Below are 57,322 nucleotides of genomic sequence, written 5' to 3' on the forward strand. Positions count from 1 at the left end.
CGACCTCCTTGACGTCCAAGGAGGTCGCGCAGCGTTCCAGGTCAGCCTCGCGCGTCGCAGGCCTGCGCGGCGATCGCCCGGGCGACATCGGCACGGCCCTCGCGGACGTAGCGGATCGCACCGGGGTTGACCGCCTCGGCGTTCGCGGCCAGCCAGGCGTCGACCGCGTCGAGCGTGGCCTGCGTGGCGACCAGGCGCGGGAAGATGTGCTCCAGCGCGACCGACGCCTTGTGGCTGCCGAGACGGTCCCAGGCACCGGCGACCTCGGCGAGGTAGCGCTCGACGTACGGCGCCAGCACGGCCTCCTGGCCGGCCTGCCAGAAGGCGAGGACCACGCTGCGCTGGGTCTCGTTGGGGACCGACGGGTCGAGCAGGGCCTGGGTCCACGCCCGCTCCTTGGCCTCGGCGGTGCCCTGGGCGGCGCGGGCGGCGGCGGACTTCTCCTGGCCGGAGATGGTGTTGTCCTGCGCCAGCTCGGCGTCGATGCGGGCGTCGTCGGCTCGGCCGACGCGGGCCAGCGCGGTGAGCAGCGCCCAGCGCAGGTCCTGGTCGACGGCGAGACCGTCGAAGGTGAGCGAGCCGTCGAGGATGGCCTCGACCTCGGCGATCGCGCCCTCGCTGCTGGCCGCCGCGGCGTAGCCGCGCGCGAAGGTCAGCTGGTGGTCCGTGCCGGGCTCGGCCGCGGCGAGCAGGCCGCGCAGGCCCTGCTCCCAGCGCGCCGCGAGCTCGGCACGCCGGGCCGGGTCGCTGTAGAGCGAGACCGCCTGGGCGGCGTACACGGGGATCCGGCTGACGCCCCAGGCGTCGGTCTCCTGGCCGATGTTCCCGAGGACGAGCTCGACGAAGTCGGTCGCCGACAGCTCGGCGTCGCGGGTCATGTCCCAGGCGGCGCTCCAGATCAGCGCACGGGCCAGTGAGTCGTCGAGGTCGGACAGACGGGCGATGGCGGTGGCCTGCGAGCGCTCGTCGAGGCGGATCTTGGCGAACGCCAGGTCCTGGTCGTTGAGCAGCAGCAGCTCGGGCTGCGCCTTGCCGACCAGCTCGGCGAGCTCGGTGCGCGCGCCGTCGACGTCGACCTCGACGTAGTCGGTGCGGACCAGCCTGCCGCTCTCCGCGGTGTTGTAGAAGCCGATGCCGACCCGGTGGCGGCGCAGCGTCGGGTGGTCGGCCGGCGCGCTCTGCAGGACGGCGAAGGACGCGAAGGTGCCGTCGGCGGCCAGCTCGAAGGCGGGGGAGAGGGTGTTGGTGCCGGCGGTCTGCAGCCACTCCTGCGCCCAGCCGGTCAGCTCGCGACCCGAGGCCTTCTCGAGGGCGGTCAGCAGGTCGGAGAACTCCGTGTTGCCGAACGCGTGGTCGTGGAAGTACTGCTTGAGCCCGGCCAGGAACGGGTCGAGACCCACCCAGGCGACGAGCTGCTTGAGCACCGCCGCGCCCTTGGCATAGGTGATCATGTCGAAGTTGACCTCGACCGCGTGCAGGTCGACGTTGTCGGCCGCGATCGGGTGCGTCGAGGGCAGCGAGTCGGCGCGGTAGCCGGTCTGCTTGCGGGCGTTGGTGAAGCCGGTCCACGCGTCGTCGTACGACGTGGCGAGGGCCTCGGCGTGGTAGCACGCCCACTCGGCGAACGACTCGTTGAGCCACAGGTCGTCCCACCACTTCATGGTCACGAGGTCGCCGAACCACATGTGAGCCATCTCGTGCAGGATCACCGAGGCGCGGAACTCGTAGAAGGAGCGCGGCTGGCGCGAGCGCGGGAGGTACTCGTCGCGCAGCGTCACGCAGCCGGCGTTCTCCATCGCGCCCATGTTGTACTCCGGCACGTAGAGCTGGTCGTACTTGCCGAACGGGTACGGGTAGCCGAAGGCCTCCTCGAAGAACGCGAAGCCCTGCTGGGTGAGGGTGACGATCTCCTCGCGGTCGCGCTCGAGGTACTCCTTGAGCGACTGGCGGCAGTAGTGGCCGAGCGGGATGGTGCCGTGGGCCCCCTCGTAGACGTCCTGCACCTCGTAGTAGTCACCCGCGACGATCGCGGTGATGTAGGTCGACATCGGCTTGGTCGCCGGGAAGTTCCAGATCGCGACCCCGTCGGAGACCGGCGTGGGCTCGGGCGTCGCGGCGTTCGAGACGACCTTCCAGTGCGCCGGAGCGGTCACGTTGAAGGTGAACGGCGCCTTGAGGTCGGGCTGCTCGAAGGTCGTGTAGACGCGGCGGGCGTCGGGGACCTCGAACTGCGAGTAGAGGTAGACCTTGCCGTCGGCCGGGTCCACGAAGTGGTGGAGGCCCTCGCCGGTGTGGGAGTAGGCGCAGTCGGCCTTGACGACGAGCACGTTCTCGGCCTGCAGGTCGGGCAGCGAGATCCGGCTGTCGACGTACGCCGTGGCGGGGTCGAGCGGAACGCCGTTGAGGGTGATCTCGTGGATGGTCGCGTCGACCAGGTCGGCGAAGGTGGCCGAGCCGGGCTGGCGACAGGAGAAGGTCAGGGTGGTGGTGGACCCGAAGGTCTCCACGCCCTCCTCCGTCGCGCCGGAGAGGTCGAGGTCGATCACGTAGGACGTCACGTCGACGAGGGCGGCGCGGGTAGCCGCCTCGTCGCGGGTGAGGTTGGTGCCGGGCATGGCAGCCATCCTTGCATCCGCTCGAAGTTGTCGGACAATCGGAGCGCGGGGCGCGAACTACAACGCTGCAATTCCCTCATGTCAACGCGACACGCCAGTGAAGGGAGGGATTTTCGGGGTTTTTGTTGCGTTCTGGGGCCGTTGTGCCCGATGGTGTTCGGCATGCGCACACCAGGCCGGGCCGCGCGCTGGGGGTCCACCACTGCCGCCAGTGCGATGCTGGCGTCCTACCTCGTCCTCGCCGGGCCCGCGTCCGCCCCGATGCTGGAGCCCTTCTTGCCATCGGCAGGGACCACGTATCTCTGCAGCGGTTATGCCGCCTGTGTCGCGGCCGGCTACTCCGACGCGGGGTACGGCGCCGCGAACGGCGCCATGTACTGGCGGATGTACTCCGGCCACAACTGCACCAACTACGCGGCGTACCGGATGATCCGCGCCGGGATGCCCAACGTGCGGCCGTGGACCGGCGACGGCAACGCCAGCGAGTGGGGCAAGTTCATGGCCTCCATCACCGACCAGACGCCGAACGCCGGCGCCATCGCCTGGTGGGGCAAGTACTCCAACGGCGCCGGGTCCGCGGGCCATGTCGCCTACGTCGAGCGCGTGGTGTCCGCCGACGAGATCGTCGTGTCCGAGGACTCGTGGGGCGGAACCTTCCACTGGCGCTCGATCACCCGGGCCAGCGGGCGCTGGCCCACCGGGTTCATCCACTTCGTCGACCGGCCCGCACCGACCCCGACGCCGACACCGACGCCGACCCCGACCGAGAAGGTCTTCGCCCAGACCGCGAACCCGGTCGTCGCCGCGCCGCTGGTCGTGAACACCACGGTCACCGCCACCGCGGGTGGCTGGTCGCCGACGCCGGCCGAGAACCGGTGGCGTTGGTTCGCCGACGGGGTGCGGATCGGGGACATCGTCACCCCCGACCTCGCGCTGACCCCCGACCTGGTCGGCAAGACGCTCAGCATGCGCGTGGTTGCGAAGTCGGACGGCTACACCACCTACGTCTCACCGTTCTACGAGCTCGGTCCGGTCCTCGCCGGGATGGTCCACGCGACGGCACCGGCCACGCTGAGCGGTACGCCGGCCCTCGGCCAGGTGCTGACCGCGACGCTGGGGACCTACGACCAGCCCGACGCGGTGCCGGCGTACCAGTGGCTGCGCGACGGCGTCGCGATCCCCGGGGCCACGGCGGCGACCTACCAGCTCGCGGCGGACGACGTCGGCACGAGCGTCAGCGTGCAGGTGAGCGGCACCAAGGCGCAGTTCGCGCCGGCCGTCGAGACGCTCACCGCGCAGGCCGCGGTGACCAGCCCGGCCCTCGTCACCCTGAAGACGAGATCGGCACCCGGCCGCGCGATCGTGCGCGTGCGCGTGACCGCAGTGGGGAAGCTGCCGGTCACGGGCAAGGTGCTGGTGCGGATCGGGAGCTGGCAGCGCGAGGTGAGGCTGAGCGACGGCATCGCGAAGGTCACGGTGCCGATGGCCCGCGGGACGAGGAAGGTGCGGGTCCGCTATCTGGGCTCGGCCGTCGTACCGGCGGCGCCGAAGGTGGTCGGCCGCGTGGACGTGCGCTGATCGGCACGCCGATCGGGAATGCCGGCGACGCCGGGGTGGTTTGGCGAAGCATGGCCGGAAAATCCACCCCCCACGTCGCCGACTTCTGGTTCGACCCGCTGTGCCCGTTCGCCTGGATCTCCTCGCGATGGCTCCTGGAGGCGAGCCTGGTGCGGGACTTCGAGATCCGCTGGCACGTCATGAGCCTCGCCTACCTCAACAAGGACAGGGACATCCCCGACGCCTACCGGGAGATGCTCGCCCCGGCATGGGGACCGGTGCGGGTGCTCGTCGCCGCTCAGGAGCAGTACGGCGACAAGGTGCTCCGCCCCCTCTATGACGCCTTCGGGCAGCGGATCCACCTCGACGGCCGCAAGCTGCACGAGCAGCCCGACGGTGGCCTCGCGCTCATCGCCGAGGTGCTGGAGGAGGTCGGCCTCGACTCCGCCCTCCTCGACGCGGCCACCGACGCGTCGTACGACGACCGGGTGGCGGCGTCCCACCACGAGGGCATGGACGCGGTGGGCGACGACGTCGGCACCCCCACCATCCACATCGACGGCGCCGCCTTCTTCGGCCCGGTGCTCTCGAAGATCCCGCGCGGCGAGGACGCCGGGAAGCTGTGGGACGGCTGCGTGGCCGTCGCGTCCTTCCCGTACTTCTACGAGCTCAAGCGGACCCGCACGGGGGAGCTCGACTTCTCCTGAGGGCGGCTGCATGGATCCCCGGATGTCCGGGGATCCATGCGCTGGTCAGGGGTTGCAACCCCTGACCAGCGTATGAACTGCCTCGCCGGTGGTGCTCGTGGGGCAGGAGGTACGACGGGCCGCGGATGTGCGACACGCCCGTCGGCCGCCTTCCGGCGCCTGGGTCGATGGCGCATGCTCGGGAGGCATGAGCCTCTCGGACCCGTACCTGCGCCGCCGCGACCTCGCCTCGCTCGGAGCCGCGGTGGCGGTGCTGCCGCTGGTCGCGATCACCTCGGGCCCGGCCGCGGCGGTCCCGGCGGGGGCGGACGGCCGCCTGCGGCTGCGACCTGACGAGGGCGGACCGGGGCGGGCGCTCGACGTCGCCCTGACTCCGGACCCGCAGGTCGCGGCCCGGGGCGCGACGCTGCGCACCGCCGAGCAGCGCACCGACCGGTTCGCGCTGCTTGGCGTGACCTGGGCCGCCGGCGCCGGCCAGGTCCGGGTCCGGGTCCGCGGCGTCCGTGGCACCTGGGGCCCGTGGCGAGACGTCCCGCCACTGCGTGACCTGCCGGACCGCGGCACTGGTGAGGCCCGGCGTACCCGTGGGGGCACCGAACCCCTCTGGGTGGGCGACAGCGACGGCGTCCAGGTCGAGGTGACCGGAGTCGTCGAGCGTCCGGTGCTGACCCTGGTCGACCCCGGCGACCACCCGGGCGACGCCGCCGCGGACCGTTCCGCGGACGACCTCGCGGAGCGGCCGGGGCACCGCTCGCTGCGCCCGAGGATCCGCAGCCGCCGCGCCTGGCACGCCAACCCGCGCCTGGCCACCGGTAGGCCGAAGCGGGTCAAGAGTGTCGAGCAGGTCCACGTGCACCACACGGCGACCGGCAACGACTACCGCAGGCGCGAGGTCCCGAGGATCCTGCGGGCGATCTACCGCTACCACACCAAGACGCTGGGTTGGTCCGACGTCGGCTACAACTTCTTCGTCGACCGGTTCGGCCGGATCTGGGCCGGCCGACGCGGCGCCGACAGCGGCCGCGACACCCGCGGGGCCCACACCCTCGGGTTCAACCACACGTCGGTCGGGATCGCCGTGCTCGGCAGCTACCAGGAGGTCGCGCCCGCGCCGGAGGTGCTCTCCGCCGTCGCGAAGATCGCCGCCTGGAAGCTGAAGAGCTACCACCGCGACCCGCTGGCGACCACGCTCGTGCTCTCGCACGGCAGCGACCTCTACCCGAAGGGCACCTGGGTCACGCTGCCGGTCATCGACGGCCACCGTGACACCAACGACACCGAGTGCCCCGGCCAGCTCCTGTACGACGCGCTCCCCGGCATCCGGCTGCGGACCGCCCGCAGGATCGAGAAGTCCCGCCGCTGACGACCGGGGGAGGCCGCGACCCTAGGATTCGGTCCATGACGCACGTCCTCTCCGCTGTCGCCTGGCCCTACGCGAACGGCCCCCGCCACATCGGCCACGTGGCCGGCTTCGGTGTGCCCTCCGACGTCTTCAGCCGGTACCAGCGGATGGCGGGCAGCGACGTCCTCATGGTCTCCGGCTCCGACGAGCACGGCACCCCGATCCTCATCGCCGCCGACGAGGCCGGGCTGACCCCGCAGGAGCTGGCCGACAAGAACCACCGGCTCATCGTCGAGGACCTGGTCGGGCTCGGCATCAGCTACGACCTCTACACGCGCACGACCACGCGCAACCACCACGCCGTGGTCCAGGAGATGTTCCTGGGCGTCTACGAGAACGGCTACTTCGTCGAGCAGACGACGTACGGCGCCATCTCGCCCTCGACCGGCCGCACCCTGCCCGACCGCTACATCGAGGGCACCTGCCCGATCTGCGGGTACGACGGCGCGCGGGGAGACCAGTGCGACAACTGCGGCAACCAGCTCGACCCGCACGACCTGGTCAACCCGCGCTCGAAGATCAACGGCGAGACGCCGGAGTTCATCGAGACCCAGCACTTCTTCCTCGACCTGCCCGCGCTGGCCGACGCGCTGCAGGCGTGGCTCGACGAGCGCGAGGCGACCGGCCTGTGGCGGCCCAACGTCATCCGGTTCTCCAAGAACATCCTCAAGGAGATCCGCCCACGGGCGATGACGCGCGACATCGACTGGGGCATCGCGATCCCGCTCGAGGGCTGGCAGGACAACCCGACCAAGAAGCTCTACGTCTGGTTCGACGCCGTCATCGGCTACCTCTCCGCCTCGATCGAGTGGGCCCGCCGCAGCGGCGACCCCGACGCGTGGCGCGCCTGGTGGAACGACCCGGAGGCGCTGTCCTACTACTTCATGGGCAAGGACAACATCACCTTCCACTCCCAGATCTGGCCCGCCGAGCTGCTCGCGTACGCCGGCAAGGGCGCCCAGGGCGGTCAGCCGCGGACGTACGGCGAGCTCAACCTGCCGACCGAGGTGGTCTCCAGCGAGTTCCTCACGATGGAGGGCAAGAAGTTCTCCTCGTCGAAGAAGGTCGTCATCTACGTCCGCGACCTGCTGGCGCGCTACCAGCCCGACGCGTTCCGCTACTTCGTCGCCGCTGCCGGCCCGGAGAGCCAGGACTCGGACTTCACCTGGGCCGAGTTCGTGCGCCGTACCAACGACGAGCTCGTCGCCGGCTGGGGCAACCTGGTCAACCGCACGGCCAACCTGATCGCGAAGAACTTCGGCGAGATCCCGGCTGCCGGTCCGCTGGCCGCCGAGGACGAGGCGGTGCTCGCCACGGTCGCGGAGGCCTTCGGCACCGTCGGCGACCTGATCGGCCGGCACCGGCAGAAGCAGGCGATCGGCGAGGCGATGCGTGCGGTGGCCGACGTCAACAAGTACGTCTCCGACTCCGAGCCGTGGAAGATCAAGGACGACCCGGAGCGGCTCGCGACGATCCTGCACGTGATGGCGCAGTGCGTCGCCGACCTCAACCTGGTGCTCAGCCCGTTCCTGCCGTTCTCGGCCAACGAGGTCGACAAGGCGCTGGGCGGCACCGGCGCGGTCGCCCCGATGCCGGTCATCGAGGACGTCACCGACCTCGACGACGCCGAGCGCAGCTACCCGATCATCACCGGCGACTACACCGGCTTCCCGTCCTGGGGCCGGCAGCCGATCGAGGTCGGCCGCGCGGTCGCCAAGCCGACCCCGGTCTTCGTCAAGCTCGACCCGACGGTGATCGAGGAGGAGCTGGCCCGGCTCGACGGCTGATCCCGAAATCCGGTTGAGACGCCGGCCCCGGCCGACCACGATCCCTCCATGGGCGAGCACGGGTACGACGTCTGGTTCACCGAGGACGCGGGGGAGTTCCTCGCCCGGGTGGGTGCGCACCTCGAGCGGGACCCGGTGACCGGCACGGTCGTCACCACCATCGCCCAGCGGATCCGAGACTTCGGCCGTGGCGCCCTGCCGCACTGTTGGTTCGCGGTGGTCGCCGGGCCCGACGGCGCGATCGTGGGGCTCGCGATGCGGACCGCGCCGTTCCCGCCGTACCCGGTCTACCTGCTCGCGATGCCCGACGACGCGGCGAGCGCGCTGGCCGCAGCCGTGCTCGAGCGCGGGGAGGACGTCGGCGGCGCCACCGGACTGCGGCCGGCCGCCGACGTGTTCGCGGCCACGATCGCGGCGGCGACCGGGCGCCGCGTCACGAACGGGCTGCACCACCGGCTGTTCGAGCTCGGCACCCTCGTCGAGCCGCCTGCGCGGCCCGGCCGGCTGCGCCCGGTCCGCGCGGACGAGGCCGAGCAGGCCTTGGCGTGGGTCCAGCAGTTCTTCGTCGACGCTGACGAGCAGGCCGGTCGCCCGGCCGGGCACGACGGCGAGGCCGCGGCGTTCGGGATCGAGGACGTGCGCCGCAAGCTGGTCGAGGAGGTCCTCTGGTTCTGGGAGGACGGCGAGGGTCGGGTGGTCCACCTGATCGGCGCCAACCCGCCGGCGTACGGCGTCAGCCGGATCGGCCCGGTCTACACGCCGAAGGCGGAGCGCGGCCGCGGTTGGGCGGGCGCGGCGGTGGCCGAGGTGTCGCGCCTGCTCCGCGGGCGCGGGGACCGGGTCACCCTGTTCACCGACCAGGCCAACCCGACGTCGAACGCGCTCTACCAGGCGCTCGGCTACGAGGCGGTGGCCGACACCGTGCGGATCGACATCGGCTGAGGACCCTAGGGTGCGGGCATGGCCCTTCACCCCCAGGCCCGCGCGGCCGTCGCGAACGCCGCCGGCGACCTCCCCGTCACCGACCCCGCCTTCGACATCGTCGCGGAGCGGGAGCGGGCCCGGACGGCGGCGGCCGCGCAGCCGCGCCCGGAGGTGGCCGAGGTGCGCGACGTCGACGCGGGCGGCGTCCCGGCCCGGCTCTATCTCCCCGCCGGCTACGACGCGGTGGTGGTGCACGCCCACGGCGGCGGCTTCGTGCTCAACGACATCGAGGTCCACGACGCGGCGGTGCGACGCTTCGCGAACCTCAGCGGCATGGCGGTGCTCAGCGTCGACTACCGCCGCCCACCCGAGCACCCGTTCCCGGCCGCGCCCGACGACCTGGCCGCCGCGGTGCGCTGGCTCGACGACCAGCCGGACCTGGCCGGGCTGCCGAGGTTCGTCCACGGCGACAGCGCCGGCGGCAACCTGGCCCTGGTCACCGCGCTGCGGCACCCGGGCCGCTTCGCCGGAGTCGCGCTGGTCTACCCGTTCCTCGACCCGACCGCCTCCTTCGACTCCTACCTGACCGCGGCCGACGGCTTCGCCCCGGAGGAGGCTGCCTGGTACTGGCAGCAGTACGCCGCCACGCCCGCCGACCTGCGCGACCCCGACCTGGCCCCGCTGCTCTCCGACGCGCTCGCCGGTCTGCCCCCGACCCTGGTCACCACCGCCGAGCACGACCCGCTGCGCGACGAGGGCGAGCACCTCGTGCTGCTGCTCGCCGAGGCCGGCGTCGAGGTGGTCGGCACCCGCTACCTCGGCCAGGTGCACGGCTACTGGCGACACACCGACGTCTTCGACGCGGCGGAGCCGACGATGTGGCAGGTCGCCGGCTGGATGCGGATGCACATCAACCGGGCGCGCTGACTCCTGTCATCGACCTGCCCCACCCCCTGCGTTGACCTTCCCCGAACTCACCGTTGAGTTGCCGGAAAGTCACCGTTGAGTTGCTGGACGCCGCGGGCAAGCGGCAACTCGACGGCGAGGATGCGGCAACTCGACGGCGAGGATGCGGCAACTCAACGAGAGGGTCAGCCGGGGTCGATGACCTCGAGGGTGCCGTCGTCGCGCTGCCACAGGCCGGCCACGTGCAGCTGGCGGGTGCGGCCGACCTGGTCCCAGGCGTGGTAGACGAGCCGCAGGGACGAGCGGTCGACGAAGGCCGACGCGCCGCCGGGACCGAGGCGCCCGGTCGACGCGGTCGAGAGCAGCGGCTCGCCCCGGTTCTGCCGCACGCACGGGCCCTCCGGCCCGGCGCAGATCGCGTAGCCCGTCGCGTAGTCGGCCCGCTCCCAGGAGTTGCCGGAGTAGAAGAGATAGGTCACGCCGCGGAACTGGACCATGCTCGGGTTCTCGATCGTGTCGCCCTCCCACGGCCGGTCGAGGGTGAGCAGCTCGCGGGTCTGTGAGCCCGCGGCGAAGCCGGTGCCGTCGGCGTTGAGCTGGCGGATGAACAGCCCCGCCGGGCGCCGGTGGACGACGCCGGAGAACTTCCACAGCAGCCACGGCACGCCGCGCTCGTCGACGAACACGTCCGGGTCGATGACGCCGAGCTGGGCCTCGCCGTAGCAGATCGGCTCGCCGACCGGCCGGAACGGACCGGCCGGGGAGGGGCCGCGGGTCAGCCCGATGCAGTTGTGCCGTTGCCCGCCCTGGGTGCCGGCCGGAGCGGCGTACGCCGCGGTCCAGCCGTCGCCGACCTTGCCGACCCCCGGCGCCCACAGGTCGCGCCCGCCGTCGCTGCTGCGCACCCAGCCCGCGACCTCGATCGGGTCGACGCGGCCGCCGCCGCTCGTCGCCAGCGGCGTCCACGTCGACAGGTCACGGGAGGTGAGGACCGGCAGCCGCAGGTGCGAGGTGTTGGTCGCGTAGGCGTACCAGCGGCCGTCGTACCGGACGATGTCCGGGTCCGCGAAGACGCCCCGGTACGCCGCCCCGGGCTGCCACCGCGTGCTGCTGCCCGCGATCCGCACCGGTTCGGGCCGCCGTTGCGCGGGCAGCTGCTGTGCCAGCCGCTCGGCCAGCTTGGCCAGGTCCTGCATCTCGCCCGCGAGCACGTCGCTCGGCAGCGTGGTGGCCAGCGCGCTCGCCTCCGGGATGAGCGGCGCCTCGGTCGACCTCGGGCCGGCGGCGGCGGAGTCGTCGCCGGAGACAGCGCAGGCCGACAACGCCAGCGCCGCCGTCGTCAGCACGGCGGCCAGTCCCCGACCTCGCACGCTTTGTCTCCCTTCCGCGCGCACACCCTAGACTTCGACCGACATGAACGAGCCTGTAGCGCGACCAGCCGAGACCTTCGACGAGGCCGAGGACGCCCTCCTGTCCCGGTGGCCCGAGACCCGCCTGGAGCCCTCGCTCGACCGGATCCGTGCCTTCACCGAGCTGCTCGGCGACCCCCAGCACGCCTACCGCTCGATCCACCTGACCGGCACCAACGGCAAGACGTCGACGTCGCGGATGATCGACGCGCTCCTGCGCGCCCTCGACCTGCGCACCGGCCGGTTCACCAGCCCGCACGTCGAGAAGATGAGCGAGCGGATCAGCGTCGACGGGGAGCCGCTGGACGACGAGGCGTTCGTCCGGGCGTTCAACGACGTGGCGCCGTACATGCACCTGGTCGACGCCGCCGAGGCCCACCCGCTCAGCTTCTTCGAGGCCGTCGTCGGGATGGCGTACGCCGCCTTCGCCGACGCGCCCGTCGACGTGGCGGTCGTCGAGGTCGGGATGGGCGGGTCCTGGGACGCGACCAACGTGATCGACGCCGACGTGGCCGTGGTGACCCCGATCGCCGTCGACCATGCCAACTACCTGGGCGGTACCGCCGTCGAGATCGCCCGTGAGAAGTCGGGGATCATCAAGCCCGGATCCGTCGCCGTGCTCGCCCAGCAGAGCGCCGACGTCGCCGCGGTGCTCCTCGAGCGGGCGGCCGAGGTCGGCGCGACCGTCGCCCGGGAGGGCCTCGAGTTCGGTGTCGTCGCCCGGACGCCCGCCGTCGGCGGCCAGGTCGTGACGATCCAGGGCCTCCGGGGCCGGTACGACGACGTGTTCCTCTCGCTCTACGGCGCCCACCAGGCGCAGAACGCCGCGACCGCGCTCGCCGCGGTCGAGGCCTTCGTCGGCGGCGACGAGCCGCTGGGCGACGACGTCGTGCGCGGCGCGTTCGGCGAGATCACCTCGCCCGGTCGGCTCGAGGTCGTGCGGCGCAGCCCCACGGTGCTGCTCGACGCCGCCCACAACCCGCACGGAGCCGAGGCCGCCGCCGCCGCGCTGGAGGACTCCTTCCAGTTCGACCCGGTCGTCGGCGTGATCGGCGTGATGGCCGACAAGGACGCCGAGGGCCTGCTCGCCGCGTTCGAGCCGCACCTCGCGCAGGTCGTGGTCACCCAGAACTCCACCGAGCGGGCCATGCCCGCCGACCAGCTCGCCGTGGTCGCCCGGGAGGTGTTCGGGGAGGACCGGGTCACCGTCGTGCCCCTGCTCGCCGACGCCATCGACGCCGCCGCCGCGCTCGCCGAGTCCGACGGCAACGACGCGTTGAGTACCGGCGCGGTGCTGGTGACCGGCTCGGTCGTCACGGTGGGCGAGGCCCGGGCGCTTCTCGGAGGCCGCAAGTGAGCGAGCCGACCGCCCCCGTCGACCCGGAGCGCGGCAAGTCCCCGCGCCGCGCGATGTGCGCCGCCGTGCTCTCCCTCGAGGCGATCGCGGTGGGCCTGTCCACCCCGGTGATGATCGGCATCTCGGACATCCGTCCGGCTGTCGCGCTGCCGCTGGGCCTGGGCCTGGCGCTGGCCTGCGTGCTGGTCGCCGGGATGCTGCGCCGCGAGTCGGCGTACCTCCTCGGGCACGTGCTGCAGGTCGGCGCCGTCGCGCTCGGCTTCCTCGCCCCGCTCATGTTCGTGGTCGGCGGCATCTTCGCGCTCCTGTGGGGAACGGCCTACGGCCTCGGTCGCAAGATCGAGAACGAGCGGGCGGCCGCCTTCGCCGAGTACGACCGGCAGCACCCGCGTCCGTGAACCTTGAGCCGTGAACTCTGAGTGCTGGTGACCGCTGGGTAGAGTGGCGGCGTGCCAGTGATCATCGACAAGCTCCTCCGCATCGGAGAGGGCAAGATCCTCCGCCAGCTCGAGGGCATCGCGAAGGCCGTCAACGCCATCGAGGACGACTTCAAGGCGATGTCCGACGACGAGCTGCGGGGCATGACCGACGAGTTCCGCAAGCGCCTCTCCGAGGGCGAGGACCTCGACGACATCATGCCCGAGGCGTTCGCCACGGTTCGCGAGGCCGCTCGCCGCGTGCTCGGACAGCGCCACTTCGACGTCCAGGTCATGGGCGGCGCGGCGCTGCACCTCGGCAACATCGCCGAGATGAAGACCGGTGAGGGCAAGACCCTGGTCTCGACGCTGCCCGCCTACCTCAACGCCCTCGAGGGCAAGGGCGTCCACGTCGTCACCGTCAACGACTACCTGGCCAAGTTCCAGTCCGAGATGATGGGCCGCGTCCACCACTTCCTCGGCCTCACCGTCGGCGTGATCCTGCCGAGCATGCGCCCCGACGAGCGGCGCAAGGCCTACGCGTGCGACATCACCTACGGCACCAACAACGAGCTCGGCTTCGACTACCTGCGCGACAACATGGCCTCCTCCCTCGAGGAGTGCGTGCAGCGCGGCCACAACTTCGCCGTCGTCGACGAGGTCGACTCGATCCTCATCGACGAGGCCCGGACCCCGCTGATCATCAGCGGCCCGACCCAGGACGAGGTGAAGTGGTACGGCGAGTTCGCCAAGATCGCGCAGAAGCTCACCAAGGACGTCGACTACGAGGTCGACGAGAAGAAGCGCACCATCTCGGTCCTCGAGGACGGCATCACGAAGGTCGAGGACCACCTCGGCATCGACAACCTCTACGAGTCGGCGAACACCCCACTCATCTCCTTCCTGCACAACTCCATCAAGGCCAAGGAGCTGTTCCGCAACGACAAGGAGTACGTCGTCATGGAGGGCGAGGTGCTCATCGTCGACGAGCACACCGGCCGCATGCTGGCGGGGCGCCGCTACAACGACGGCCTCCACCAGGCCATCGAGGCCAAGGAGGGGGTGAAGGTCCGCGAGGAGTACCAGACCCTCGCCACCGTCACCCTGCAGAACTACTTCCGCCTCTACGAGAAGCTCTCCGGCATGACCGGTACGGCCATGACCGAGGCCAGCGAGTTCGACAAGATCTACAAGCTCGGCGTGGTCCCGATCCCGACCAACAAGCCGCTGCTGCGCAAGGACCAGCCCGACCTCGTCTACCGGACCGAGGAGGCCAAGTACGACGCGGTCGTCGACGACATCGTCGAGCGTCACCAGAAGGGGCAGCCGGTCCTGGTCGGCACCGTGTCGGTCGAGAAGTCCGAGTACCTCCACCAGCAGCTGACCAAGCGCGGTGTCGCCCACTCGGTCCTCAACGCGAAGATGCACGCCGAGGAGGCGAAGATCGTCGCCCTCGCCGGCCACAAGGGCGCGGTCACGGTCGCGACCAACATGGCCGGTCGCGGTACCGACATCATGCTCGGCGGCTCGTACGAGTTCCTCGCCGACGCCGAGCTGCGCAAGCAGGGCCTCGAGCCCACGGGCGACACGGCCGACGAGTACGACGCCGCCTGGCCGGCGATGGTCGAGCGGATGAAGAAGCAGGTCGAGGCCGAGCACGACGAGGTCCGGGAACTCGGTGGCCTCTACGTGATCGGCACCGAGCGCCACGAGTCGCGCCGCATCGACAACCAGCTCCGCGGTCGCTCCGGCCGCCAGGGCGACCCCGGCGAGAGCCGTTTCTACCTGTCGCTGCAGGACGAGCTCATGCGGCTGTTCAAGTCCGACTGGGTCGACCGGGTCCTGCTGCTGCTCAAGATCCCGGACGACGTCCCGATCGAGAACAAGCGGGTCACCAACGCGATCGCCAACGCCCAGGGCCAGGTCGAGTCGCAGAACTTCGAGTCCCGCAAGAACGTCCTCAAGTACGACGACGTGATGGACCGCCAGCGCAAGGTCATCTACGGCGAGCGCCGCGAGGTGCTCGAGGGCGTCGACCTCGAGGACCAGATCCGCAGCTTCATCGACGACGTCGTCACCGGCTTCGTCAACGGCTCGCTCGACGAGTTCTCCGAGGAGTGGGACCTCGACCAGCTCTGGACCGACCTCAAGCAGTTCTGGCCGGTCTCGGTCTCGTGGAAGGACCTCGTCGAGGAGGCCGGCACCCAGGCTGCGCTCGAGAAGTCGCACCTGGTCGACGTGCTCAAGGCGGACGCCCACGCGGCGTACGACCGCCGTGAGGAGGAGGTCGGTGAGGAGGTCGCCCGCGAGCTCGAGCGCCGCGTGCTCCTCTCCGTGCTGGACCGCAAGTGGCGTGAGCACCTCTACGAGATGGACTACCTCCGCGAGGGCATCTACCTGCGGGCCTACTCGCAGCGCGACCCGCTGGTCGAGTACCAGCGCGAGGGCTTCGACATGTTCGCCGCCATGATGGACGGCATCAAGGAGGAGACCGTCGGCTTCCTCTTCAACCTGGAGGTCCAGGTCGAGGACGAGGACGAGGAGTTCCACTACCACCCCGACGGCACCCGCCACGCGGGCCCGATGCACGACGGTGCGCTCGCCGAGCCGCCGCTCGGGGTCGGCCTCGAGGCCGGCGGCGAGGTGGACCTCGCGGCCATCTCCTCCGAGCTGAAGGCCACCGGAGCCGCTGCCCCGAAGGTGACCGCCAAGGGCCTCGACGCCCCGAAGCAGCCGCAGCACCTGACCTACTCCGCTCCCGACGAGACGGGTCACGAGGAGGTGCGGGGCACGGGCGCGGTGTCCAACGCCGACGACGAGTTCGGTGACATCGGCCGCAACGCGCTGTGCCCCTGCGGCTCGGGCAAGAAGTACAAGCGCTGCCACGGCGCCCCCGGTGGAGCCTCGGGCTACACCACCCGCGTCAGCGGCTGACGTCTGAGATCCGGCCCGCCGGGAGTTTCACCGGCCGGCCGGTGAAACTCACGCTTGGACGAGGAAACTTCCTCGTCCAAGCGTGAGTTTTGTCGTCCAACCCCCGACTTTCTTCTACTGCAGCGTCATCCGCGGTTCGCCGCCGAGCAGGCCGGTGCCGGTGCGGACGCAGGCCCCGCCCTTCGGCGCACCCCCGTTGTAGGCCTGCCGCACGCAGGAGCGGACGGCGAGCTGGCCCCAGTAGTTGGGGTGCAGCGACTCCTGGATGAAGTACGGCGAGTCGCCGGACGTCGTGACCGTGCGGATCTGGTTCACCCACTCGGTGCGGTCGACCGCGCCGGTGCTGGTCCAGTTGGCGATGCCGACCTCCTCGTAGAGGCCGACGCCGGTCTCGCACAGCCGGCGGCCGTTGAAGGTGCTGGCCAGGTTGAGGGTCTTGGCGTTGGTGATGCCGGCCTGGGCGATCGCGCCGGTGACGGTGTTGTTGATGGTGGGCAGCGCCGAGTTGTTGGCCCAGTCCGCGTCGGCGTTCCAGAACCCGCAGCCGCCCGTGTTCTGGCGGGTGTAGCCGCTCTGGCTGTAGCGGAAGCCGGAGCCGCCCGGCACCGGGGAGGGGTAGGTCTGGACGAGCATCGTCCACTGCGAGTCGGCGTAGCCGGCGTTGCGCAGGGCGGTGCGGACGTTGGTCAGCGCGCCCGCGATCCGGGTCTTCACGGCCGAGACGTTGCTGCTGGTGAAGTTGCTGGTGACGCTGCTGTCGTCGTAGCAGTAGTCCTTCCACCACGACGGCGAGAGCAGGAAGTCCTGCACGCACTGCTGGACGACCCCGGCGAAGTTGAAGTCGTTGCCGCCGATCGACACCACGACCATCTTCACGTTGTTGGTCGTGGCCAGCGTCTGCAGCGCGCGGGCCTGGCCGACGCCCTCGGCGCCGCTGTAGAAGTCGAGCCCCGGCTTGAAGGTGTCGCCGGTCGCGGTCGCCGTCTTGGCGCCCGAGCAGGCCAGGTTGACGCTCTTCACGCCGCCGCCGATGTGGATCTCCGCGCTCCGGGCGCGGTGGCAGCGGTCGATCGTCTCGCCGGTGCCCGTGGCGTTGTCGTAGTACGCCGTCGAGCCGAGCGCGTCGGCGCGGGCGCTGCTGCTGTTCGACGAGCCGGCCCAGCGACCGGCCTCCCCGGAGATGTAGGAGTCGCCGACCGAGACGACGGTGGGCGTGCCCACGCCCGGGCCGTCGGCGTGGGCGGGGGACGCGGTGAGCGGCGCGGCGAGCGCGGCTCCGGCAACGGCCAGCACGGCCGTGAGGGAACGGATCATGGCGGAAACGTAGTGACTCCCGTCACATCTGAACAGGGGTCAGATCTCGCGAGCCGCTCAGGAGAAGTCGAGGGCGGTGCAGATCCAGCGCTGGTCGGCCCGCTCGAAGCGTGCCGCGACCGCGCGGGACCGCTCGCCGTGACGGACGTGGACGCCGCACTCGACCACGGTGTCGGTCACGAAGCAGGCGTGCACGCTCTGCACCCGCGGCCGGACCGGCTGCACCCGCGCCAGCCCGGGTTGGTGACCACCCGCGCGGGCGACCAGGAGGGCGCGACGGTGCAGGTCGGCGTACACCTCCCGGGTGGTCCAGCGCACCAGCTGGGACACCGGGCGGTCGCCGCCGACGATCTCGACGGCCGCCTGGACGAACCGGTGGGTCCATTCCTCGACCGCGTGCCGCAGCCGCAGGTCGATGGGGACGACGACCGTGCCGGGCCGTGCGGGTTCGCGCCGCGAGCGTGCCATGGGGCGGGGCGGCGCCTGGCGGGGGAGCAGGGCCAGGGCGAGCGTGCCCTGGGTGGGGGTGGCCGGGACCGGAAGGCGGAGGCCGACGAGGTCGTGCGGGACTGCGGACATGGTTCCTCCTGGTGGCGGGGGTCAGGCCGGCGGCAGCCGGAGCGTCTGCCCGGGGCGGACGAGGTCGGGGTCGGCGCCGAGGGTGTCGGCGTTGAGCGCCAGCACCCGGAGCCAGTACGACGCGACGGCGGCCTGCGACGCCTTCGGGCCGAGCTGGCGGGCGGCGACGGTCCACACCGAGTCGCCGAGCGCGACGGTCGTGGTGGTGAGGGTGGGCGAGTCCTGGAGTGGGTCGTCCGGGCGGTCGGGGAGGGGGAGCCCGGCGAGCGCCTCGGCGCTCAGGGATGCGCCGCTGCCGACCGGGGTGTCGCCGCCGGCCGCGGCGGCGTGGGCGGGCGCCGTGCCGGCGAGGACGCTGACGCCGCAGGCGGCGAGCAGGGCGAGCCGGAGCGGTCCGACCGGCCGCACGCGGGGCGCGCTCCCGGGGCGCAGCACGCACCGGGCGACGTCGGTGGCGGCCAGCCACACGAACGCGCCGGCCACGAGGGCGCAGAGGGCGCACAGCTGGACCAGGGCATCGGCGAAGGCCGGCCCCGGTGTGACGAGCAGGTTGCGGGCGAGCGGCACCGTGACGGCGGCCAGCCCGGCCAGCGCGGCCGTGACGGTGAGCCAGAGCAGGGACGCGCGGACCCGCGCCCGGCCGGCAACGACGACGAGTTCCATCCCGAGAGAACCTTTGTGTTTGCTTCCGTTTGAATCAGGATGAGTTCGTTCGAGGTCGATGTCAACGGTCCGGCTCGGAGGCTGTGGACGAACTGCGTGCGAGGCTGGGGCCATGGGTTGGGAGGACGAGCTGTTCGCGCTCTTCGACGACCTCGAGGACCGGGCGAGTGCGCTCTACGCCGCCGAGCGGGACCTCGAGGTCGCCGACCGCAGCCGGGCGGAGTACCAGCAGGTCACCCTCGCCGGCCGGCTCATGGCGAGCGTCGGGCGGTCGGTCACGCTCGGGGTGCCGGGCGTCGGGGCGGTGAGCGGAGTCGTCGAGCGTGTCGCCGACGGCTGGCTCCTCGTCGCGGCCGGCGACCACGACTGGGTGGTCGTCCTCGGCGCCGTGGCGACGGTGGATGGCGCCTCGGACCGCTCGGTCCCCGAGGTCGCCTGGTCGCCGCTCACCCGCCTCGGGCTTGCCTCGGCCCTGCGCCGGATCGCCGACGCGGGCGAGCCGTGCCTGCTCCACCTGCGCGACGGCAGCCGCCACGACGGCGTGCTGCGCCGGGTCGGCGCCGACTTCTGCGAGCTGGTCGCCGGAGAGGGACGCCGGACCGTCCTGGTCGCCTTCAGCGCCCTCGCCGCGGCGCAGTCGCGAGCGTGATCGCTCGTCTCCTCACCGGCCCCATCGGTCACAGGAGGAGGGCATTCCATGCGCTTGTCAGGTGTTGCAACCCCTGACAAGCGCATGGATCCCCGGACATCCGGGGATCCATGCAGCCGCCTGAGCCGGTCAGGTGGCCTCGAAGTCGTACGGCGGCAGCTCGCCGGGCTCGAGCGCCCGGGGCGGTGCGGGCGCGTCGTCCTCGACCGCGCTGCGCAGGGTGTCCTCGAGCTCGTCGATCTCGGCCATCGCCTCGGCGATGTGCTTGCGGACGATCGCGCGCGGGTCGAGGTCCGCGAGCTCCAGGTCGGCGTACTCCGGCCCCAGCTCGGCGCGCAGCTCGTCGCGGGCGTTGGTGGCGAACTTGCGCAGCTCCCGGGCGAACCGGCCGGCCTGGCGGGCCAGGTCGGGCAGCCTGTCCGGACCGAACACGAGCACCGCGAGGAAGGCGATGACGACGAGCTCGCCGAACCCGATCCCGAACACCCGCCAGCCGCCCCTTCTCCGTCGTGCCCCGTGGTGGTCCGCGCGCCGTGCGGCGTGCGGGTCAGAACTTACTGGTCGGGGTGAGCCCCAGCTGCATGCCCGCCAGGCCACGGCCACGTCCGCCGAGGCGCTCGGCGATGCCCTGGAGGGCGGTGGCGGCCGGCGCGGTCGGGTCGGCGTCGACGATCGGCTTGCCCGCGTCCCCGCCCTCGCGCAGCGCGACGTCGAGCGGGATCCGGCCGAGCAGCGGCACGTCGTACCCGAAGCGCTGGGACAGCGTCTCGGCCACGCGCTCGCCGCCGCCGGCGCCGAAGATCTCCAGCCGGTGGTCCTTGCCCTCCGCGGTGCAGTGGGGGCAGGGGAGGTAGCTCATGTTCTCGATGACACCCACGACGCGCTGGTGCATCATCGAGGCCATCGTGCCAGCGCGCTCGGCGACCTCGGCCGCGGCCTCCTGCGGCGTGGTGACGACGACGACCTCGGCGCCCGGCAGGTGCTGGCCGAGCGAGATCGCGACGTCGCCGGTGCCCGGCGGCAGGTCGAGGAGGAGGACGTCGAGGTCGCCCCAGTAGACGTCGGCGAGCATCTGGACCAGTGCGCGGTCGAGCATCGGGCCACGCCAGGCGACCACCTGGTCGCGACGCGGCTTGAGCATGCCGATCGAGATGACCGAGACGCCCGACGGGGTCGGGACGGGCATGATCAGGTCGTCGACCTGGGTCGGCCGGGCGTCCGCGACGCCGAGCATCGCCGGCACGGAGTGTCCGTAGATGTCGGCGTCCACGAGCCCGACCTTGCGGCCGGCCTTGGCCAGGGCCAGGGCCAGGTTGACGGTGACCGAGGACTTGCCGACGCCGCCCTTGCCGGACGCGATGGCGAAGACCTTGGTCAGCGACCCGGGCTGCGCGAACGGGATCTCCCGCTGCGCCTGGCCGCCCCGCAGGGTCTCGTGCAGTCCGGAGCGCTGCTCGGCGCTCATCACGCCGAGCTGGACCTCGACCCGGGTCACCCCGGGGAGGGCGGCCACGGCGGCCGACACGTCGCGGTTGATCGTGTCCTTGAGCGGGCAGCCGGCCACGGTCAGCAGCGCCTTGACGGTCACCACCGATCCGCCGTCGCCGGCCGCGATGTCCACGCCCTCGACCATCCCGAGCTCGGTGATGGGTCGCTTGATCTCGGGGTCGTTGACCTTGCTGAGCGCGGTCATGACCTGCTCGACGGACGGGGACTGCGTGGTAGTCACAACCCCTGAGTCTAGGGAGTCGGGGAAGGCGCGGCGTCGGCGCCGTCCTCGTGAGACTGCGCACGCTCCTCGGCGCGCTCCTCGGCCCGCTCGTCGATGTCGGAGAGCAGGTTGCGCAGCTCGGAGCGCAGGAAGTCGCGGGTGGCGACCTCGCCGACCGCCATCCGCAGCGACGCCACCTCGCGGGCGAGGAACTCCATGTCGGCGTGCGCCCGGGCGTCGGCCTGACGGTCCTGCTCGGCGATCACGCGGTCGCGGGCCTCCTGACGGTTCTGCGCGAGCAGGATCAGCGGCGCGGCGTACGACGCCTGCAGGCTCAGCATCAGGGTCAAGAAGATGAACGGGTAGTCGTCGAAGCGCAGCTCGCCGGGAGCGAACAGGTTCCAGCACACCCAGCCGGCGACGAACAACGTCATGTAGATCAGGAAGGTCGCCGTGCCCATGAACCGGGCGAACTGCTCGGCGAAGACGCCGAACGTGTCGGCGTTGTAGGACGGCCGGCGCACCAGCTGGCGTCGCTCCTCGCGCGGCGTGTCCAGCCGCTCGCGACGCGCCTCGCTCACGAGACGCCCCGCTCGCGCTCGCGGGCCTGCTCGCGCCAGTTGGCGGGGAGCATGTGGTCGAGCAGGTCGTCGACGGTGACGGCCCCGATCAGCCGCCGGTCCTCGTCCACGACGGGCGCCGCCACCAGGTTGTAGGTCGCCAGGTGGGCGGCGACCTCGTCGATGCTCGCCTCGGGCCGCAGCCACTCCATCGAGTCGTCGAGCGCGCCGGCGACCAGGGTCGACGGGGGCTCGCGCAACAGGCGCTGGATGTGGGCGACGCCGAGCAGCTTGCCGGTGGGGGTCTCCAACGGCGGGCGGCACACGTAGACCAGCGCCGCAAGGGCCGGGGTGAGCTCGGGGTTGCGGACGTGGGCGAGCGCGTCGGCGATGGTGGCGTCCGGGCCGAGGATCACCGGCTCGGAGGTCATCATGGCGCCGGCCGTGTTCTCGACGTACGACATCAGGCGCCGCACGTCCTCGGCCTCCTCGGGCTCCATCAGCCCGAGCAGGATCTCCGCGGTCTCCGGCGGCAGGTCGCTGACCAGGTCGGCCGCGTCGTCGGGGGACATCTCCTCGAGGACGTCGGCCGCGCGCTCGGAGTCGAGGCCCTTGAGGATCTCGACCTGGTCGTCCTCGGGCAGCTCCTCGAGGACGTCGGCGAGCCGCTCGTCGTCGAGCGCCAGCGCGACCGCCGTACGACGCTCCGGCGGCAGGTCGTGCAGGATGCTTGCCGCGTCGGCGGGCCGCATCTCGTTGAGCGCGGCGACCAGGTGGGTGGCGCCCTGCCGGTCGTCGGCGCGGGTCAGGCCGGACACGTCGCGCCACTCGACGACGTGGGTCTGGCCGCGGCGGCGAAACCCCTTCGACGGCTCGCGCACCGCCACCCGGGACAGCACCCAGTCCCGGGTGCGGGCCGGCTCCATCGCGACGTCGTAGACGGTGCCGGTGACGCCGCTGTCCTTGATCGTCACGGTCCGGTCGAGCATCTGACCGATGACCAGGGTCTCGGTCGAGCGCTGCTCGAAGCGGCGCATGTTGAGCAGCCCGGTGGTGTAGACGTGGCCGCTGTCGATGTTGGTGACCCGGGTCATCGGCACGAAGATCCGGCGCCGACCGAACACCTCGGCGACCATCCCGAGGACGCGTGGCTGGGTCCCCTCGGTGCGAAGGGTCACGACCAGGTCGCGGACCTTCCCGACCTGGTCGCCCTGGGGGTCGAAGATCGGGAGCCCGACCAGCCTGGCCGCGAACACGCGGGTGGGGGTGGTGCTCACGGGACGCAACGCTACCGGCCTGCGGCGCTACTTCATGAACGTCCGCGGGCAGGTCGCGCCGGCGCAGTCCTTCGTCTCCAGCCACAGCTTGCGCAGCTCCTGGCGGATCGCCTTGTAGCGGGGGTCGCCGTAGAGGTTGTAGAGCTGGTACTGGTCGTTCTTCGTGTAGTAGAGCTCGCCGCGTCCCTTGTGGCCGCGGACGTAGGTCCACGGGCCCACGATGACCCCGGTGTAGAGCGGGTCGAGGCCGCCCTTGACCGGCCATCCGGAGATCGGCACGACGCGCCGGGTGGCGTCGCTGTCGAGCCACGGCATCACGTCGACGCCGTCGGCGTCGCGGTCGAGCGTCGCCCCGGCCAGCGCGGCGAAGGTCGGGGCCCAGTCGACGTTGGTGACCGGCGCGTGGCTCGTCGTACCGGCGGGAAGGCCCGGGCCGCGGATGAACATCGGGATGTTGATGGCGTCGCGGAAGTACCAGAGCTTGCCGTTGAGGTTGTGCTCGCCGACGTAGAAGCCGTTGTCCGAGGTCACCACGACGTAGGTGTTGTCGAGCTGCCCGGTCTTCTCCAGGGTGTCGACGGTGCGCGCGATCGCGCGGTCCACGGCCTGGAGCGCCTCGACCCGTTGCTGGCGCTCCTCGCGCAGTGCGGCCCGGCGCTTCTTCGACCACTTCTGGCGCGCGGCGCGGATCAGCGCCTTGTCGCTGGGATCGGCCTCGAACATCTCCGGAGTGGTGTCGAGGTCGAGGTCCTTGAACGTGTCGCGGTCGCGCTTGTCGGGGACCGTGGTCGAGATGCCGTCGGGGTCGTCGTCCTCGTGCGGGCTGCCGTGGTGCGGCGCGACGTAGTTGACCCACAGGTACCAGGGCTGGTCGCTGTCGGCGTGGTCCTCGATGAGTTCGTTCGACTGGTCGCTGAGCAACGTCGTCGAGTAGGTGTCGTAGTCCTTGATCTTGCCGTCGACGAGCAGCTGCGGGTGCTCGAAGTCGTAGGTCGCGAAGTCGACCGTCGGGCGCCACACGCTCCAGCCGGGCGGCTCGTGGTGCACCTCCTGCTTGGTGTAGCCGTTGAGGTACTTGCCGACCATCATCGTGTCGTAGCCGGCTGCCTGGAGGCTGACCGGCATCGTGTCCTCGTCGTCGAACGACCGGTAGCCGCCGCCCTCGCCGCTGATCGTGACGGCGCCGTGGTTGCGGGAGTACTGGCCGGTGAGCAGCGAGGCCCGGGCCGGCACGCAGATCGGCGTCGGCGCCAGCCCGTCGGCGATGGTGACCCCCTCGCCCGCGATCACCTCCTGCAGGTGCGGCATGAACTGCATGTCCTTCATGGCCGCGTCGTCCATGGTGATCATCAGCAGGTTCGGCTTCTCCGGCGACGCCACGGGCGCCGGCGTCGCGTCCGGGCCGAGTACGACGTCCTGCGGCGTCGGGGCCGCGACCGACGCCTGCTCGGCCGGCGGCCGGTACTTCACCACCGGCGGCCGCGGTCCGGCGTCGCCGCCACCACCGGAGCACGCGGCGAGCACGCTCGCGCTGAGGACGGCGGCAGTGGCCAGGCGGAGGCGGCCGGGGCGAGTCACGCGTGGTTCTCCTTGTCAGTCGCGACGTCGGTCACGGCGTCCGTTGCACTGTCCGCAGCACAGCGGAAGCCGAGGTTCGAGGCCGTGGAGTCCGGCGGAGCCGCTGAGCGGGCAGCGACCCGGTAGCGGTTGCAGTACGAGTCGTGGCACAGGAACGAGCCCCCGCGCATGACGCGGACCGTACCAGAGGCGGGACCGCGTGGATCGCGGGTCGCGCGGGCGTCGTACGCCGTCGGGTCGAACCAGTCCGAGCACCACTCCCACACGTTGCCGACCATCTGGTGCAAGCCGTACCCGTTGGGTCGGTACGCCGTCACCGGGGCCGTCGTCGTCCAGCCGTCCGCGGCGGTGTTGGTGGCCGGGAAGCTGCCCTGGAAGATGTTGACCTGCCACTCCTCGCCGGTGTCCCCGGCCATCAGCTCGTCCCCCCACGGGTAGCGCTTCCCGGCGAGGCCGCCGCGGGCGGCGTACTCCCACTCGGCCTCGGTGGGCAGCCGGCGCCCGGCCCAGCGGGCGTAGGCGAGCGCGTCGTCGTGGGAGACGTGGACGACGGGATGGTCGGCGCGGTCCTCGATCCCGGAGCGTGGGCCCTCGGGGTGCCGCCAGTCGGCGCCGCGGACCCCGACCCACCACGGGGTGGCGGGGGAGTAGCCGAGCACGTCGGCGACCTTCGCCGCGACATCGGTGTGGAACACCGCGGAGTAGCCCTCGGCCTCCGCGGTGGTCCGGTGCCCGGTCGCGTCGACGAAGGTCGCGAACGCCGCGTTGGTCACGGTCGTGGTGCCGAGCCGGAAGGCGGACACCTGCACCTCGTGGACCGGTCCTTCGCCGTCGCCGGCGTAGCCGTCGCCGAAGTGGTCGCCCAGCGCTGCCCGGCCGCCCGGGATCGCCGCCAGGAGGGTCGGGTCCGCTCCGGGGACGCCGCCCGACGGCGTGGTCGCGGGGCCGGCGAAGGGGGCGACGGTCAGGCCCACCGGGGTGGAGGGTCCCGCGGGGACGCAACACGGGCGCTGGCCCGACGGCTGGATGGACATCGCCGACCAGTGTGCCGCAGCATGCGAAGAGGCCCGGCTTCCTGGCTTCGTCGTTTACGATTCCTCACGTGGAGGAACAGGGGAGGCGTGGTGCCCGCGCGGGCAAGCGGCTGGCGCCTGCCGTCTCGTCCGTCGACATGGTCGTCACGCTCGTGGCGGTCGTCGTGGTCCTGGCCGGGCTCAGCGTCTCGCTGATCTTCCCGCCGGACGAGCCGGACACCCCGGTGGCCCACGAGGGTCGCCGCGACACGTCCGGGACGACGTCGGCCGCGCTCGCCAACGACATCCTCGCCCCGACCGACACCGCGACGGGCGAGGCCGGCGGTGTCCTGGTGCCGCCCCTGGCGATGGAGGCCGAGCGGCAGTCCGCCCAGCTCGTCTGCCAGGCGCAGATCGGGACCACCCAGTTCACGGCGCTCTCCTACAACATCAAGTCCGCCCGGGCCGGCAGCCTCGACCGCCTGCTCGGCGTGATGGAGCGCTCCAAGGCGACGGTCCTGCTGCTGCAGGAGGTCGACTACAAGCGGCGCAGCACCGGCAGCGTCGACCAGGCGGGCTGGTTCGCGGAGCGCCTGGGCGGTTGGGGCTCCGCGTTCGGTCGCAACGTCACCTTCGGCGACGGTCTCTACGGCACGGCGGTGGTGTCGAAGTACCCGATCCTCTCCTCGGAGAACACCCCGCTGCCCAACATCGGCCGCGCGCAGCCGCGGGGGCTGCTCCACGTCGTGATCGACGTCGAGGGCGTCGAGGTCAGCATCTACAGCACGCACCTCGACAACACCTCGGCCAACATCCGCACCGCCCAGGCCAGCCGGATCTCCAGCATCCTGGCCGCGGACCCGCGCCCGAAGATCCTGGGCGGCGACATGAACACCTGGCCCAACTCCGGTCCGGAGCGGATCCTCAGCTCGCGGCTCAGCGACAGCTACGTGGTCGCCGGAAGCGGCGGTGGCGCCACCCACCCCGCGAGCCGGCCGCGCACCCGCATCGACTACCTCCTGTACGGCGGCCCCGACCTCACGGCCACCAGCTCCGTCGTCATGTCCGAGGGCGGCTCCGACCACCTCCCGGTGCGCGCCGACTTCACCCTCGGCGGGATCAAGACGGAGAAGTGCAGCGGTGACGCCAAGGCCCGCCCCCGCGACGCGGGCAAGGCGAAGGGCAAGCCCACGGGTCCGGCGTCCGGCCAGGCGTCGGGCATCGCGAGCAGCGACGCCGCGACCGACTGAACTCGATCGCGAACGCCTCGTGGAGGCGGGTTTCGGCCTGGTCGGGTGGGTATAGTGCCCGCGTCAAGGGTCGAGATTCGCGTGCATCCCTAGGAGGGCTGCCTGCTTCGGAACCCGGTCAGTTCTCGGGCGGAGTGGGTAGGAGTCAGGCACGTGGGGAATGTGTGGGGCATGCGGGCGGCAGCGGCGCGGGTCCGGGTGGTGGCAGCGCTCGTCGCGCTCCTGCTCGCCGCCGGTCTGCTGGTCGCCGGTCAGGGCAGCCTGAGCGCGGCTGATGCGGCTCCGGCCACGGCGTCGAGCCAGGTGGCCGGTGCGGTGGCCGCGAAGCGCAAGCCGGACCCGACTGCCGTCGTCACGCCGGGGATCACCTTCAACCATCCGTTCAAGGCGGCGAAGCGCGGCGCGATCCAGCGCAAGATCATCAAGACGGTGCGCAACGTCGAGGCCGGCCAGACGATCCGGGTCATGACCTGGAACTTCGACTCGCCGCTGCTCGCCGGCAAGCTGATCGCGGCCCACAAGCGCGGCGTCTCGGTGCAGGTCATCATGGCGCGCGGGCTGGCCAAGGCGCAGGGCATGCACCGCTCCTACGGCGTGCTGCTCCGGGCGCTCAAGAAGGGCAACGCCGACCGTCCGCGCGAGCTGCGCAGCTGGATCCGGACCTGCACGGCCACCTGCCGCGGCAAGGGCGGCGCCATGCACAGCAAGATGATGCTGGTCAGCAGGTCGGGTGCCAGCAACTGGATCGTGATGCAGGGCTCGGGCAACCTCACCGGCGCTGCCGCCGTCCAGCAGTTCAACGACTGGACGACCACGACCGACAACCAGGCCCTCTACGACGGCTGGATGACGATGTGGGAGCAGGCGAAGAAGGACAAGAGCTTCCCGTCGCTGCAGTTCACCGTCCCCAGCACCACCATCCCGGGCGCCAACATCACCACGATGTTCGCCCCGCACCGCAGGGACACGGACCCGCCGCTGCGGGTGCTCAACAAGGTGCAGTGCCACGGCGCGAGCAACACCGCCGACGGCCGCACCAAGGTCCGTGTCGCCAACGCCGTGTGGGGCGACGAGCGCGGCGCCCGGATCGCGCAGAAGGTGCGCGAGCTGCACTTCCAGGGCTGTGACGTGCGGGTCGTGTTCATGATGATGTCCGGCAAGATCCGCAGCATCCTCGCGCCCGTCCCGGCGAAGCAGATGGTCTACATCACCGGCGCGACGGCCAACAAGTTCAAGGACCGCTACGTCCACCTCAAGGGCCTCGCGGTCCAGGGCAACCTCGACGGCAACCCCGGTGCGAGCGCGGTGCTGTCCAGCAGCGAGAACTGGACCCAGCTCGGCTGGTTCTCCGACGAGCACGACATCATCTTCTGGGACGACGCCGCGATGGCGACCAAGTACAGCAACTGGGTCGACATGATCTTCCGGACGGCGCCGCGCACGCTGGCCAACTACGTCAACTCGGCCGACCCCGACCCGGTGGTCCGGGTCCGGCCGGGCAGCGAGTACCTCAGCCCGAAGGACTACCCGTTCCACGAGCTCGAAGCCGAGCTGGACTGACGACACGGACCCGGCCCGGGTCGCTGCCGACCAGGCGGCGGCCCGGGCTTCGGGCGCCAGGACCCCGTCGACCACCACGAGACCGAGAGGGCGGACATGGCTCAGCGAGTGGTGCTGCACATCGGCACCATGAAGTCGGGAACCAGCTTCCTGCAGAACGTGCTCGGCGAGAACAAGGCGGTGCTGGCCGAGCGGGGCGTGCTGTTCCCCGGTCGCCGCTGGCGCCGTCAGGTCCGTGCCGTCAAGGAGCTGATCGGCCACGGTGGACCCGGGCAGCCCCCGATGCCGACCGACGGGATGTGGCAGGAGCTGGTCGCCGAGATCGAGGCCTGGCCCGGTACGGCGGTCGTCTCGATGGAGTACCTCGCCCCGCGTGACGAGAAGCAGATCCAACGCATCCGCAAGACCTTCCCGCACAGCCGGGTCGAGGCCGTGCTGACCTGCCGCGACCTGGCCCGCAACGTGCCCGCGATGTGGTTGGAGTCGGTGCAGAACGGCGGCGTCACGGGGTGGGACGACTACGTCGCCGCCCTCGGCGCCCGCAAGGACGCCACCGGCTCCGCGGCCCGCTTCTGGCGCCACCAGGACGTGCCGTCGATCGCCGCCCGCTGGGCCAAGGCGCTCGACAAGGGCGCGCTGACCCTGGTCACCGTGCCGCCCTCGGGAGCCCCCGGCGACCTGCTGTGGCGCCGCTTCGCGGAGGTGCTCGGCATCGACGCGCACGGCATCTCGCTCGACGTCCGCAGCAATCCCAGCATCGACCTGCCGAGCGCGCTGCTGCTGCTCGAGCTCAACCGTCGCTTCCGCCCCGACGGCAGGGGCGAGCTGCCGCCGTTCTACGACCGGCTGGTCAAGCACCAGCTGGCGAAGCGGGGGCTGTCGCTGCGCCAGGGCGGCGGCCAGCGCCTCGGCTACGACGACCCGTGGGCCGCTGCCCTGGGCGAGGAGCAGATGGCCCGGCTCCGCAAGGGCAAGCACCGGGTGGTCGGCGACCTCGACGAGCTCCGACCGCTCCCCGTGCGTGGGCTGCAGCCGGCCGACATCCCTGCCGAGGAGGTGCTGGCCGCGGCGCTCGACGCACTCCAGGTCGCCCTCACCAAGTGGAGCACCGCCGGACGTGGACGGGGGGAGCAGGAATGAAGTGGCGCGGACGTCGCGAGACGGATGCGGCGCCGGGGCCCGGCCCCGCCGCGACCGACCGGCCCTCGGGTGACGGCCTGCCGCGGGTGGCGGCGATCACCATGAGCCGCGACAGCGGGCCGGTGCTGCGCCGCTGGGTCGAGCACTACCAGCGCCAGCTCGGTGCCGACGACGTCTTCGTGATCGACGACCACAGCGTCGACGGCTCGGCCGACGACCTGCCGTGCACCGTGCTGCGGCTGCCGTACCTCGACAAGTACCCCTTCGAGCCGTCCCGGATGGGCATCCTCAGCGGCCTGGCGAAGTCCCTCCTGTTCGCGTACGACGCCGTGCTGCTCGCCGACGCCGACGAGTTCGTCGTCGCCGATCCTGCCAAGCACGCCTCGCTGCGCCACTTCGCCGCGGCCCGCACCGGGACCGACGTCGCGGGCGTGCTCGGCTACAACGTCATCCACCGGGTCGGGGTCGAGCCCGAGCTGGACTTCGACGCCCCGTCGCTGCTGCGCCAGCGGGAGTTCGCCCGGTTCACGCCGCTGATGTGCAAGCCCGCCCTGAAGTGGGTCGACGCCGACTGGGCGCATGCCTCCCACGGCATCCGGCACCCCTTCGAGCCTGACCCCGAGCTGTTCATGTTCCACTTCAAGTTCGCCGACCTCGGACAGCTCGAGCTGCTCGCCGAGCACCGTCACCAGGCGGCCGTCGTCGAGGGCCGCGCGGTGAAGTCCAGCTGGAGCCGGCCGACCGACGAGATCGTCGAGGCGCTGCGCACTGCTGCCGCGCAGGTCGAGCAGGCCGTGGCGCAGGGCGAGCTGGGCAGGTTCCGACCGGGCCCGAAGCGGATCCAGTCGATCGTGCAGAACGAGGGCGACCTGTGGCGGGCCACGGGCGCCGGCCAGCACCACGCCCTGGTGAGGCCGCCGTACGTCCGGATCCCCGACGAGCTGCGCGACCTGGTGTGAGGGGCGAGTGGACATGGAAGGGGCGGAGATGACCGATCTGGCTGTCGCCACCGTCGACGCCGAGGGCCTGGTCCTGCGCGGCGTCGCGGAGGATCGCGCGCTCGACGTGCTCTTCGACGAGCGTCGGATCTGGTCGTTCTGGTCGGTGCGCGACACCGAGCCGAGCCCCAGCGGCGCGGAGGGCGAGCGCCGGATCGCCTGGCCCGAGCGGATGCTGCGCTTCCTCGACGGCCCGACCCGGCTGCGGGTGCGCGACCACGTCGCGGGCACGGTGGTGCACGACGAGGAGACCACCTTCGGCACCGGCTCCGAGCGGATCGCGTTCGTCAACAAGCAGGGTCTGCCGATCGCACTCGACAAGTCCGGCCGGTTCCACCCCGAGTTCTCGGTGCGCAGCGGCGACCAGCTCGAGCCGCTGCTCGAGGCGATGCACCTGGTCATCGCGATCCTCGAGGAGGAGGGGATCGCGGCGTTCCCGGCGTACGGCACCCTGCTCGGCGCCGTGCGTGAGCAGGACTTCCTCGGCCACGACTCCGACGCCGACCTCGGCTACGTCTCGCGCCACCTCGCTCCGGTCGACGTCGTGCGGGAGTCCTTCCGGCTCCAGCGGGCGCTGGTCGAGCGGGGGATGGCGACCTTCCGCTACAGCGGGGCGGCCTTCCGCATCGATGTCGAGGAGAGCGACGGGTCCGTGCGCGGCCTCGACCTGTTCGGTGGCTTCTTCCCCGGTGACGGCAAGCTCTACCTGATGGGCGAGGTGGGCGTGGAGTTCCGCGAGGAGTGGATCTTCCCGCTGTCCACGGTGACCCTCGCCGGCCACGAGTTCCCGGCGCCGGCCGAGCCCGAGCGGCTGCTCGAGGCGATGTACGGGCCGCACTGGAAGGTCCCGGACCCCGCGTTCAAGTTCGAGACCTCTGCGGAGGTCAAGATGCGGCTCGACAACTGGTTCCGCGGTCTCTCGCCGTACCGCCGCGACTGGCAGACCGACCCGGCCCATCGCAAGGGGGACGTCAACGCGCCGGCCTCCGACCTCGCGCTGGGCCTCGCGGCCGACATCCCCGAGGGAACCCACGTGCTCGACGTCGGTGCCGGGCGGGGGAGCGACGCCCTGCACCTGGCCCGCCAGGGCTTCCGCACCACGGCCTACGACTACGTCCCGCTCACCTTGCGCAAGGCCGCCCGGGTCGCCGGGCGCGAGGGCGCGGCGCTCGAGGTCCGGATGATCAGCCTCACCCAGCTCCGCTCGGTGCTCGGCGAGGGCGCCCGGGTCGCGCGCCAGGCCGGGCCGCGGGCGATGCTCGCGCGGCACGTGCTCGACGCGACGACGGAGCGCGGTCGGGAGGGACTGCTGCGCTTCGCAGCGATGACCCTGCGCGGCGGCGGCCGGCTGCACGCCGAGTTCGCCACGGGCGAGGGCGAGGCCGGCCCGGGTTTGTATCCTGTCTCACTCGACGGGGTCGTGGCGTCGATCGAACGGTTCGAAGGATCGGTCGTGTCGACGGACGTCGAGCCCGGTGGCCCGGACCGCGCCGGGCGGGCCGTCGTGGTCGCCCAGTGGTGAGTGCCCGTGGTGATGTCTATGCGTGAAGAAGAGAAGATGAGCCAGAATCGCTGGAACCTGTACGCCACCGTCCGCTCCCAGCGGCTGCGGATCGAGGCGCTCGAGACCGAGGTCGCCGAGCTGCAGCGCCACTACGTGCGGATGGCGGAGCTCGTCGACGTCGTCCAGGAGCTGCTGATCCCCGTCACCCAGCGCGACGAGGCCAGGATCGCCGAGGCGATCGAGGCGTTCGACAAGAGCCTGTGAGCTCGCGGTCACCCGTCATGGCACGACGCGTCTTCGTCCACATCGGGCTGCCCAAGACGGCCACCACCTATCTCCAGACCATCCTCTGGTCCTCCCGGGACCGGCTGCTGGAGGACGGCGTGCTGCTCCCGGGGCTGGGTCGCTTCGACCACCTGTGGACCAGCCGGATCGTCCGTGAGGATCCGCGGCTGCCGAAGGCGTCCGAGGAGCACCGCACCGCCTGGGCGCGGCTCCAGGCCGAGATCGCGGCCCACGACGGCGACGCGCTGATCACCCACGAGTTCTTCGCCGCCGCCAGCGCCGACCAGGCCAAGCGGATGGCCGAGGCACTCGCGCCCGCCGAGGTGCACGTCGTGGTCACCGCGCGCGACCTGCTCGGGCTGTTCACCGCCAGCTGGCAGGAGAGCCTGAAGAACCGCGGCACCGCCTCGATGGCCGACTACTCCCGCGAGGTGTCAGAGGACCCCCGCGACGTGTGGAACTGGCGCACGCTGGACCTCCACCTGGTGCTCCAGCGCTGGTCCGCGGCCGTCGCCCACGAGCGGATCCACGTGCTCCCGCTCGACACCTCCGCCCCGCGCGAGGAGATCTGGCACCGGTTCGCCGGCCTGCTGGGTCTGCGCGCCGACGCCTATGACCTGAGCCAGTCCTTCCCCAACGAGTCGATGGGCGTGGTCGAGGCCGAGGTGCTGCGCCGGGTCAACGAGCACCTGGTCGCCCGCAAGTCGCTCGGCGCCGCCCGCGACCGCGGCATGTTCATCCGCACCTTCCTCGCCGACGAGCGCCTGGTCCCGCGCCGGGGCGAGAAGTTCTGGCCGCAGCCCGACCGGATCGAGGAGTGCCGGCAGCGCAGCGAAGCAACCCTCGCCTACCTGCGCGCCCATCCGGTCGACGTGGTGGGCGACCTGAGCCGGCTCGAGATCCCCGCCGAGCTGCCGGCCCGTCGTACGCCGGACACGGTGACCGAGGCCGAGGTGGCCGAGGCCGCCACCGACCTGGTCGCCATGATGCTCGCCGACGTCCGCGAGCTCCGGGTCGCGCCCCGCGTCGAGCCGACGTCCGGCAAGCGCGGCCTGCTCGGCGCGTTGCGCCGTCGCTGACGCGGCGGCACGCCCGAACCGCTCAGCTGTGCCTCCTGCCGGCCGAAGGTCCGCGGGAAATCGCGCGCATTCTTCCTTTCTGGGACCGGTCTATTTCCGAACAAATTACACCGGTGTGATTTATCGAATTACATCTTTGTAGTTTTTCGCGCCGTATTGCCATGGTGAAGTTGTTACTGATGTGATTCCTGAGGAAATTGTTCGCTCGGTGCATTTCGCGCCGTGAATCGGGAGGTCCCATGCGCACGCAGAGCTCGCTTCGATGGCTTCGCGCCCTACCGGCGACCGTCGTGGCGCTGTCGGTCCTCGCGACCCTCCTGGTGCTCGCCGCGGCCGGTACGGGCGGCGGCCGCGCCGACCTGGAGCGCACCGCCGCGGCGGCCGACCCCGGCGCGGCCGGCGGGGTCCGCCTGGTTCAGGCCAACATCAAGTCCGGCATGTCGCTCGAGCGCACCGCGGCCGACCTCGGCCAGGTGTTCGCCCAGCTCCCGGACTTCATCACCTTCAACGAGGTGTCCAGCCGGCCCGACGCGCTGCTCGCGCCCCCGGGCTACGCCATCCAGCGCACGCCCGGCACCTACACCGGCGCCACCGCCGTCGTGTGGGACGCGACGCGCTGGACCAAGCTCGCGGCCGGCACCTACAACATCAGCAACGTGTGGGGGAAGTCGCGCAAGCAGAAGGTGCACTGGGGCGTGCGGTACGCCAACTGGGCTACGCTGCGCAACGCGGAGGGCCGCACCGTCTCGGTGGTGTCCGTGCACTTCGCGCCGATCACCAAGTACACGCCCGGCATCACCCTGCCGTCGTACCAACGGCTCTCAGGGCTCGCCCAGAGCCTCTCGGCGAGCGGCCCGGTGCTGATGGCCGGCGACGTCAACGTGAACTTCCGCAGCGGCGCCTACCCGCGCAACGAGCTCGCCGCCATGGGCCTGGTCAACGTCTTCGACCTGTTCGGAGTCGCCCCGGCCACCCACGACAGCGGCGCGGTCATCGACCACGCCTACCTGTACCAGGGCGACCCGCTGCTGCCGGTCACCAACCTGACCACCGCCGAGCTCTACTCCGACCACAAGATGCTGACGGTCGACCTCGGCAACGTGGGCCCGCGCGCCGGTGCGTTCGCGCCGGGCTGGAAGTCCAACCAGGGCGACGCCAACGCGACCATGCGCCTGGTGCGCGACGCTATCGACCAGGCACCGCCGGGCTCTGCCCTCCACCTCGCGACCAAGCAGCTCGGCGGCAAGGGCGTCTACCGCGCGATCGTGAACGCCCGCGCCCGCGGCGTCGAGATCCAGATCATCACCGGCCACCGCAAGGTCACCGACCTGGACCGCAAGCTCGCGAAGCTGCTCGGCACCAAGAAGAAGCACAAGTCCTGGGCCAAGCGGAAGTCGAGCTGGAGCCAGTACGGCCTGCCCAAGGCGCTCGTGCTCGCCAGCACCTCGGGCGGTACCCGCGCCGTGCGGATCGACTTCAACCGGGCCTGGGTCGGCAAGGAGCAGAGGCGCGCCGGCTCGACCGCCCAGATCCGCTCCGACCAGTTCGGCTACGACGAGATGTTCCTGCGGTTCTTCGCGGCGGTGGGCCGCACCCTCTGAGGACCTGACCGGGGACCTGACCTGCAGGCGGGGTCGTGGGGCGTGAGGACGCCCTACGGCCCCGTCACGGTCTTCGCCGCGGCCACGCCGCGCTTGACCGCGGCCGAGGCCACCTGGGAGGCGAGCTGGCCGGCGACCTTGAGCTGGTCGCCCACCTGCTGGGTGGCCGCGAGCGGGGCGAGCAGCCTGTCGGCGCGGGTGAGCAGGCCGTCGGCCCGTTCGACGACCCGGTCGAGGTCCGCGACCGCGGCGGTGAAGGCCGCGACCGAGGCGCTGAACTCGCGCAGCGCGGCGCTCAGGTCGGCGTCGGACGAGGGGGCCGGGGCGTCGTACTCGGGCATGGCGACAAGGCTAGGGCGTGGTGCGGGGCGGACTTCCGCACCGCCCGGTGACGTGCCTCACGTCACGGTCTCGCCCCCCGTTCGGAGGGTCCTGGCGTCGCTACCCGCGGGTATTGTGCGGTCCGGCAACACCACTGAAAGGGAACGTGATGACCCGGCTTTGTCAGACCGAAGGCCTCACCGAGGACCAGTCCGAGATCCTGAAGGCCGTGCGGGTCTTCGTGGACGAGCAGATCATCCCGGTCGCCCAGGAGCTCGAGCACTCCGACACCTACCCGCAGGAGATCGTCGACGGGCTCAAGGAGCTCGGCGTCTTCGGCCTGACCATCCCCGAGGAGTTCGGCGGTCTGGGCGAGTCCCTGCTGACCTACGCGCTGGTGGTCGAGGAGATCGCCCGCGGCTGGATGAGCGTGTCGGGTGTCATCAACACCCACTTCATCGTGGCCTACCTGCTCATGCAGCACGGCACCGAGGAGCAGAAGGCCAAGTACCTGCCCCGGATGGCGACCGGCGAGGTCCGCGGCGCGTTCTCGATGTCCGAGCCGGGTCTCGGCTCCGACGTGTCGGCCGTCTCCACCAAGGCCACCAAGCAGGCCGACGGCTCGTACTCCATCACCGGCCAGAAGATGTGGCTGACCAACGGCGCCAGCTCCACGCTGGTCGCGCTGCTCGTCAAGACCGACGAGGGTGCCGAGTCGGTCTACAAGAACATGACCACCTTCCTCGTCGAGAAGGAGGCCGGGTTCGGCGAGACCGCCCAGGGCGTCACCGTCCCCGGCAAGATCGACAAGATGGGCTACAAGGGCGTCGAGACGACCGAGCTCATCCTCGAGGGTCACCAGATCGGGGCGGACCAGATCCTCGGCGGCGAGCCCGGCAAGGGCTTCTTCCAGATGATGGACGGCGTCGAGGTCGGCCGCGTCAACGTCGCCGCCCGCGCCTGCGGCCTGGCCTGGCGCGGCTTCGAGCTCGGTGTCGCCTACGCCCAGCAGCGCAAGACCTTCGGCAAGGTCATCGCCGAGCACCAGGCGGTCCTGTTCCGGATCGCGGAGATGGCGACCAAGGTCGAGACCGCGCACAACATGATGGTCCGCGCGGCCCGCCTCAAGGACACCGGCAAGCGGATGGATGTCGAGGCCGGCATGGCCAAGATGGTCGCCTCCGAGTACGCCAACGAGGTCGTCGAGGACTCCTTCCGGATCCACGGTGGCTACGGCTACTCCAAGGAGTACGAGATCGAGCGCCTGATGCGCGAGGTCAAGTTCATGCTCATCGGCGAGGGCACCTCCGACATCCAGAAGATGATCATCGGCCGCCAGCTCCTCAAGGAGTACAAGCTCAAGTGAGCGCCGTCGTGCAGTCGAAGACGAACCCGGGCAACTTCTTCGAGGACTTCGAGGTCGGGCAGGTCATCCGGCACGCGACGCCGCGCACGGTGACCGAGGGGGACCGGGCCGTCTACGGCTCGCTGTACCCGACCCGGTTCGCGGTTCCCTCGTCGGCCGCGTTCGCGGCGTCCGTCGGCCTCGACCCGCACCCGGTCGAGGAGCTGGTCGCGTTCCACATCGCGTTCGGCAAGACCGTCCCGGACGTCTCGCTCAACGCGGTCGCCAACCTCGGGTACGCCGAGTGTCGGTTCCACCGGCCGGTGGTTCCCGGCGACACGCTCAGCACCACCTCCGAGGTGATCGGCCTCAAGCAGAACTCCAACGGCAAGAGTGGCGTGGTCTACGTCCGCTCCACCGCCACCAACCAGCGCGGCGAGGTCGCGCTGGACTGGGCGCGCTGGGTGATGGTCCACAAGCGTGATGCGGGCGCGCCCGCGCCCGAGACCGTCGTGCCCACGCTGGCCCCGGCGCTCGCCGCGGCCGACCTCGTGGTGCCCGCGGGACTCGACTTCTCGTCGTACGACTTCGAGGCGGCGGGCGAGCCGCACCGCTTCGGCGACTACGCCGTCGGGGAGAAGATCGACCACGTCGACGGCGTCACGCTAACCGAGTCCGAGCACCAGCAGGCCACCCGGCTGTGGCAGAACACCGCCAAGGTGCACTTCAACGTCGAGGCCCGTCCCGACGGCCGCAACCTGGTGTACGGCGGCCACGTGATCTCGATGGCCCGCGCCCTGTCCTTCAACGGACTCGCCAACGCTGCGCTGATCGCGGCCATCAACGCCGGTGCCCACACGGCTCCGGCGTTCGCGGGCGACACCGTCTACGCCTGGTCCGAGGTCCTCGACAAGGCCGAGACCGACGCGAGCGGGGTGGGTGCGCTGCGGCTGCGGCTGGTGGCCACCAAGGGCCGCGACGAGTCGATGACGCTGCGCGGTGAGGACGGCAAGTACGCCCCCGGCGTACTGCTCGACCTCGACTACTGGGCCTTCGTCCCGCGCTGAGCCTCACTCCTGCGAGGTGACCTGCACGTCCTTGATCGTGTAGGTCACCTCGTCGTCGATCGCCTGGGCGATCCGGTCGATCATGACCGAGTCCGGGTGGTCCTGGCCGTCGGGCCACCGCACTCTCGCCTTGGCGATGGCCGGCGAGTTGGCCTGCTCGATGATGTCGTCGATGCTCAGCCGGGCGAAGTCGGGTGCCGGCGTACCCGCCCGCGGCCCGTCGAGGGACGTCGCCGAGGTGACCTCGCCGTCGTGGACCACGACCTCGACCGTGCCGGTCTGCGGGCAGTAGCAGAGCACCTCGAGGTGGTAGGTGTAGTCCGGCACGCCGTAGGCCGGGTACGAGGCCGTCCCGGGGGTTCCGGGCGTGCCGGACGCCGTCGCAGTGCCGTCCGGCGTCGAGGCGGCCGCCGTCGGGTCGGCCGCGCGGTCCGACTCGTGGCTGCATGCGGACGCCGTCAGCAGGAGCGGGACGGTGAGGGCGGCGGTCACGGCGGCAAGACGCATGGTGCTCATGATGCCTGGGACGCGCCGCGAGGCCCGCGGGTTCCCCCGCGCCGCCCACTCGGTGCGGCAAGAAACTGAAACAAGTTTCAGTTTGTGCGTGACTCGAGTCACAGTCGGGCGTTGGACCCGTGTGGCCCCTCCGGGCCGCCGACCTGTTGTGCTCCCGAACGAGAGGTGCTCATGCCTCGAACGTCCCGCGCTCGGCGACTGCTCTGCGGCTGCGTCGTCGTCCTCGCCCTCTCCGCCTGCGGCTCCCAGCTGGATCCCTCGACCGTCGCGCAGGTGAACGGCCAGACCGGAGGCGGCGGCTCCGCGCAGAGCGGCGACGCTGCGGTGGTCGGTGACGGCGGTGGCGTCCCGGCCGCCGGTGCTGACGCGGCCGACGGGGGCGCCCCGGCTCCGGCCGACGGCGCTCCGGCCGGCCCTGCCGCCGACGGCGGTGGAGCCGCCCCCGGCGACACGACCACCGGATCCGGCGGCAAGACGAAGGGCAAGGGCTCGCCGACCGGCACCGCGAAGGCGGCCTCGTGCGACGGGTTCAAGAACCAGACCGGCATCACCGACAGCACGATCACGCTGGCCAACGTCGCCGACATCTCCGGACCGGTGCCCGGCATCTTCGAGGCCTCCCAGCAGGCGGCACGGGCCTACGTGGCGTACTTCAACTCCCAGAACACCATCTGCGGACGCAAGCTCGCCATCAGCAACCTCGACAGCCGGGCCGACGCGGGCGCCGACCAGCAGGCCTACACCAAGGCATGCAGCTCGGCCTTCGCCGCGGTCGGCTCGATGGGCGCCTTCGACTCCGGCGGCGCCGCCGCCGCCCAGGGCTGCGGACTTCCGGACATCCGGGCCGCGATGACCACGCCCGAGCGCGCCGCCTGCTCCACCTGCTTCGGCATCTACTCCGTGCGCCCCAACCTGATCGCCGACTCCGGGCCGAAGTGGCTGGCCGCCCAGTACCCCGACGCGGTGAAGAACGTCGGCGTTCTCTACATCAACGGCGGTGCCGCGGTCGTCAACGCGAAGAGCCAGGCCGCCGCGTGGGGGAAGATGGGCTGGAGCGTCAACTACATCCAAGGCATCGACGTCGCGGAGTTCAACTTCGCGCCGTACGTGCAGCAGCTGAAGTCCAAGGGCATCAAGATGGTGGTCTACACCGGGCCCTACCAGAACACCGTCAAGCTGCAGCAGGCCATGCAGCAGCAGGGCTACAAGCCCGACGTGTTCATGCAGGACCCGACGATCTACGACCAGCGCTACATCCAGCAGGCCGGCTCGCTCGCGGAGGGGACGGTCGTCTACTCGACGACCGACCTGTTCGAGAACAAGGCCAATCCCGAGGTCCAGCTCTACCTGTCCTGGCTCAACCAGGTGAAGCCGGGGGCGGTTCCGAACTTCTACGGCCTGTACGCGTGGTCGGCCATGCGGCTGTTCGTCGAGCAGGCGACAACTCTCGGCGGCAAGCTCACCCGCGAGTCGCTGGTCGCGGCGGTCCGCAAGGTCAACGACTGGACCGGCAACGGCGCGCACACCGCGATGCGCGTGGGCACGGCGGAGACCCCGCCCTGCCAGAAGATCATCCAGTACAAGGGCGGCCGCTGGCAGCAGATCTCACCGGGCGCGTGGCTGTGCGGCAGCGTGGTCAACTCGGGTGTGGGTGGCTGACCGGTGACCCGCTCTCGGATGCGCCGAACCGCCGGGGTCCTCCTGGCGCTGCTGGCCATGACGGCCTGCGGGTCCCAGCTGGACCCGGCGACCCTCGCCCCGACGGGTGCGCGGGACGGCGGCACCGCCGGCGAGGCCGGCATCGGTGCCGACACCGGACTCCCGGCCGGCGACGTGCCGGCCGGGGGCGACGTACCGGCTGCGGGCGAGGCACCCGCAGCCGGTACGTCCGGTGGCACGGCCGCCGACCCGGCGGCAGGCAGCACCGGCACCGGCACCGCGGGGAAGAACAAGGGCAAGGGCTCGCCGACCGGAACCGCGAAGGCGGGCTCGTGCGAGGGATTCAAGAACCAGACCGGCATCACCGACGGCACCATCACGCTGGCCAACGTCTCCGACATCTCCGGCCCCGTGCCGGGGATCTTCGAGTCCGCCCAGCAGGCGGCCCGCGCGTACGTCGAGTACTTCAACTCGCAGAACGACATCTGCGGGCGCAAGCTCTCGCTGCTCAACCTCGACAGCCGCGCCGACGCCGGCGCCGACCAGCAGGCCTACGTCAAGGCCTGCAGCGACGCGTTCGCGGCGGTCGGCTCGATGTCGGCGTTCGACTCCGGCGGCGCGGCGACGGCCGACGCCTGCGGCATCCCCGACATCCGCTCGACGATCGTCAACCCCGAGCGGCAGGCCTGCAAGTCGTGCGTGGGCACCTACTCGATCCGCACCAACCTGATCTCCGACCCGGCCGCGAAGTGGCTGGCGGCGAAGTACCCCGACGCGGTGAGGAACGCGGCCTTCCTCTACATCAACGCCGGCGCGGCCCCGGTCAACGCCAAGAGCCTCGCGGCCGGCTACGAGAAGGCGGCCGGCTGGTCGGCGAGGTACATCCAGGGCATCGACGTCGCGGAGTTCAACTTCGCGCCGTACGTCCAGCAGATGAAGGACAAGGGCATCCGCGCCGTCGTCTACTACGGCCCCTACCAGAACACGGTCAAGCTCCAGCAGGCCATGCAGCAGCAGGGGTTCAAGCCGGACTTCTACCTGCAGGATCCCACCATCTACGACAAGCGCTACCTCCAGCAGGCGGGCGCCGTCGCGGAGGGCAGCTACGTCTTCTCGCCCAACGACCTGTTCGAGAACAAGGCCAACCCCGAGGTCCAGCTGTACCTGTCGTGGCTCAACCAGGTGAAGCCCGGCGCGATCCCCAACTACTACGGCCTCTTCGCGTGGTCGGCGACCCGGCTCTTCGTCGAGAAGGCGATCGCGCTGGGCGGCAAGCTGACCCGGGCCTCCCTCGTCGACGCGGTCCGCGCCACCACGGCCTGGACCGGGAACGGAGCCCACACCGCCATGAACCTGTCGACCGGGGCCACCCCGCCCTGCCTGAAGATGCTCCAGCTCAGCGGCGGCCAGTGGTCGCAGGTCTCGTCGGGCACCTACCTGTGCGGCACTGTCGTCGACTCCGGGATCGGAGGCTGATCACCGATGGGCTCCCTGTTCGCCTTCACGCTGCTCGGCCTGTTCACCGGCGCGGCGTACGCCATCATGGCCAGCGGTCTGGTGCTGACCTACACGACCACCCGGGTGTTCAACATCGCCCACGGCGCGTTCGGCATGTTCTTGTCCTTCGTGTTCTGGGACTTCACCCAGCGCCAGGGCATGCCGACCGTGTTGTCGTTGATCCTCGTGCTCGGCGTCGTGGCACCGGCGATCGGCTGGTTCATCCAGCGCTTCGTCACCCGTGGCCTCGGAGAGGGCCCGGTCTCCGTGGCGCTCGTGGTCACCGTGGGGCTGCTGGTCGGCCTGATCGGACTGGCCCAGCAGATCTGGCCGCCCGAGCCGCGCGTGCTGCTGCCGTTCTGGTCCGGAACCGGCTGGCAGGTCGGCGACATCTTCGTCACCGCCCACCAGCTGATCACCCTGGTCTGCGCGGTCGCGGTCGCCTTCGGCCTCTACCTGCTGCTCAACCGCACCCGGATCGGTACGGCGATGCGTGCCTCGGTCGACAACCCCGAGCTGCTCAAGCTGTTCGGCGGCAAGCCCGACCGGGTGGCCGCGCTGTCGTGGGCGATCGGAATCTCGCTGGCCGCGCTCGGCGGCATCCTGCTGACGCCGGTCGTGCTGCTCGACTACTACGCGCTGACCCTGCTGGTCATCAACGCCTACGCGGCCGCGATGCTCGGCCGGCTCAAGAGTCTGCCGATGACCTTCGCCGGCGCGATGATCCTCGGTGTCCTCGAGTCGTGGGCGGTCGGCTACCTGCCCACCGACGGCTTCCTCGCGTCCTTCCGTCCGGTCATCCCGGCGCTGTTCCTGTTCGCGATCGTCGTGCTGATGCCCCAGGCGCAGCTGCGCATCGGTCAGGTCAAGGGCATCGTCACCGCGCCGGTGCCGTCGATGCGGCTGTCCATCGGCTCCGGAGCCGGCGTGCTCGTCGTGGTGCTGCTGCTCGTCAACCTGGTCGCGCCCAACCAGGTGCTGCTCATCGGCGTCGCGGCGACGTACGCGATCGTGATGCTCTCCCTCGTCCTGCTGACCGGGTACGGCGGACACGTCTCGCTCGCGCAGTTCACCTTCGCCGGGGTCGGTGCGCTCGCCTACGCCAAGCTCGACGAGCCCAACCTGTTCGGGCTGCTCGTGTCAGCGCTCATCGCGGCCGCGGTCGGCGCGCTGGTCGCGCTGCCCGTGCTGCGGCTGACCGGGCTGTACCTCGCGCTGTCGACGATGGCGTTCGCCGTCCTCATGGACAAGGTCGTGTTCAACGCCGAGTTCGCGTTCAAGTTCAACGGCACCCTGGCCGCCGAGCGGCTCTCGATCCTGGGTCTGCGGATCGGGTCGGACACGGCCTACGTGTGGTTCATGGTGCTCGCCTTCGTGCTGCTCGCCCTCGGCCTGCTCGTGCTGCGGCGCGGGGCTCTGGGGCGGCTGCTCGTCGCGATGCGGGACAGCCCTTCGGCGTGCGGCACCCTCGGCCTGGACCTGCGCTGGTTCCGCGTCGGCCTGTTCGCGTTGTCGGCGGGCATCGCCGGTCTTGCGGGCGGACTGTTCGCGGGCCTGCGCGGGACCGTCGGTGCGGCGGACTTCCTCTACTTCCAGTCGCTGCTGGTGCTCCTGCTGGCGGTCGTGTTCGGCGCCACCTCGGTCACCGGTGCGCTGCTCGGCGGCACGGCGCTGATGCTGCTGCCCGAGCTCCAGGCCGCCTCGCCGAGCATGGCGGGCCTGCTGTTCGCGGTGATCGGCTTCGGTGCGGTTCTCCTGGGCCGCGACCCCAACGGCATCGCCAACCACCTGTTCCGGGTCGGTCGGTGGTTGCGCTCGCGGGTGGCGCCCGGGTTGGAGGAGCGGTTGCAGGCACTGCTGCCCCGTGGTGGGGCGGCGGACGGCACCGATGGCGCGGTCGACGTACCGCTGGTCGACGTGCCGCTGGTCGAGGTGTCGGGTGGCGATCCCGCCGACACCATGGTGATCGAGAAGGTGGTCTGAGCATGGCGCTGCTCGAGGTCGACGACGTGGTGGTCCGGTTCGGTGGCGTCACCGCCGTCAACCGGGCGAGGTTCTCCGCCGACCGGGGCGTGATCACCGGCCTGATCGGCCCCAACGGTGCGGGCAAGACCACCTGCTTCAACGTGATCACCGGCCTGCAGAAGCCCACCAAGGGGCGGGTGCGCTACCGCGACCGCGACGTCACCGGCTGGCCGGTGCACCGCCGGGCCCGGCACGGTGTGGGCCGCACCTTCCAGCGGCTCGAGGCGTTCGGCTCGCTCTCGGTGCGGGACAACGTCCGCGTGGCGCAGGAGATCCACGGCGGTCCGTTGGCGTGGTTCGGTGGCAGGCGGGGCGCGGTGAGCGTCGAGATGCTGCTCGACCGGGTCGGCATCACCGAGTACGCCGACGAGCGCGCCGACTCGATCCCGACCGGCACCGCGCGGCTGCTGGAGCTGGCCCGGTGCCTGGCCAGCGACCCGCAGCTGCTGCTGCTCGACGAGCCCTCCTCCGGTCTCGACGAGACCGAGACCGACGCCTTCGGCGAGCTGCTCGTCGAGCTCGCCGCGGAGGGCTGCTCGATCCTCATGGTCGAGCACGACATGGACCTGGTGATGAGCGTGTGCCACGACATCCACGTGCTCGACTTCGGCGAGATCATCGCCTCGGGCGCGCCCGCCGACATCCGCACCAACCCCGACGTGCAGCGCGCCTACCTCGGCTACGCCGAGGGCGACGGCGACCTGGACGGTGACACCGGCGTGATCCCCGCGGTCGAGGAGGTGGTCTAGTGGACACCTCCGTCGATCGGTCACGGCCCTACGCACCCAGGGCACGCACCTCGCTGCGTTGGCGACGCTCGGAAGACAACCCGGTATGCCATCGCGCCGCCGCCTTGCGATGCACGCACCCTGGGCGCGAATACCCCCGACCGATCAACGGAGGTGACCACTCATGAGCGTCCCGATCCTCGACGTGATCGACCTGCACGCGGCGTACGGCCGGATCGAGGTGCTGCGCGGCGTCGACCTGTCCGTGCCGCGCGGTGCGGTGATGGCGCTGCTCGGCCCCAACGGGGCCGGCAAGTCGACGCTGGTGAAGGTGATCAGCGGCCAGAAGGAGGCGACGTCGGGCGACATCCACCTCGCCGGCGTCCACGTGCAGGGCGCGCGGTCCGAGGACCTCGCCCGCGTCGGGCTGTGCACGATCCCCGAGGGACGCTCGGTGTTCCCCAACCTCACGGTCGAGGAGAACCTGGTCCTCATGTCGTACGCCGGCGTGCCGGCCTCGGCCGTCCTCGACACGGCCTACGGGTACTTCCCCCGGCTGCACGAGCGGCGCCACCAGCTGGCCGGCACCATGTCGGGCGGTGAGCAGCAGATGCTGGCGATGTCGCGGGCGCTGGCCTCCGACCCGGCACTCCTGCTGCTCGACGAGCTGTCGATGGGCCTGGCGCCGCTGATCGTCGACGAGCTCTACGAGACGGTCGCCCGGATCGCCGAGTCCGGCGTCTCCATCCTCTGCATCGAGCAGTTCGCGCGGACCGCCCTGCGGGTCGCCGACTACGCCGCCGTGATGAGCGGCGGACGCATCGTGGCCACCGGTGAGCCCGGGGAGATCCTCGAGACCATGGCCGACGTCATCCTGGGAGGGGCAGCATGACCACCACACGCAGCAGGCTCCGGCTCGCGGCCACGGGAGGGATGGTCGGCTGCCTGACGCTGCTGGCCGCCGGTCCCACCGCCACCCCGGCCTCGGCCGACGACGGCGCGACCCCGTCGGCGGGCTACGGCGGGTACAGCACCACGGCCTGGTCGGCCCCGATCCGGGTCGAGGTCTTCGAGCCGAGCATCCCGATCCCCGTCGAGGCCGGGCAGGCCCAGGTCGAGCTCGACATGGGCTACAGCAAGGTCAAGGCCGACTCGGGGGAGTCCCGCGGCCGGGCCAGCCTGTTCTGGCCCGGCGACCCGGTGGGCGAGGGGCTGAAGACCTTCGGTGAGCAGCTGGGGCTGCCCTCGACGCCGCTCACCGCGAACGGCTACCCGATGCAGGTCAACTCGCAGTTCCCCAGCGACACGCCGACCCAGAAGGACGAGTCCATCCCGGGCGCGGTCATGACCACCACCTCCGGCGAAGGTACGGCGAGCGCGGAGACCGGCTTCTCCCCGGACGGGTCCGTGGTGGGCCCCGACGGAGCCACGGCGGATCCCACGCAGAAGTCGGGCCTGATGGACCTGTTGAGCGGCCTCACCGGCATGCTCACCGGCGGCGGCCTCGGCGGCCTGCCGGGGGCAGCACCGGCCGGCACGGCGAGCGCGCCGGCCACCCGTGCCTCGGCGCCCGGCCTGCCGCCGCAGCTCGCGGCCCTGGTCGACGTCGACGGCTACGTCTCCACCAGCAAGATGGAGGCCAAGGACGACAAGGTCGTCGGCGTCTCCCGGGCCATTCTCGGCGAGGTTCGGATCCTCGGCGGTCTGATCACCCTGGGCGGGGTCGAGACCGTGGCCCGGGCGACCTCCGACGGCAGCACCGGCACCGCAACAGGCAAGGCCACCTGGGGCACCATGACCATCGCCGGGCAGGAGTTCGGGATCGGTCCCGACGGCGCGATCGCGATGGGGAAGACCACCCCCGTCCCCGGCCTCGACCGGCTGCCGCTCGACGCGCTCAAGGCGCTCGGCGTCACCATCGAGATCCCGCAGCAGGTCCGCACCGTCGACGGCGACGCCGGCACCAGCCTGTCCCAGGGCCTGCGGGTCACGATCGACACGCTGCTGCTCGCGCCGCTGCTCAAGGCGCTGCCCACCAGCATCCTCGGTGAGCTGATCCCGGCCCAGGCCGGCCCGCTCAAGGGCGTCGTGTCCGGCCTGTCCAACCTCGCGCCCAAGGTCGTGGTCACCCTCGGCGTCGCCAGGGCCGAGGTCGACACCGTGCCGGCGATCTCGATCTCCGCACCGCCGCCGGCCGACGCCGCCGACGCCGCGGCCCCTCCGGCCGCCGCCGAGCAGGCGCCCGCTCCCGCGGCGGGCGGTGTCGGCGTACCCTCGGCGCCCGCCCCGGCCCCGCTCGGCGCGGCCCCGACGGCCGGGTCGGCTCCGACGGGCGACCTGACGGATGCGGCGCCGGCCAGTGCCGGCCTGCCCGAGCTGTTCTCCATCCCCGGGATGCTCCTGGTCGCGGCCTTCGCGCTCGCCGCGGTCGCCGGCTCCTGGTTCCGCCGGCTCGGTGCCGCGGCCCTCGGCATCGGCGCCTCGTGCCCCCACGGCCTCGACAGCGGCCTTCCCGACCTCCGAAAGGCATGAGCATGACCACTGCAGCCACTCCGTCCAGCCGCGCCGCCCGACCGCAGGGGCTGCCCCGGGCCGGGGACGCCACCGGCTCCGGCCGGTCCGGGATCGCCCCGCTCAAGGACAACCACTACGCCCTGCTGCAGGTCGTCCTGTTCTGGGCGGGCGCGATCATGCTCCCGCTCGGGATCGTGGTCATCATCCTGGGCTGGTACGGCGCCGCGAACACGCCCTACCAGTGGGACCAGATGTCGTACGTCGTCTCCGGCGGCATGCTCGGCCTCGGCCTGACCTTCGTCGGCGGCTTCCTCTACTTCGGGGCCTGGCTGGCGCGGATCGCGGCCGACGGCCGGGAGTCGTCCAAGCGGCTCGCCGACACGCTGCTCGTGCTCGCCGAGGTGACCGCGACGACCGCCCGCAGCGACGAGCAGGGCCACGACGTCGGCGCGATCCCCGTGGTCGCCGGCGGTGGCACCACCATGCACCGCCGCGACTGCGCGCTGATCGCGCACCGCGAGGATCTGTCCCCGGTGGGGGAGGACAACGCGCACCTCGCTACGTGCCGGGTGTGCCGGCCGACCGCCCGGCACTGAGCTCCACCTCCTCGCCCGCGCGGTTCCCGAACCAGCGGGCGAGGGGGAGCAGGCTGAGGACCAGCACCATCGGCACCACGAAGCCGAACCGCAGCTCGTCCTGCCCGACGACACCCGTCAGCACGGCGCCCAACAGGCCGCCAACGTAGTTGAACTGGTTGAACCGCGCGATCACCGCGTCGACGCGCTCGACCGAGCCACCGGCGATCCGCGCCGCGGCCGAGAAGCTCAGCGGCGCGACCACGGAGATCCCCGCGCCGGTCAGCGTGAAGCCGAGCACCGCGACCGGCCAGGTCGGCGCCGCCGTCACCACGACGAGCCCCCCGCACGCGATCACCGCACCGACGCGCAGGACCGGCGTGACGCCGTACCGCTCGACGAGGGAGTCGCCCGCGAGCCGCACCAGCAGGCTGGCGACGAGGTAGGGGAGCGTCGCCAGCGCCACCCAGCGCGAGGGCGCGTCGACGACCTCGTCGAGGTAGACCGCGCCCCACGTCTGGGCGGCGGTGTCGACCATGTAGAAGACGACCATGCCGAGGCCGACCATCAGGATCGGCCGCCACGGGACCGCCAGGTCCGCTGCGGCGGCCGGGCTCCCGGCGTCGCCGGGCTCGCGGGGCAGGAAGGCCGCCCCGGCGACCACCAGCGGCAGCACGGTGATCAGCGCGGTCCACGCCAGGTCGACGTCCGCCGTCGCCAGGGTCACCGCGGCGCCCACCAGCCCGCCGAAGGTCCACGCGCCGTGGAAGCTCGGCAGGATCGTGCGCCCGTAGTGCCGCTCCAGCACCACGGCCTGCATGTTGGTGGTCGCGTCGACCATGCCCAGCCCGACGCCGTACACGCCCACGCCGAGCAGGTACGCCGGCCACACCGGCGCCGCGAGCATCAGCGCCGCGCCGCCCGCGACGAGCACCAGCCCGGCCCGCAGCACCCGGGCGCTCGCCACCCGCACCGACAGCCGCTCCGCCAGCACCGAGCCGGCGCCGGCGAGCAGCACGATCGCCAGCAGCACGCCGGAGATGCCGAGCTCGGAGAGGTCCCAGCGGTCCTTGACGTCGGGCAGTCGTGTGGTGAGGCCGATGAACACGAAGCCCTGCGTCGCGAAACCGGCGGCGATCGCGAGCCGGTGACGCCGGAGAGTGGGGGGCATGCGGGGATCCTGCCACCGTCGAGGGGCCGCTGGCAGGATGTCGGCATGGCCGACTCCGCGTTCCTGGTCCGGCACGGTCCCACGGCCTGGAGCATCTCCGGCCAGCACACTTCCCGCACCGACCTCCCGCTGCTCCCCGAGGGCGAGGAGGCAGCCCGGGGCCTCGCCGCGCGCCTCGCCGGCACCACCTTCGCGGAGGTGCTGACCAGTCCGCTGCAGCGCGCCCGTCGTACCGCCGAGCTCGCCGGTCATCCCGAAGCCGAGGTGTGCGACGACCTCCTCGAGTGGGGGTACGGCGACTACGAGGGCCGCACCACCGCGGAGATCCGCGCGGAGGTGCCCGGCTGGACCATCTGGACCCACCCGAGCCCCGGCGGCGAGCCGGCCGCGGCGGTCGCCGCCCGCTGCGACCGCGTCGTGGACCGGATCCGCGCCGCCGACGGCCCGGTCCTCGTCTTCGCCCACGGCCACGTGCTGCGCGCCCTCGCCGCCCGCTGGCTCGGGCTGCCGGTCGCCGACGGCCGCCTGTTCCGGCTCGACACCGCGACGCTGTCCGAACTCGGACACGAGCGGGAGACCCCGGTCCTGCTGCGCTGGAACAGCTGAACCCCGACGCACCCGGCCGAGGTGCTTGACGAACGGCCCGCCGCGCAGCACGGTGTCGATCATGGCGACCGATGAGCCCGGTCCGCCCCGCGGCGGGCCCGACGGGGTGCGGGTGGAGTGCCCCCGCTGCCCCGCTCCCGTGGCCGAGGTGGGAGACGGCCGGTGGTCCTGCCCGGACCACGGCATCGTCGTCCCCCTGTGGCGGCCGCAGGCCTCGTCCTACGAGGAGTTCGCCGCGCACCTGCTCCGCGTCGGGAGCTTCCCGACCTACCTGCCCTGGCCCCTCGGGCCCGGCTGGTCGGTCAGCGACTTCGCGGCCGTCGTCTCCGACGGCGACGCGCCCCGCGCCACCATGGCCTGCGTCGCCGGCACCAGCCAGCTCGACGGCCCGGTCGACGTCATGGTGATCACCGAGGAGCCCGGCACCGGCTTCGGGGCCCGGGTCGCCGGGCTCTCGACCGCCGGCGAGACCGAGCTCCTCGACCCGGGGCACGAGGTCGGCGACGGGCCGGCACCGGTCCGGGTCCGCGTCGACCAGTACCCCGTCGGCCTCTGGCCGGTCTCGGTCAGCACCTCCCCCGGGGAGTGGGACCGCTCGGTGCTGGCCGGTGAGGCCGGGGGGCGCTGGCTGTGGCTGGTGCTGCGGCCCGCCTCCGCGATCCTGCTGCTGCGCGACGACTGGATCCTGCGCGACATCTCGGCCACCGGGCCCCAGCTGGTCGCCCTGCCGTTCGGTGGGCCGGCACCCTCCTGGTGATCCAGGTCTCGGTCGCGACTTTCCCGATTCCTGCTCTCCGGCTCGCTCGGATGCGAGACCATCCCCAGCGGACCCCGAGGAGGCCCGCATGGCGCGGAACGCGCAGGCGCTGCGGCGTCGTACGGCAGAGGCGATCGCGCAGCGGTCGGACATCACGGTTCGGACCCGGAACGCCCCGAGCGGCGCACGGGCCCGGCTGCGCTACGAGTTCGACAACACCATGGCTCGGGGAACACCGGCCCTGGTGGCCTGGCTGTTCGCCGTCACCGTGCTGCTGGTGGTCGTCTTCGCCGTCATCGACGTCGTGTCCGGGATGCGCGAGGACCACCTGGGCTTCTGGGAGGCCGCGTTCCAGGCCTTGCTCCACGCGCTCGACCCCGGCACCGTCGCCGGCGACACCGGCGCCCGCTGGACGTTCATCGTCACGATGCTCGTCCTCACCGTGGCGGGCCTGTTCATCGTCAGCGCCCTGATCGGCGTGATCGCGGCCGGCATCGACGCCCGGATCGCCGAGCTGCGGCGCGGCCGGTCGGTCGTCCTCGAGAGCGACCACTCGGTCATCCTCGGCTGGTCGGACTCGATCTTCACCGTCATCAGCGAGCTGTCCCTCGCCAACGAGAGCCGCCGCCGCCCGGTGGTCGCGGTGCTCGCTGACCGCGACAAGGTCGAGATGGAGGAGGAGATCCGGGCCAAGGTCCCCGACCTGCGCGGCACCCGCGTGGTGTGCCGCTCCGGGGCGCCGTCCGACATCGACGACCTCACCATCGTCAACCCGACCTCGGCCCGCTCGGTCGTCGTCCTGTCCGGCGACGGCTCCGAGCCGGACCGCGACGTGATCAAGGCGCTGCTCGCGCTGCGCTCGCTGCTCGCCGTCGGTGAGGGTCCCCGGGTCGTCGCCCAGCTGCGCGACCCCGCCCACCTCGAGGTGGCCCGGCTGATCGGCCGGGACCGGCCCGGCGGTGTCTCGCTGCTCGACATCCGCGAGACCGTCGCCAAGCTGGTCGTGCAGACCTCGCGCCAGTCCGGCGCCGCGGCCGTCTACCGCGAGCTCTTCGACTACGAGGGCGACGAGATCTACTTCCTCGAGCAGCACCCGCTCGCCGGCTCGTCGTACGCCGACGCACAGCTGCACTACGACCACCTGACCGTCATCGGCGTGGCCGACGGCGGCCTCGTCGAGCTCAACCCGCCGGCCGAGACGGTCGTCGGGAACCGCTCGCTCGTGGTGATCGCCGAGGACGACTCGGTCCTCGCCACCGCCCCGCGCTCGGCCGCAACCATCGACGAGGGCGCGTTCGCGGACCACCCCGGCGAGGAGCAGCGCCCGACGCATGCGGTGGTGCTCGGCTGGAACGAGCGGGCGCCGATCATCCTGCGTGAGCTCGACCGCTACGCCGCGCCCGGTTCGACGCTCACGGTCGTCACGGAGCACGGCGCCCCCGGCGTACCGGTCACGGCGAGCCTCGCCGTCACCGTCGTCGAGGCCGGCACCACCCGGCGCGACGTGCTCGACGAGCACGTCCCACCGGACTGCGACCAGGTGATCGTGCTCTGCTACTCCGACGACCTCGACGCCGAGGCGGCGGACGCCACCACCTTGATCACGCTGCTCCACGTGCGCGACATCCTCGCCCGCTCGCAGAGCAGCGCGCCGGTCATCAGCGAGATGATCGACGACCGCAACCGGGTCCTCGCCCAGGTCGCCGACATCGACGACGTCGTGGTGAGCGGCGAGATCGTCAGCCTGATGGTCGCCCAGCTGTCCGAGGACGCCCGGATCGAGCCCGTCTTCCACGACCTCCTCGAGGAGGAGGGCAGCGAGATCTACCTGCGCCCGGCCGAGTGGTACGTCGTCCCCGGGCGCGAGGTGGCGTGGGCGACCGTGGTCGCCGCGGCCGCCCGGCGCGGAGAGACCGCGATCGGCTTCTCCTCGGTCCGGCTGGCCGAGCCCGGCTCCCGGGTCGGGGTCACGGTCAACCTGGCCAAGAGCGAGACGGTGGTCGTCGAGCCCGGCGACCGGGTCGTGGTGCTCGCCGAGCTCTGACCAGCTGCGACGGCCTGCTCGGCGTACGTCCTGACCACTACGCTCAGCGCGTGACGATCGACCTCCACACGCACTCCAGCGTCAGCGACGGCACCGCCTCGCCGGCCGACCTGGTGCGCGCGGCCGCTGCCGCCGGGCTCGAGGTCGTGGCGCTGACCGACCACGACACCACCGCCGGCTGGGACGAGGCGGCCGCGGCGGCGGAGCAGGCGGGGATCGGCCTGGTCCGCGGCATCGAGATCAGCACCCGTCACCGCGGCGCCGGCGTCCACCTGCTGGCCTACCTCCCCGACGCCGACGACGCGGCGCTCCAGGCCGAGCTCGGCCGGATCGTCGAGGGCCGCGAGGCGCGGGTGCCGTCGATGCTCGCGCGGCTGCGCGAGCTCGGCATCCCGGCGACAGCGGAGGCGCTCGCGGAGGTCAACCCCGACAACCGGGTCACCGGTCGCCCCCACGTCGCCGACCTGCTCGTGCGGCTCGGTGCGGTGAAGGACCGCGACGAGGCCTTCGCCCGCTACCTGTACGACGGCGGCCCGGCTTTCGTCGACCGGTACTCCGCCGACCTCGTCACCATGATCGGCCTGGTCACCGCCGCCCGCGGCGTCGCCGTGGTCGCGCACCCGTGGGGCCGGGGCTCGGCGGCGGTGCTCGACGAGGCGGCCTTCGCCGAGCTCGCCGAGGCCGGCCTCGCCGGGATCGAGGTCGACCACCTCGACCACGACCGGGCCGCACGGGGACACCTGCGGGGGATCGCCTCGCGGCTGCGCCTGGTCGTCACCGGCTCCAGCGACCACCACGGCACCGGCAAGACCGGGCACGACCTCGGGTGCGAGACCACCGCACCGGACCAGCTGGACCGGATCCTCGAGCGGGCCGCCGTACTCGGCTCGCCGACGGGGCTGGCCGGGAAGGTCCGCCGATGATCGACGCCGTGCTGCTCGTCGAGGTCTTCGTGACCCTGTTCGTGATCATGGACCCGGTCGGTACCGTGCCGATCTTCCTGTCCCTGACCGCCGGCCGCAGCCCGGCCACCGCCCGGCGCGCCGCGTGGCAGGCCGTCGCGGTGTCCTTCCTGGTGATCACGCTGTTCGCCCTGTTCGGCCGGCAGATCCTCAACTACCTGCACATCTCGCTGCCCGCGCTCCAGTGCGCAGGTGGCCTGCTGCTCCTGCTGGTCGCTCTCGAGCTGCTGACGGGCAAGCAGGACGAGCTCACCGCGTCGGCCGACGCCAACATCGCGCTGGTCCCGCTCGGCACCCCGCTCCTCGCCGGCCCCGGCGCCATCGTCGCGACCATGCTCTTCGTCCAGGACATCGGTACCTGGCACGACGGCCTCTCGGTGGCCCTCGGCGTGCTCGGCGTGCACCTCGCCCTGTGGGCCGCGATGCGCTACTCGCTGCCGATCCTGCGCCTGATCCGCGACGGTGGTGTCCTGCTCGTCACCCGCATCGCGGGTCTCCTGCTCTCCGCCATCGCCGTCCAGCTCGTCGCCGACGCCGTCCGCGCCTTCATCGCCGGCGAGGGCTGATCAACGCTACTTGCGGCCGAGGGACTGGAGGCGCTGCAGAGCGGAGCGGGGGACCAGGCGGCTGGCGGTGACGATCGCCTTGTAGCGCTTCGAGGGGATCGACATCGCGCGGCCGCGGTCGAAGTCGGCGAGGGCGTCACGGACCAGGCGGTCCGGCTCGAGCCAGAGCAGCCGGGGTGCCGACGCCTCGCGGTCGACGCCGAGGCGCTGGTGGAACTCGGTCCTCACGAAGCCCGGGCACAGGGCCATCACGGTGACGCCCTGCGCGGCGTACTCCTGGTGGGCCCAGGCGCTGAACGAGTTCACCCACGCCTTCGCCGCGCTGTAGGTGCCGCGAGGCAGGAAGGCGGCGACGCTCGACACGTTGATCACGCCGCCGTGCCCGCGCTCGACCATGCCGCCGAGCGCCGCGTGCGTCAGCCGCAGCACCGCACGCACCAGGACGTCCTGCTGGGCCTGCTCGACGTCGACCGGGTTGTCCAAGAAGCGCTCCTTGAGACCGAACCCGGCGTTGTTGACCAATAGGTCGACCGGGGCGGACCGGTCCGCCAGCCGCGCCTCGACCCGGGCCAGCGCCTCGGCCGAGGTCAGGTCGGCGGACAGCACCTCCACCCCGACGCCGTACGACGACCGGAGCTCCTCGGCGACCGAGGCGAGCCGGACCTCGTCGCGGGCCACCAGGACCAGGTCGTCGCCGCGGGCGGCGATCTGGCGGGCGAACTCGAGGCCGATGCCGGCGGTGGCGCCGGTCACGAGAGCTGTGGGCATGCCGCCACCCTAGGGCGTGATCGGGCATGATGGTGCTGATGAACAGCGTGCAGGCGGCTCCCACCATCCTCGCTGTCGCCAACCAGAAGGGTGGCGTCGCGAAGACGACCAGTGTCGCGTCCATCGGAGCGGCCCTCGCCGAGCGTGGCCAGCGCGTGCTCCTCGTCGACCTCGACCCGCAGGCGTGCCTGACGTTCTCCTTGGGCATCGACCCCGAGGACCTCGAGCTGTCGGTCCACCACGTGCTGACCAAGGGCACCGCGGTCGACGAGGTGATCCTCGGGACCGAGGACGGCGTCGACCTGCTGCCGGCCACCATCGAGCTGGCCCGTGCCGAGGCCGACCTGCTGACCCGTACCGGCCGCGAGCACGTGCTGCGTGGCGTGCTGGAGGACCTCCAGGCGGGCGGCCGCAGCTACGACTGGGTGCTGCTCGACTGCCCGCCGTCGCTCGGCGTGCTGACCGTCGCCGCGCTCACGGCCGCGACCGGCGTGCTGATCCCGCTGCAGTGCGAGACCCTGTCCCACCGCGGCGTCGGCCAGCTGCTCGACACCGTCCACGACGTGCGCCGGTTCACCAACCGCGACCTCGCGGTGTGGGGCGTGCTCCCGACCCTGTACGACGGCCGCACCAACCACGCCCGCGCCGTTCTCGACACCATCGCGGAGACCTACGACCTCGAGGTCGTCGAGCCGCCGATCCCCAAGACCATCAAGTTCGCCGAGGCGCCGGCCGCGGGCCGCTCGATCCTGGCGACCAGTCGCTCGAGCAAGGGCGCGGAGGCCTACCGCGAGGTGGCCGGAGCCCTGCTCGCCCGATCGGCGCGCTGAGCCCACGGTGTCCAAGCACGCCGCTCGCAGCAGCACGGGGCGACACCGCGCGCAGGCGGGGCCGAAGCCCCGGTACGGCCGGATCACGGCTCTCGCCGCCGCCCTCACGGTGACCGCCGTGGCGACCGCTGGCGGGTTCGGCCTGCTGCCGGGCGAGCCCGAGGAGCCGGCAGCGGCCAGCCCGACCACGCCGGCCGCGGCGAGCACCACCGCGAGGCCCGCCCCGGAGCCCGCCTCGGAGCAGGAGGAGCGCGCCGTCGCCGCGCCGCCGGTCAGCGGCGCCCTGGCCGATGCGAGCACGCAGATCGCCGCGCTCTCCGACTCGACCGCGCTCCCGGCACGGTCCGGCAGCGGGCGGCGGATCGTGTTCAGCGAGAGCCGCCAGCGGGTGTGGCTGGTCGAGGACGACGGCGCGGTGGAACGCACCTACCTCGTCTCGGGCAGCGTCGAGGACAACCTCGACCCCGGCACCTACACCGTCTACTCCCGCAGCCGCAACGCCATCGGCGTGGACGACTCCGGGACGATGGAGTACTTCGTCCGCTTCACCCAGGGCACCGCGGGCGCCGCGATCGGCTTCCACACCATCCCGGTCGACGACGGCAAGCCGGTGCAGACCCGCGCCCAGCTCGGTACGCCGCTCTCGCACGGCTGCATCCGCCAGGACCGTCCCCACGCCATCGCGTTGTGGGACTTCGCGCCGGTCGGCACCAAGGTCGTCGTCACCGCCTGACCCACCCGTCCCAGCCGTCCCGGCCGCCCCGCGCCGGCGCCCGGGGCGATTTGCCTCGGCCGGGGGACGTCTGCCTAGGGTGCCCGGATGCTCGCCACGTACGGGAAGCACCTTGCCAAGATCTGCGCCGCGCTGATGGTCCTCGCCCTCGGCGCCTCGCTGGTCCACACCCAGACCGCCACGGCGGCGGAGCCGGAGCCCGTCGTGGCCGCTTCGTCCGTGAAGGGCGGCGGGTTCGAGATCCGCGCGATGACGTTCAACATCCTCACCGCCTCGATGGCGCCCGGCGGCCTGGGCCGCGCGAACGCCGCGGCCCGTCAGGTCCAGGAGCGCAAGCGCACCGTCGTCGCCTTCCAGGAGGTGCACCAGTCCCAGCTGAAGGTGCTGCGTCACCGTCTGCCGCGGTTCAAGTTCTACCCCCGCCGCAGCCTCGACAACTACAGCGGCGCGATCCAGATCGCCTGGCACACCGGCGAGTACGACGTGCTCGACAAGGGCGAGATCTACCGCCCGTCGATGGGCCACCAGCGCGCCATCCCGTGGGTCAAGCTCAAGCAGCGCGCGACCAAGCGCACGTTCTACGTCGTGGCGATCCACAACGCTCCCGGTGGCCTCGAGACCGAGCGCGACATCTCGACCGTGCGTGAGATCAAGCTCATCAAGCGCCTCGGCGCGAAGGGCCAGCCGGTCCTGGTCATGGGCGACATGAACGAGCGCGTCGAGTTCTGCCAGCGGGTCGCGAAGGCGACCGACCTGGTCTCGCTGGGCGGCACCAAGCGCAATCCCTGCCCGGTGCCCCCGAAGGCCGGCCCGGACTGGATGCTCGCCACCTGGACCGGAACCAGGTTCAGCGACTACGCCAAGATCTACAACGGCATCAGCGACCACCCGGTCCTGGTCGGCAACGTCTGGGTGGAGCCCAAGCCCGCCTGACCGGCCGAAACAGACAGAAAACGGAAGGAGCCCGGGCAACTGCCCGGGCTCCTTCCTTCTGCTGGGGGTACGGCGATCAGGCGCTCGTCGTCTCGGCGCCGGCCGAGCCGCTGCCGCCGCCGCTGCTGCGACGACGCCGGCGCCGGTTGCGGTTGGCCGGACGCTCGCCGCCCTCGGCCGGCGTACCCTCGCCGCTGGCGCCGGGCTCGGTGCTGGCCGCCGGAGCCGCTGCCTCGCCCTCGACCGGCTTGCCACCCCGGGTGCGGGTCCGGGTGCGGGTGCGGTTGCGCTCGCTGGAGCGACGCTCGCCCGACCGCTCGGAGCGCTCGCCCGACCGCTCGCCCGACCGCTCACCCTTGGGCGCCACCGGCGCCGGGGGAACGATCCTGCCCTTGGTGCCGGGCGCGATGCCCTGGTCGTGGAAGAGGTGCTCGGAGGTGGAGTAGGTCTCGAGCGGCTCGTCGAAGGGCAGGTCGAGCGCCTTGTTGATCATCTTCCAGCGGTGTACGTCGGTCGCGTCGACCAACGTGATCGCGATGCCCGACGCGCCGGCGCGGCCGGTGCGGCCGATCCGGTGGACGTAGGTCTTGTCGTCCTCGGGGCAGGTGTAGTTGACCACGTGGCTCACGCCGGACACGTCGATGCCGCGAGCGGCGACGTCGGTGGCGACGAGGACCTTGATCTTGTCCTCGCGGAACCTGGTCAGCGCCTTCTCGCGCGCGACCTGCGCCATGTCGCCGTGCAGCGGGCTGGCCTTGAAGCCACGCTCGACGAGGTCGTCGGCGACGCGCTGGGCCTGCCGCTTGGTGCGGGTGAACACGATCATCTTGTCGGCGTCCTCGGCCTGCAGCAGGCGGCCGAGGATCTCCGGCTTGTCGAGGTCGTGGGCCAGGTAGATGAACTGGGCGGTCGCTGGCACCGTCGCGTTCT

At 71.7% G+C, this 57,322-nt stretch carries 51 protein-coding genes (1 of these 51 cut by a window edge); 35 read left to right on the forward strand and 16 right to left on the reverse strand.

The window, feature by feature from the left end; genetic code table 11:
* Window positions 1-41 precede the first annotated feature (41 nt).
* The gene (pepN, locus tag KU893_RS14835; protein ID WP_218235153.1) at window positions 42-2,615 is read right to left on the reverse strand and encodes an aminopeptidase N; all 2,574 of its coding nucleotides are present in this window, start codon (window positions 2,613-2,615) and stop codon (window positions 42-44) included.
* A gap of 162 nt (window positions 2,616-2,777) precedes the next feature.
* Between pepN and KU893_RS14840 the strand changes: the two genes are divergently transcribed.
* From KU893_RS14840 to KU893_RS14865, 6 genes are all read left to right on the forward strand, one after another.
* A complete protein-coding gene (locus tag KU893_RS14840; protein ID WP_218235154.1) occupies window positions 2,778-4,193 on the forward strand; it encodes a CHAP domain-containing protein in 1,416 nt (471 codons plus the stop codon).
* 50 nt (window positions 4,194-4,243) lie between these two features.
* Entirely contained in the window at window positions 4,244-4,879 is a 636-nt protein-coding gene (locus KU893_RS14845; RefSeq protein WP_218235155.1) for a DsbA family oxidoreductase, read from the forward strand.
* Between the two features lie 187 nt (window positions 4,880-5,066).
* Complete coding sequence (locus KU893_RS14850; RefSeq protein WP_218235156.1) at window positions 5,067-6,242, forward strand: peptidoglycan recognition protein family protein; 1,176 nt, start codon at window positions 5,067-5,069, stop codon at window positions 6,240-6,242.
* A gap of 35 nt (window positions 6,243-6,277) precedes the next feature.
* Entirely contained in the window at window positions 6,278-8,068 is a 1,791-nt protein-coding gene (gene metG / locus KU893_RS14855; RefSeq protein ID WP_218235157.1) for a methionine--tRNA ligase, read from the forward strand.
* A gap of 48 nt (window positions 8,069-8,116) precedes the next feature.
* Window positions 8,117-9,010, forward strand: a complete 894-nt coding sequence (locus KU893_RS14860) for a GNAT family N-acetyltransferase (RefSeq protein WP_218235158.1) — start codon at window positions 8,117-8,119, stop codon at window positions 9,008-9,010.
* Window positions 9,011-9,028: 18 nt separating this feature from the next.
* On the forward strand, window positions 9,029-9,919 hold the full coding sequence (locus tag KU893_RS14865; RefSeq protein ID WP_218235159.1) for an alpha/beta hydrolase: 891 nt from the start codon (window positions 9,029-9,031) through the stop codon (window positions 9,917-9,919).
* Window positions 9,920-10,083: 164 nt separating this feature from the next.
* Here KU893_RS14865 and KU893_RS14870 read toward each other — a convergent pair whose 3' ends face one another.
* Window positions 10,084-11,268, reverse strand: coding sequence for a glycoside hydrolase family 43 protein (locus KU893_RS14870; RefSeq protein ID WP_218235160.1), 1,185 nt, complete (start codon window positions 11,266-11,268; stop codon window positions 10,084-10,086).
* Between the two features lie 43 nt (window positions 11,269-11,311).
* Between KU893_RS14870 and folC the strand changes: the two genes are divergently transcribed.
* The 3 genes from folC to secA are packed head-to-tail and all read left to right on the forward strand — an operon-like array spanning window position 11,312 to window position 16,014.
* Window positions 11,312-12,664, forward strand: a complete 1,353-nt coding sequence (gene folC / locus KU893_RS14875) for a bifunctional tetrahydrofolate synthase/dihydrofolate synthase (protein WP_218235161.1) — start codon at window positions 11,312-11,314, stop codon at window positions 12,662-12,664.
* The gene (locus KU893_RS14880) at window positions 12,661-13,062 is read left to right on the forward strand and encodes a DUF4233 domain-containing protein (protein ID WP_257441394.1); all 402 of its coding nucleotides are present in this window, start codon (window positions 12,661-12,663) and stop codon (window positions 13,060-13,062) included. Before folC ends, KU893_RS14880 begins: the two co-directional genes overlap by 4 nt.
* Before the next feature lie 51 nt (window positions 13,063-13,113).
* Window positions 13,114-16,014 carry a preprotein translocase subunit SecA gene (gene secA / locus KU893_RS14885; RefSeq protein WP_218235162.1) on the forward strand — a complete coding sequence of 967 codons (2,901 nt, stop codon included), beginning with the start codon at window positions 13,114-13,116 and terminating at the stop codon, window positions 16,012-16,014.
* Window positions 16,015-16,128: 114 nt separating this feature from the next.
* On the opposite strand, the gene KU893_RS14890 is transcribed toward secA, so the two are convergent.
* Genes KU893_RS14890 through KU893_RS14900 form a run of 3 tightly spaced genes read right to left on the reverse strand, consistent with a single transcriptional unit; the run spans window position 16,129 to window position 18,570 of the window.
* Window positions 16,129-17,328: an SGNH/GDSL hydrolase family protein gene (locus KU893_RS14890; protein ID WP_218235163.1), complete on the reverse strand. Its 1,200-nt coding sequence runs from the start codon at window positions 17,326-17,328 to the stop codon at window positions 16,129-16,131.
* 57 nt (window positions 17,329-17,385) lie between these two features.
* The gene (locus KU893_RS14895) at window positions 17,386-17,907 is read right to left on the reverse strand and encodes an Rv3235 family protein (protein ID WP_218235164.1); all 522 of its coding nucleotides are present in this window, start codon (window positions 17,905-17,907) and stop codon (window positions 17,386-17,388) included.
* A 21-nt stretch (window positions 17,908-17,928) separates the two neighbouring features.
* Window positions 17,929-18,570 (reverse strand): LysM peptidoglycan-binding domain-containing protein, encoded by a 642-nt coding sequence (locus KU893_RS14900; RefSeq protein ID WP_218235165.1) that lies wholly within the window; start codon window positions 18,568-18,570, stop codon window positions 17,929-17,931.
* 112 nt (window positions 18,571-18,682) lie between these two features.
* On the opposite strand from KU893_RS14900, the gene KU893_RS14905 reads away from it, so the two are divergent.
* On the forward strand, window positions 18,683-19,219 hold the full coding sequence (locus KU893_RS14905; protein ID WP_218235166.1) for a hypothetical protein: 537 nt from the start codon (window positions 18,683-18,685) through the stop codon (window positions 19,217-19,219).
* Window positions 19,220-19,348: 129 nt separating this feature from the next.
* Here KU893_RS14905 and KU893_RS14910 read toward each other — a convergent pair whose 3' ends face one another.
* The 6 genes from KU893_RS14910 to KU893_RS14935 form a co-directional block, all read right to left on the reverse strand.
* Complete coding sequence (locus KU893_RS14910; protein WP_218235167.1) at window positions 19,349-19,705, reverse strand: sec-independent translocase; 357 nt, start codon at window positions 19,703-19,705, stop codon at window positions 19,349-19,351.
* 61 nt (window positions 19,706-19,766) lie between these two features.
* On the reverse strand, window positions 19,767-20,912 hold the full coding sequence (locus tag KU893_RS14915; protein ID WP_218235363.1) for an Mrp/NBP35 family ATP-binding protein: 1,146 nt from the start codon (window positions 20,910-20,912) through the stop codon (window positions 19,767-19,769).
* Window positions 20,913-20,959: 47 nt separating this feature from the next.
* Window positions 20,960-21,511: a DUF1003 domain-containing protein gene (locus tag KU893_RS14920; RefSeq protein WP_218235168.1), complete on the reverse strand. Its 552-nt coding sequence runs from the start codon at window positions 21,509-21,511 to the stop codon at window positions 20,960-20,962.
* On the reverse strand, window positions 21,508-22,767 hold the full coding sequence (locus KU893_RS14925; RefSeq protein ID WP_218235169.1) for a magnesium transporter MgtE N-terminal domain-containing protein: 1,260 nt from the start codon (window positions 22,765-22,767) through the stop codon (window positions 21,508-21,510). Before KU893_RS14925 ends, KU893_RS14920 begins: the two co-directional genes overlap by 4 nt.
* Before the next feature lie 27 nt (window positions 22,768-22,794).
* Window positions 22,795-24,345 carry a sulfatase family protein gene (locus tag KU893_RS14930; RefSeq protein WP_218235170.1) on the reverse strand — a complete coding sequence of 517 codons (1,551 nt, stop codon included), beginning with the start codon at window positions 24,343-24,345 and terminating at the stop codon, window positions 22,795-22,797.
* A complete protein-coding gene (locus KU893_RS14935; protein ID WP_218235171.1) occupies window positions 24,342-25,379 on the reverse strand; it encodes a formylglycine-generating enzyme family protein in 1,038 nt (345 codons plus the stop codon). The genes KU893_RS14930 and KU893_RS14935 overlap by 4 nt, the downstream gene beginning before the upstream one ends.
* 68 nt (window positions 25,380-25,447) lie before the next feature.
* Between KU893_RS14935 and KU893_RS14940 the strand changes: the two genes are divergently transcribed.
* The 8 genes from KU893_RS14940 to KU893_RS14975 all read left to right on the forward strand — a co-directional run bounded on the left by KU893_RS14940 (window position 25,448) and on the right by KU893_RS14975 (window position 34,775).
* Entirely contained in the window at window positions 25,448-26,608 is a 1,161-nt protein-coding gene (locus KU893_RS14940; protein ID WP_218235172.1) for an endonuclease/exonuclease/phosphatase family protein, read from the forward strand.
* A 153-nt stretch (window positions 26,609-26,761) separates the two neighbouring features.
* Window positions 26,762-28,168, forward strand: coding sequence for a phospholipase D-like domain-containing protein (locus tag KU893_RS14945; protein ID WP_218235173.1), 1,407 nt, complete (start codon window positions 26,762-26,764; stop codon window positions 28,166-28,168).
* 96 nt (window positions 28,169-28,264) lie between these two features.
* A complete protein-coding gene (locus KU893_RS14950; protein ID WP_218235174.1) occupies window positions 28,265-29,308 on the forward strand; it encodes a hypothetical protein in 1,044 nt (347 codons plus the stop codon).
* A complete protein-coding gene (locus tag KU893_RS14955; protein ID WP_218235175.1) occupies window positions 29,305-30,267 on the forward strand; it encodes a glycosyltransferase family 2 protein in 963 nt (320 codons plus the stop codon). The genes KU893_RS14950 and KU893_RS14955 overlap by 4 nt, the downstream gene beginning before the upstream one ends.
* Before the next feature lie 28 nt (window positions 30,268-30,295).
* Window positions 30,296-31,828: a LicD family protein gene (locus KU893_RS14960; protein WP_218235176.1), complete on the forward strand. Its 1,533-nt coding sequence runs from the start codon at window positions 30,296-30,298 to the stop codon at window positions 31,826-31,828.
* A gap of 36 nt (window positions 31,829-31,864) precedes the next feature.
* Entirely contained in the window at window positions 31,865-32,074 is a 210-nt protein-coding gene (locus KU893_RS14965; RefSeq protein WP_218235177.1) for a DUF6752 domain-containing protein, read from the forward strand.
* 17 nt (window positions 32,075-32,091) lie between these two features.
* On the forward strand, window positions 32,092-33,174 hold the full coding sequence (locus tag KU893_RS14970) for a hypothetical protein (RefSeq protein ID WP_218235178.1): 1,083 nt from the start codon (window positions 32,092-32,094) through the stop codon (window positions 33,172-33,174).
* Window positions 33,175-33,413: 239 nt separating this feature from the next.
* Window positions 33,414-34,775, forward strand: coding sequence for a hypothetical protein (locus tag KU893_RS14975; RefSeq protein WP_218235179.1), 1,362 nt, complete (start codon window positions 33,414-33,416; stop codon window positions 34,773-34,775).
* Between the two features lie 53 nt (window positions 34,776-34,828).
* Here the strand turns inward: KU893_RS14975 and KU893_RS14980 are convergent, their stop codons facing one another.
* Window positions 34,829-35,116, reverse strand: coding sequence for a hypothetical protein (locus tag KU893_RS14980; protein WP_218235180.1), 288 nt, complete (start codon window positions 35,114-35,116; stop codon window positions 34,829-34,831).
* A 149-nt stretch (window positions 35,117-35,265) separates the two neighbouring features.
* Between KU893_RS14980 and KU893_RS14985 the strand changes: the two genes are divergently transcribed.
* Together KU893_RS14985 and KU893_RS14990 are read left to right on the forward strand one after the other, a co-directional pair.
* A complete protein-coding gene (locus KU893_RS14985) occupies window positions 35,266-36,462 on the forward strand; it encodes an acyl-CoA dehydrogenase family protein (protein ID WP_218235181.1) in 1,197 nt (398 codons plus the stop codon).
* Window positions 36,459-37,508, forward strand: coding sequence for a MaoC family dehydratase (locus KU893_RS14990; protein ID WP_218235182.1), 1,050 nt, complete (start codon window positions 36,459-36,461; stop codon window positions 37,506-37,508). Before KU893_RS14985 ends, KU893_RS14990 begins: the two co-directional genes overlap by 4 nt.
* Window positions 37,509-37,511: 3 nt before the next feature.
* Here KU893_RS14990 and KU893_RS14995 read toward each other — a convergent pair whose 3' ends face one another.
* Window positions 37,512-38,015 (reverse strand): DUF6174 domain-containing protein, encoded by a 504-nt coding sequence (locus tag KU893_RS14995; protein WP_218235183.1) that lies wholly within the window; start codon window positions 38,013-38,015, stop codon window positions 37,512-37,514.
* A gap of 180 nt (window positions 38,016-38,195) precedes the next feature.
* Here KU893_RS14995 and KU893_RS15000 point away from each other — a divergent pair, with 180 nt between their 5' ends.
* From KU893_RS15000 to KU893_RS15030, 7 genes are all read left to right on the forward strand, one after another.
* Window positions 38,196-39,683: an ABC transporter substrate-binding protein gene (locus tag KU893_RS15000; protein ID WP_218235184.1), complete on the forward strand. Its 1,488-nt coding sequence runs from the start codon at window positions 38,196-38,198 to the stop codon at window positions 39,681-39,683.
* Between the two features lie 18 nt (window positions 39,684-39,701).
* The gene (locus KU893_RS15005) at window positions 39,702-41,159 is read left to right on the forward strand and encodes an ABC transporter substrate-binding protein (RefSeq protein WP_218235185.1); all 1,458 of its coding nucleotides are present in this window, start codon (window positions 39,702-39,704) and stop codon (window positions 41,157-41,159) included.
* Window positions 41,160-41,165: 6 nt separating this feature from the next.
* On the forward strand, window positions 41,166-43,163 hold the full coding sequence (locus KU893_RS15010) for an ABC transporter permease (protein ID WP_218235186.1): 1,998 nt from the start codon (window positions 41,166-41,168) through the stop codon (window positions 43,161-43,163).
* 2 nt (window positions 43,164-43,165) lie between these two features.
* Window positions 43,166-43,954, forward strand: coding sequence for an ABC transporter ATP-binding protein (locus KU893_RS15015; protein WP_218235187.1), 789 nt, complete (start codon window positions 43,166-43,168; stop codon window positions 43,952-43,954).
* A gap of 163 nt (window positions 43,955-44,117) precedes the next feature.
* Entirely contained in the window at window positions 44,118-44,825 is a 708-nt protein-coding gene (locus KU893_RS15020; protein WP_218235188.1) for an ABC transporter ATP-binding protein, read from the forward strand.
* Window positions 44,822-46,465, forward strand: coding sequence for a choice-of-anchor P family protein (locus KU893_RS15025; protein ID WP_218235189.1), 1,644 nt, complete (start codon window positions 44,822-44,824; stop codon window positions 46,463-46,465). Before KU893_RS15020 ends, KU893_RS15025 begins: the two co-directional genes overlap by 4 nt.
* 2 nt (window positions 46,466-46,467) lie before the next feature.
* Window positions 46,468-47,043: a hypothetical protein gene (locus tag KU893_RS15030; protein ID WP_218235190.1), complete on the forward strand. Its 576-nt coding sequence runs from the start codon at window positions 46,468-46,470 to the stop codon at window positions 47,041-47,043.
* Here KU893_RS15030 and KU893_RS15035 read toward each other — a convergent pair.
* Entirely contained in the window at window positions 47,006-48,193 is a 1,188-nt protein-coding gene (locus KU893_RS15035; protein WP_218235191.1) for an MFS transporter, read from the reverse strand. The genes KU893_RS15030 and KU893_RS15035 overlap by 38 nt on opposite strands.
* A gap of 45 nt (window positions 48,194-48,238) precedes the next feature.
* On the opposite strand from KU893_RS15035, the gene KU893_RS15040 reads away from it, so the two are divergent.
* From KU893_RS15040 to KU893_RS15060, 5 genes are all read left to right on the forward strand, one after another.
* A complete protein-coding gene (locus tag KU893_RS15040) occupies window positions 48,239-48,799 on the forward strand; it encodes a histidine phosphatase family protein (RefSeq protein ID WP_218235192.1) in 561 nt (186 codons plus the stop codon).
* 61 nt (window positions 48,800-48,860) lie between these two features.
* Window positions 48,861-49,556: a DUF6758 family protein gene (locus tag KU893_RS15045; protein WP_246592692.1), complete on the forward strand. Its 696-nt coding sequence runs from the start codon at window positions 48,861-48,863 to the stop codon at window positions 49,554-49,556.
* A gap of 88 nt (window positions 49,557-49,644) precedes the next feature.
* Entirely contained in the window at window positions 49,645-51,600 is a 1,956-nt protein-coding gene (locus KU893_RS15050) for a CASTOR/POLLUX-related putative ion channel (protein WP_218235193.1), read from the forward strand.
* Between the two features lie 50 nt (window positions 51,601-51,650).
* Window positions 51,651-52,523: a PHP domain-containing protein gene (locus tag KU893_RS15055; protein WP_218235194.1), complete on the forward strand. Its 873-nt coding sequence runs from the start codon at window positions 51,651-51,653 to the stop codon at window positions 52,521-52,523.
* On the forward strand, window positions 52,520-53,128 hold the full coding sequence (locus tag KU893_RS15060) for a MarC family protein (protein WP_218235195.1): 609 nt from the start codon (window positions 52,520-52,522) through the stop codon (window positions 53,126-53,128). The genes KU893_RS15055 and KU893_RS15060 overlap by 4 nt, the downstream gene beginning before the upstream one ends.
* 6 nt (window positions 53,129-53,134) lie before the next feature.
* Here the strand turns inward: KU893_RS15060 and KU893_RS15065 are convergent, their stop codons facing one another.
* Window positions 53,135-53,896 (reverse strand): SDR family NAD(P)-dependent oxidoreductase, encoded by a 762-nt coding sequence (locus KU893_RS15065; protein ID WP_218235196.1) that lies wholly within the window; start codon window positions 53,894-53,896, stop codon window positions 53,135-53,137.
* A 38-nt stretch (window positions 53,897-53,934) separates the two neighbouring features.
* On the opposite strand from KU893_RS15065, the gene KU893_RS15070 reads away from it, so the two are divergent.
* From KU893_RS15070 to KU893_RS15080, 3 genes are all read left to right on the forward strand, one after another.
* Window positions 53,935-54,726 (forward strand): ParA family protein, encoded by a 792-nt coding sequence (locus tag KU893_RS15070; RefSeq protein WP_218235197.1) that lies wholly within the window; start codon window positions 53,935-53,937, stop codon window positions 54,724-54,726.
* A 7-nt stretch (window positions 54,727-54,733) separates the two neighbouring features.
* Window positions 54,734-55,459 (forward strand): L,D-transpeptidase, encoded by a 726-nt coding sequence (locus KU893_RS23645; protein ID WP_218235198.1) that lies wholly within the window; start codon window positions 54,734-54,736, stop codon window positions 55,457-55,459.
* An 87-nt stretch (window positions 55,460-55,546) separates the two neighbouring features.
* Window positions 55,547-56,392, forward strand: a complete 846-nt coding sequence (locus KU893_RS15080; RefSeq protein ID WP_218235199.1) for an exonuclease/endonuclease/phosphatase family protein — start codon at window positions 55,547-55,549, stop codon at window positions 56,390-56,392.
* A 76-nt stretch (window positions 56,393-56,468) separates the two neighbouring features.
* On the opposite strand, the gene KU893_RS15085 is transcribed toward KU893_RS15080, so the two are convergent.
* Window positions 56,469-57,322: the 3' portion of a DEAD/DEAH box helicase gene (locus tag KU893_RS15085; RefSeq protein WP_218235200.1), read on the reverse strand. Its footprint extends 628 nt past the window's final position; only the last 854 of its 1,482 coding nucleotides appear in the window; its start codon lies beyond the right edge, outside the window; it ends in the stop codon at window positions 56,469-56,471.

Source organism: Nocardioides daeguensis (genome assembly GCF_019192965.1).
Lineage (GTDB): Bacteria > Actinomycetota > Actinomycetes > Propionibacteriales > Nocardioidaceae > Nocardioides > Nocardioides daeguensis.

Coding starts and splice junctions, on each gene's coding strand:
- KU893_RS15025 (WP_218235189.1), top strand. CDS start 44,822: ATGACCACCACACGCAGCAGGCTCCGGCTCGCGGCCACGGGAGGGATG.
- KU893_RS14850 (WP_218235156.1), top strand. CDS start 5,067: ATGAGCCTCTCGGACCCGTACCTGCGCCGCCGCGACCTCGCCTCGCTC.
- KU893_RS15045 (WP_246592692.1), top strand. CDS start 48,861: ATGGCGACCGATGAGCCCGGTCCGCCCCGCGGCGGGCCCGACGGGGTG.
- KU893_RS14985 (WP_218235181.1), top strand. CDS start 35,266: ATGACCCGGCTTTGTCAGACCGAAGGCCTCACCGAGGACCAGTCCGAG.
- KU893_RS15060 (WP_218235195.1), top strand. CDS start 52,520: ATGATCGACGCCGTGCTGCTCGTCGAGGTCTTCGTGACCCTGTTCGTG.
- KU893_RS14935 (WP_218235171.1), bottom strand. CDS start 25,379: ATGTCCATCCAGCCGTCGGGCCAGCGCCCGTGTTGCGTCCCCGCGGGA.
- KU893_RS14950 (WP_218235174.1), top strand. CDS start 28,265: ATGGCTCAGCGAGTGGTGCTGCACATCGGCACCATGAAGTCGGGAACC.
- pepN (WP_218235153.1), bottom strand. CDS start 2,615: ATGCCCGGCACCAACCTCACCCGCGACGAGGCGGCTACCCGCGCCGCC.
- KU893_RS14905 (WP_218235166.1), top strand. CDS start 18,683: ATGGGTTGGGAGGACGAGCTGTTCGCGCTCTTCGACGACCTCGAGGAC.
- KU893_RS14900 (WP_218235165.1), bottom strand. CDS start 18,570: ATGGAACTCGTCGTCGTTGCCGGCCGGGCGCGGGTCCGCGCGTCCCTG.
- KU893_RS15030 (WP_218235190.1), top strand. CDS start 46,468: ATGACCACTGCAGCCACTCCGTCCAGCCGCGCCGCCCGACCGCAGGGG.
- KU893_RS15040 (WP_218235192.1), top strand. CDS start 48,239: ATGGCCGACTCCGCGTTCCTGGTCCGGCACGGTCCCACGGCCTGGAGC.
- KU893_RS14980 (WP_218235180.1), bottom strand. CDS start 35,116: ATGCCCGAGTACGACGCCCCGGCCCCCTCGTCCGACGCCGACCTGAGC.
- KU893_RS15005 (WP_218235185.1), top strand. CDS start 39,702: ATGCGCCGAACCGCCGGGGTCCTCCTGGCGCTGCTGGCCATGACGGCC.
- metG (WP_218235157.1), top strand. CDS start 6,278: ATGACGCACGTCCTCTCCGCTGTCGCCTGGCCCTACGCGAACGGCCCC.
- KU893_RS15080 (WP_218235199.1), top strand. CDS start 55,547: ATGCTCGCCACGTACGGGAAGCACCTTGCCAAGATCTGCGCCGCGCTG.
- KU893_RS14995 (WP_218235183.1), bottom strand. CDS start 38,015: ATGCGTCTTGCCGCCGTGACCGCCGCCCTCACCGTCCCGCTCCTGCTG.
- KU893_RS14965 (WP_218235177.1), top strand. CDS start 31,865: ATGAGCCAGAATCGCTGGAACCTGTACGCCACCGTCCGCTCCCAGCGG.
- KU893_RS14975 (WP_218235179.1), top strand. CDS start 33,414: ATGCGCACGCAGAGCTCGCTTCGATGGCTTCGCGCCCTACCGGCGACC.
- KU893_RS14970 (WP_218235178.1), top strand. CDS start 32,092: ATGGCACGACGCGTCTTCGTCCACATCGGGCTGCCCAAGACGGCCACC.
- KU893_RS14915 (WP_218235363.1), bottom strand. CDS start 20,912: ATGACCGCGCTCAGCAAGGTCAACGACCCCGAGATCAAGCGACCCATC.
- KU893_RS15010 (WP_218235186.1), top strand. CDS start 41,166: ATGGGCTCCCTGTTCGCCTTCACGCTGCTCGGCCTGTTCACCGGCGCG.
- KU893_RS15000 (WP_218235184.1), top strand. CDS start 38,196: ATGCCTCGAACGTCCCGCGCTCGGCGACTGCTCTGCGGCTGCGTCGTC.
- folC (WP_218235161.1), top strand. CDS start 11,312: ATGAACGAGCCTGTAGCGCGACCAGCCGAGACCTTCGACGAGGCCGAG.
- KU893_RS14845 (WP_218235155.1), top strand. CDS start 4,244: ATGGCCGGAAAATCCACCCCCCACGTCGCCGACTTCTGGTTCGACCCG.
- KU893_RS14955 (WP_218235175.1), top strand. CDS start 29,305: ATGAAGTGGCGCGGACGTCGCGAGACGGATGCGGCGCCGGGGCCCGGC.
- KU893_RS15020 (WP_218235188.1), top strand. CDS start 44,118: ATGAGCGTCCCGATCCTCGACGTGATCGACCTGCACGCGGCGTACGGC.
- KU893_RS15065 (WP_218235196.1), bottom strand. CDS start 53,896: ATGCCCACAGCTCTCGTGACCGGCGCCACCGCCGGCATCGGCCTCGAG.
- KU893_RS15070 (WP_218235197.1), top strand. CDS start 53,935: ATGAACAGCGTGCAGGCGGCTCCCACCATCCTCGCTGTCGCCAACCAG.
- KU893_RS14895 (WP_218235164.1), bottom strand. CDS start 17,907: ATGTCCGCAGTCCCGCACGACCTCGTCGGCCTCCGCCTTCCGGTCCCG.
- KU893_RS14865 (WP_218235159.1), top strand. CDS start 9,029: ATGGCCCTTCACCCCCAGGCCCGCGCGGCCGTCGCGAACGCCGCCGGC.
- KU893_RS14840 (WP_218235154.1), top strand. CDS start 2,778: ATGCGCACACCAGGCCGGGCCGCGCGCTGGGGGTCCACCACTGCCGCC.
- KU893_RS15015 (WP_218235187.1), top strand. CDS start 43,166: ATGGCGCTGCTCGAGGTCGACGACGTGGTGGTCCGGTTCGGTGGCGTC.
- KU893_RS14890 (WP_218235163.1), bottom strand. CDS start 17,328: ATGATCCGTTCCCTCACGGCCGTGCTGGCCGTTGCCGGAGCCGCGCTC.
- KU893_RS14860 (WP_218235158.1), top strand. CDS start 8,117: ATGGGCGAGCACGGGTACGACGTCTGGTTCACCGAGGACGCGGGGGAG.
- KU893_RS14960 (WP_218235176.1), top strand. CDS start 30,296: ATGACCGATCTGGCTGTCGCCACCGTCGACGCCGAGGGCCTGGTCCTG.
- KU893_RS15035 (WP_218235191.1), bottom strand. CDS start 48,193: ATGCCCCCCACTCTCCGGCGTCACCGGCTCGCGATCGCCGCCGGTTTC.
- KU893_RS15050 (WP_218235193.1), top strand. CDS start 49,645: ATGGCGCGGAACGCGCAGGCGCTGCGGCGTCGTACGGCAGAGGCGATC.